Below are 53,046 nucleotides of genomic sequence, written 5' to 3'. Positions count from 1 at the left end.
GATGACCGGCCCTCCCGGATACCCCAAACCCAACAGGCGGGAGACTTTGTCGTAGGCTTCGCCGGCGGCGTCGTCAAGCGTGGTGCCCAACTCCTTCATGGGCTTGCCCACGGCCTCGACCTCGAGCAGCTGGGTGTGGCCGCCGGAGACGAGCAGCGCCACCGAGTGCGGCAGCTCCTCGCCCTCCAGGTTGGCCACCGCGACGTGCCCGCCGAGGTGGTTGACGCCGTAGAAGGGCACGCCCCACGCGGAGGCGAAGGCCTTGGCTGCCGACGCCCCGACGAGGAGCGCGCCGGCCAGTCCCGGCCCCACGGTGGCGGCCACCGCATCTGGCTTCTCGACGCCCGCTTCCTCCAGCGCTGCCTTCATCACCTGCGGCATGGCTTCGAGGTGGGCGCGGGAGGCAATCTCCGGCACCACGCCGCCGAAGCGCGCGTGCTGCTCCATGGAGGAGGCGACGACGTCGGCGCGAATCTCCATGTGGCCGTTGTCAGACAGCTCGATGATTCCCACGCCGGTTTCGTCGCAGGAGGACTCGATGCCGAGGATTAACATCTCTCACTCTTTCGTGGTCGGTACATGGTGTGGGCGTCCGCGCCGGAGGGCTGGTAGTAGTTGCGGCGCAGGCCGTTGATGACAAAATCATAAGCCTCATAGAGGCGAATGGCCGGATCGTTGCCCACGCGAACCTCAAGGAAGATGGGCGCGTCATGGGAATCTGCGAGCTCGACGATGGCGTCCATCATCAGCCGCGCGATGCCCTGCCGTTGGGCCGCAGGGTCGACGCCGATGGTGCGGATTTCGTATTCCGGCCACGCCGCGGGCCCCATCCGCCCCACGCCGGCGTAGCCGAGAGCTTCGCCGCGGTTGACGTTATGGCCCACGCGGTTGTCGTTGTGGTCATCGCGGTTGTCGTTGTGGTCATCGCGGTTGACGCTTGCGTCAACCGCCCAGTAGGTTGTGTGCCCCGCCGCGATTTCCTGCTCGAAGGCACGCGCCGGCCAGGGAGTTTCACCGGGGAAGAGTACTTTTTCTAGTTCGGCGCAGCGGGGTGCGTCCTCAAGCACGAGCGGACGCAGCCTCATGATGCCGGTGTTTCCCCGATGCCGCCGACCAAAGCGGCCGAGCGCGGCTTCGCCTTCGGCTCCACGGCATCGGGACGCCGCAGGTACAGCGGGACGAGCGGCGCGGGCTCGGCAGAAAGATCAGCGCAGGCAACCAGTCCCGCCACGCGCGGGGTAGCCCACTCGCGGGGAAGGCCGGCGATCTCTTCCGGCAAGCGTGGGGCGATGGACTCCGGGAACACTAGGCGCGTGGTCTCCGGGCTCGAGAGCCCAGCGGCGCCCAGTTCCAGAGCCTCCGGCTTCGACACGTTCGGGCCGCTGAGACGCTTGCCGTCGGCGTAGGTGGCCCAGTAGACCTCTTTGCGGCGGGCGTCGATTGCCACCAGCCACTCCCCCGTGCGCCCGTGCGCGATGGCATCCAATGTGCACACGCCATGCACCGGCAGGTGAAGAGCCACCCCCAGAGCGGAAGCGGTAGCCATGCCCACGCGCAGGCCGGTAAACGGTCCGGGCCCCGTGCCGACGACGATGGCGGAGAGGTCGGAGTAGGTCAGGGAGGCGTCGGCAAGCAGCTCCTCGATAGCGGGGATGAGCTGCTCGTTGTGAGCGCGCGTGCCGCTAATGACGCGGTCGATACTCTCCCCGGTGTCGGTATCAACGATGCCCGTCACCAGGTCCGTGGTGGCGGTATCGAGTGCAAGAACCTTCATTAGCCTGCGAGGTGCCAGTCGGTGTCGACGTAGTCGGGGTTGTTCTTACCCATCTGCTCCACGTAATCCTGGGTATCGCGAATAAACTGCAGCGGCTGGCCCTGCTGGAACGGCAGCAGCGGCGGGATGTCCTGCTTGGCTGCTTCCGGCGACTTCAGCTGCTGCAGCAGACCATCACACAGGTCCACCTGTGCGCGCGGGAGCTTCTCCGCCTTGAATTCACCGGTCTGCGAAGCCAGCAAGATGTAGTTCACGTCATCAGGCACGGCCCCGTCTGCGAAGTCAATGTTCAGGTTCTTCGTCTCCACGCCGCCCTTCTTGAGCTGATCTTCGGTGGCACCCGGGCAGACGGCGGCGACCGCACCCCACTCCTGGCCGTACACATCCTGCGGGATAAACATGGCGAAGTCCAGGTTCTTCGGGTACGCGCTCAGGGACTGGGCGACTGTCGACGGCTCCTTCGTCTCCGCCTGCGCTGGCCGGACCATCGGCAGCACGATGAGGGCGGCAAGGAATACGGCGAAGCCGCCGATAACGACAGTGGTGATGAATTGACCAAGCTTGTTCATAAAGGTGTTTTAGCTCCTCACGCGGGGTAGCGGGAATAAACAGTACGGGGATATCCTACGCGACAACCATCAAACAATAATCAAGGCCAAGACCTGGCACATGAGAATCTTTCCGATCATCGCCGTGGGGTACACGGTGGCATAGCCGCGCTCTGCCAGCTGAGTACCGGTTTGCGGGTTGAGGTAGGCCATGATCGCCGGGTTCGTGGTCATGCCGGCGGCGATGCCCATCGACTCATCAAACTTGAGGCGCAGCGCCAGCATGGACACCGCAACGATGCCGATGGCGGAAACCAGCGTCAGCATAATGCCCACGCCCATGTACTTCAGGGAGGTCGGATCCGACAAGGCATCGCGGAACTGGCCGCCTGCCGACGTACCCACGCCCGCCAAGAACAAGGTCAAGCCCAGCGTGGAAATCGTCTGCTTCGCGTGGAAGGGAAGCTGCCAGTTAATTGGGCCCGAGCGGCCCAGCGCGCCCAAGATGAGGCCGACGACGATGGGGCCGCCACCAAAGCCGAAGGACAACGTAGTGCCGCCCGGAAGCGGAATCGGAATAGCGCCGAAGAGCAGACCGATGAAGAGGCCTAGGGCAAAGGGCAACAAATCGACGTTGCCGAGCTTGGCTTCGGAGTCGCCGAGGAAACGGCGGACGTCGTCAAGCCTGCCCGGCGCGGTGATGACGCGCACACGGTCCGAGTAGTGCAGGACGGTTTCCTCGTTCGGCACGACGTCGGAGTCGCCGCGGCGCACGCGCGCGATGAGGAAGCCTTCCTTCACGGTGTCCAAGTCCTTGAGCTGATAGCCCGCAACACGTGGGCTGGACACGGTCAGGCGCCGGTAGACCAGGCCGTCCTCCTCATGAAGGTTGATGTGGATCTCCTCACCCAACTGGGAAATTGCGCTATCCAACGCGGGCGCTGTGCCGTTGAGCAGGAATTCCATGCCGGCGCGCAGCGGGAGCTCCGGGTAGGCCAGGTCGTGCTCGTGCGGGTTGTTGACATGGCGGGTGGCGATGACACGCTCACCGGTCACCTCTTGGAGGTCCCCCACCGTTGCGTCGAAGTCACGGGTCAGGCGCACTGCCCGCCACTCGAGCGGTTCTGCGATCATGCCCTCGGCGCGCGCGTCCTCAATGTGGTTCACGCGCAGTACCTTGGCGCCAATCGCGGCAACCAGAATGGTTCCGATGATGCAGCCCGGGTAGGCCAGGGAATAGCCCACCACCGGGGTGCTATCGCCGCCCAGGGCCTCGACGACCGCTGCCATACCCGGCGTCGAGCTTAGCGAGCCCGCGAGCGTGCCGACGCTGATCGCCGGGTCGAGATCAAACATGCGCATCGCCAGAGTGGTCAGCCCCGCCAACACGAAGAAGAAGACGATGACCACCATGGACATCTTCCATCCACGCCGGCGGAAATCCTGGAAGAAGCTACGGCCGAAGTTCAGGCCGATGACATACACGAAGATGGCCAAACCAAATTGATACACGAACGCCGGGACCACGATGTCCGGGTTGGCCGCGGACAAGCCTAAGGCCACGAACATCGCAGCGGCGGCGCCGAGCGAGATGCCGAAGACATTGATCTTGCCGACGGCTAATCCCACCGCCATGATGAGAAAAAGCGTGAGCAGGGGCTGTTCAGCAAGGAAAGCCAGCACGTTAATTCACCCATTTCCATGTGAATACGCGGACGTCATCGTCCGAATCCCGGTTGATTGTAACGGCGAGGTACGAGTCAGATAGCCGCTCCATGAAGCCCCCGCCCCATTCGGCGACGACGACGGCGTCCTCTATTTCGGTGTCTAAGTCTAGACTGTCCAGCTCCCCCAACGGATCCTCTGAATGATCCAAGAGGCGGTAGGCATCCACGTGCACCAACGTCGGCCCGCCCACGCGCGAGGGGTGCTCGCGCGCAATGACGAAGGTCGGCGAGGTCACCCGCCCCTTCACCTGCATTCCGCGGGCAATACCCTGCGTGAAGGTGGTTTTCCCGGCGCCCAGGGGACCATCAAGAATTACCAGGTCCCCGGCCTCTAAAGCCGCGCCCAGCTCCTCGCCGAAGGCCTGAGCATCCTCCGGAGTGGCCGCCTCGCGGTGTCCTTCGTGTGGAAAATCACTGCGCATCGCTAGCTCCTTCGCGGTATGTGCGCTGGGTGCGCCCGGTAGGGCGGCACAGTACTTCGTAGTTGATGGTCCCGGCTGCCTCGGCCAGCTCGGTAGCGCTCATGCCGCCACGGCCAAAGATAACGGCTGTCTCCCCGGCGCGCACACCGTGGGGATTGGCCCCAAGGTCGACGACAATCTGGTCCATACAGACCCTGCCTACCTGCGGGTAGAGCTCGCCGCCGATCCCTACCTGCAGCGCCCCTTGAAAGGCTCGCGGTAGGCCATCGGCATAGCCCACGCTGACGGTGGCGAGTTGACGGTCGCTATCCGCAGTCCAGGTCAGGCCGTAGCAGGTGGACTCCCCCGCCGAAATCGGCTTCACCGCGACGACGGACGCTTCCCACGTCATGGCGGGCTTCAGCCCATGGTCGCGCCCGGCCACCGGTTCGAGCCCATACAGGACCAGCCCGACGCGCACCTGCTCGAAGCGCGCCGAGGGGCGGGTCAAGGCCGCGGGCGAGTTGGCAAGATGGTTCAGCGGGCACTCAAGCCCGACCTCACGGGCAAGCGCTAGGGCCTGGCGGAACTCCGATTCTTGATGATCATTGTGCGGGTGCTCCGGCTCGTCCGCACAAGCAAAGTGGGACATGAGGCCCAGGACGGTGATGTGGGGGGCGTCGGCAAGCAGGCGGAAGGTCTCCTCCCACGCGTGCTTGTCGACGCCCGAGCGGTGCATCCCCGTCTCCACCATCACGAAGACCTCGGTGGGCGCATCAGTGGCGGCGATGAGCGCCTGCGCGTGCGCCAAAGAAGGGATGCCGATCTGGATTCCGGCGGCTAGGGCCGGGGCGAGGTCCTCCGTCGGCTCCCACAGCCAGGCAGCGATGGGGAGGGTGTCAATGACCTTCCGCAGCGCCACGGCCTCGGCCAGCGTGGCCACCCCGAAGGCGTCCGCCCCCGCCTTCGCCATGACCGGGGCGCAACGCTCGATGCCGTGGCCATAGGCATCCGCCTTGACCACGCACATGAGGCGGGCCGGGGCCACCGCCTCCTTCACGCGAGCGACATTGTGGGCAATAGCGTTGAGGTCAACGGTGGTTTTCAACATGCCCACCATTGTGCCACTTAAGGGTGCGGCGCTATTCGACGGTCACCGACTTCGCAAGGTTACGCGGCTGGTCCACGTCGTAGCCCTTGGCGGTGGCTACACCGCAGGCGAAAATCTGCAGCGGCACGGTGGCAAGCAGAGGCTGCATGAGCGTCGGCGCCTGCGGGATACGGATGATGTGGTTGGCGTAGGCCTCGACGGCTTCGTCGCCCTCTTCCGCGATGACGATGGTGATGGCACCGCGGGCACGGATCTCCTGGATATTGGAGACGACCTTGGAATGCAGGGAATCCCGGCCGCGCGGGGAAGGCACGATGACGAAGACCGGCTGGCCCTCTTCGATGAGCGCGATGGGGCCGTGCTTGAGCTCGCCGGCGGCGAAGCCCTCAGCGTGCAGGTAGGCGATCTCCTTGAGCTTGAGCGCGCCCTCCAACGCGACGGGGAAGCCGACGTGGCGGCCCAGGAAGAGCACCGACTTGGTGTTCTCCATGGCGTTGGCCAAGTCGTAGACCTGCTGCTCGTTGTCGATGATTGCCTGGACTTTATCCGGCATATCACGCAGATCCTCGAGGACGGAGTTGACCTCATCGGAGAACATGTTGCCGCGCAGGCGTGCCAGGTAAAGGCCCAGCAGGTAGGTCGCGGTGATCTGCGCCAGGAAGGCCTTGGTGGAAGCCACGGCGATCTCCGGGCCGGCGTGGGTGTACAAGGCGGCGTCGGACTCGCGCGGGATGGAGGAACCCTGGGTGTTGCAGATGGCAATCACCTTGGCGCCCTGCTGGCGGGCGTGGCGCACGGCCATGAGGGTATCCATGGTCTCGCCCGACTGGGAAAGGGCCACAACCAAGGTCTTTTCGTTGACGATCGGATCGCGGTAGCGGAACTCGTGTGCCAGCTCCACCTCGCACGGGATGCGGCACCAGTGCTCGATGGCGTAGCGCGCGACGTGTCCTGCGTAGGCGGCGGTGCCGCAGGCGATGACGATGATCTTGTCGATGGACTTGAGCACCGACTCCTCGATGCGAATCTCATCGAGGACCAGGTTGCCGGTCTCATCGAGGCGGCCCAGCAGCGTATCGCGCACGGCGGCTGGCTGGTCGTGGATTTCCTTCTCCATGAAGGAGTTGAAGCCGCCCTTTTCGGCCGCGGCGGCGTCCCACTTGATTTCGAAGGGCTTGCCCTGGGCGGGGTTGCCGTCATAGTCGGTGATCTCGACATCATCCGCGGTGATGGTGACGACCTGATCGTTGTCCATCTCCACGGCGGACTTGGTGTAGTCGATGAAGCCGGAGACGTCCGAACCCAGGAAGTTCTCCCCGTCACCCAGGCCGATAACCAGCGGCGAATCGCGGCGCGCGGCCACGATGCGGTCTGCCTGCTCGGCGTGGATAGCCAAGAGGGTAAACGCGCCTTCCAGGCGCTTGCCGGTCAGCTGCATGGCCTTGGTGAGGTCCCCGCCGGCCTCGTTGTGGAACACATCCGCCAGGAGGGTGGCGGCAACTTCGGTGTCGGTCTCGGACACAAAGTTGTGGCCCTTGGCCTCCAGCTCGGTCTTGAGCTCGGCGAAGTTCTCGATGATGCCGTTGTGAACAACGGCGAGCTTGCCGCCATCCACTACGTGCGGGTGGGCGTTCAGATCGGTCGGGCCACCGTGGGTGGCCCAGCGGGTGTGCCCGATGCCCAGGACGGAATCCTGAAGCGGACGCGCGGCGATTTCGGCTTCCAGCGCGGCGACCTTTCCGGCCTTCTTGCGCCAGCCGATCTTGCCATCGGCGTACATTGCGACGCCTGCTGAGTCATAGCCGCGATACTCCAGTCGACGCAGGCCCTCCAGCACAACGTCTAGGGCAAAGTACTCACGGCCATCGGTGTTATGGCCAATGTATCCAACGATTCCACACATAGGTCGAAATTTTACAGCATGATTTAACATGCCGAATCGCAAGGATCCTACTTAATCTCCCGCACTGTTCACCGCTTTGCTTATTCTTTCCTCTATTCTGTAAAGCGTGTCTGCGAATTTGAAGAAGCATCTCGGTACGTTGTCTAAGCGCGGCCCGCACCGCGTCCTCGTCGGAGACCTGTCTTATGCAGGGCTTGAGGGCAAGGTGTACACCCCGGTTGAGGGCAAGGGCCTGCCCGCCGTGGCGTTTGCCCACGACTGGACGAAGAGCATCAAGGACTACCACGCCACCCTGCGCCACTTGGCCAGCTGGGGCATCGTAGTGGTTGCTCCGGATACGGAGACGGGCGTCTTTGCCAAGCACCGCGACTTGGCTGCCGACCTCGAATCGGCCTTGCAAATTGCCGCCGGCGTCAGGCTGGGCGCTGGCAAGATTTCGGTCTCCGCTTCCAAGCTGGGTGTCTTTGGCCACGGCATGGGCGGCGGCGTGGCTACCCTGGCTGCCGTGGATAACCCGAAGGTCCGCGCCGTCGCGGCCCTCTACCCCGCCGATACTTCCCCGTCCGCGGTTCAGGCCGCACACACAGTGAAGGCACGCGGCCTCGTTATTGGCGCGGGCCAAGATGATATCTTCCGCGCGGGAAACCCCGCGAAGCTGGCCAACGCCTGGGGCGGTCCGGTGGCTTACCGCGAAATTGCTAAGGGCACGCAGTCCGGCTTCAGCGAGGACAAGCTCTTCAAGTTGGCGCTTGGCTCCGGCTTCTTCCAAGGTTCCGCAGTCGAAACTGCCCGCGGCCTTGTCACTGGCTTCTTCCTGTCCACCCTCGCTGGCGAATCCAAGTACGACGACTTTGCGGCTGCCGACGCCTCCGCCAAGGGCGTCGAGAGCTTCGTCGGCGAAGACCTCACCAAGCGCGCTGGTTTCTAGCACGACAGGAGTGGTTTCGACGAGCTAGCACCGCAAGGCGCACATGTGCTCCGACTAAAGCAGGACGATCGTTTATTCGTCCTGCTTTAGTCGTTTTAACCGAGGAACCTCAATGAAAAGCCAAGCGATAAGTGCAATGCCCGGCAGAAGCAACTGAGCGGCTGTCCACAGTTTTATGTGGGCCATTTCTCTGTCGTATTTAATCTCAATGCCAAGCACAACAAAAGCCACCAAGAGGTACAGCATGGGAAGAACGCCCCACAAGACGTCATAAAGCCAAGGAACTGTCATGCGGTCTTCCTCCAAACCCTGGTTGATACGTACAGCGATTACTCACGCCACGGTAGCACCTGGGGCTGCTGGCGCACAGAGGAGTTTCCCGGTTTCCGTGTCACCCGCGCCTGAGCACCGATTGCACTTGACCGCGCGGGCGGCCCCGCCCCTGCCCCTGGCTTTGGCCGTGCCCTACACCCCTGGCGGCTGGGCTTCGCCTCTGTGGGTCCGGGTGCACTTGGGTTTGGGCCGCGCGCTGCGCAGATCTTTCCAGCTCATCCTGTGCCTTAGCCATGGCTTTCTCAAATTCCAGTAGCCGTGCGGCTGTGCGCTCGCGGAATCCGCGGGCGAACTCATCAAAATCATTGTGCGGCATTACCACTGCCCTGCCTTTCGTGCGTGTACAGACGATGTCTCGGAGCTTTCTTGCGGCGCTATGTCTGGTGCGGCCTCAGTTGCGGGAGCTGGCGCTGGCTCGGATGCGGGTGCTGGCGCAGGATCCGGTGCTGGCACCGGTGCTTCCGCTGCTTGCATGTGTGCAAGCTTCTCCGGCGGTGCTTCTGGCTCCGGGACATTGTTCAGCTCCGGCGGTGGCGGCGTAACACCATTGTCAGGAGCAGGTTCCGGCGCAGGCGGCGGACAGGGCTCTGGTTCTGGCTGGGGTTCGGGCTCTGGCTCAGGCACCGGCTCCGGTACAGGTTCTGGCTCCGGCAGGTTTTCGATGAAGTCCACAGCCGCCTCGGCCAAGAGGCCCAGCCCCAGGATGGCAACCCCTACGCCGAGGATTCCCAAGCTTCCGCAGCAGGATTCTTCAGGCTTGCACTCACCCGGCTCCGCAACTGGTGGCTGCTCTGGCGCCTCACAGTCTTCACCTTCTACCGGTTCCTCAGGGCACTCCTTCTCCTCAGCCACCGGCTCCACATCCTCCGGGCAGTCAATCACCTTCTGTTGCACGGGTTCGGTGGGACTCTCCACCCCTGCATCGGCTGGCTTCGTGGTTTCTATTTCACGTTGCTGCTCACTGCAACTGCAGGACTGCGCTTCTTTCTCCGCATGGCAGCCGCACGGTGTGTGCTGCGCTTCTGGCGCAGTGGATTCCGGCTTGGGCTGCGCTACGGGTTCAGTTGGTGTGCTTGGAGGCTGGCTCGGTTTCGCCGGCTGTGGCTTCTCTTCATCCGGTGGGCACTCTTTTTCCTGCGCCGCAGCGGGACGAGTCGGCGCCGGTTCCTCCGGTGGCGCTACCGGTTTTTCAACCCCCTGCTCAACCGGTTGCTGTGGCGGGGCAGGTGTGGAAGAAGCCGGTGCGGGAGAAGGCTGCGCTGGCGCAACAGGTTCAGTGGACTGGGCTGGCTTCGTCGGCGCACAAGGCTCAGGCGCAGGTTGCGCACACTGCTTCGGTTTGTCCTCGCAGCCACATTCGGGTTCCGGCGGGGTCTCCGGAAGCTCGCGCTCACACACCTCAGAACAACGCCTCTCAAACTCGCCATAGCAATTCTCGATGGCAGTATCGCGGTCCCGGCAGGTCTGCGTAATAGTGTCATTCGTCTGATCGATCAGGCCCCCACCAATGCGCGCTATCTCAGGGACGATGACCTTTCCCAGAGGATGCCGCTGCAATAGCATCGTCAGGATGTTGAGCAGTGGAATTACCGCGGAAATGAGCTCTGCCACCGCAGAATCGGAAACATCGACCACATCCTCGATGGCCTCGGAGCACTGCTGCGCGGATTCCACCAGGTCATCGGCTTCGTCTCTCTCCTTCTCAAAGTCATCCTGCACGCCGCGCAGGTGATCCATGAGCGCTCCCCCGGCCAGCGATAGGACCGTTCCTAAAAGGAAATCTCGCAAACCATTGCCGCCACGCCGCGGGCGCCGAGCGCCCATCGCCGATGCGGTACTGCTCACCAGGTCATCCGGTTTTATCCCATCGACCGAGCCCACCATGTCTCCCAACAAACCAATAGGTGTGCTGGGTCCGGAGTAGCCGCCTAAGCTAGCGGCCTGGAACTGGGACACCGCCTGTGAATAATCACCCAAAAGTGACTTGACCATCGTGGACATCAGTTCATCCCCACTTCCTGCTCACCAAGCTGGCTAGAAAGACCACGGTCGATCTCCCCGAAGGCACGCAGCTGTGCGCGTGCAGCATCCGCTGTGGCCGATATGTTGTCCAACCGCCACGCTCCGCGCTCATGCAGCTGGCTCAGCAACGCCTGAATCTGCGCCCCATGCCCGCCGAAGTCCCTGCCCGCGGATGACGCGGGAAAGTTCGGTCTGTCCCCACGATGCGCGTCACTTTGGGCGCGGGTTTGGTCCACGACGGCGTCGAGAAGCCGCGTGGCTTCGTCCTCATCAAAAAATACGTCGGGCATGAGCGCCCTCCTTCTCGTCCACAACAAACAGTGATTCCTGCCCTTATTGGACTGAGAAACCTCCCCTCCGGTTCCCCCATCACCCACAAAACACGAAACCCCAGGCCACATGGCCCGGGGTTTAGCGTGGGTGCGTAGAACTAGACTGCAGCAACAACCGCAGCGAGCTTGCCCGCCACCTTGCGCGCCTGCTCCTCTTCAGCAGCCTCCACCATGACGCGGAAGAGCTCCTCCGTGCCGGACGGGCGCAACAGAACGCGGCCTGTGTTTCCAAGCTCCGACTCGGCGGCAGCGATAGCTTCCTTGACCTCAGGAGCCTTAAGAATGACGGCTTTATCGGACACCGGAACGTTAATGAGCACCTGCGGCAATACCGTCATCACGGAGGCCAGCTCCTTGATGGACTTCCCGGACTTCGCCATGCGCGCCATGATGGACAGGCCAGTCAGAGTGCCATCACCAGTGGTGCAGTCATCCGGCAACACCACGTGGCCGGACTGCTCGCCGCCCAGGGAGTAATCGCCACGGTTGAGCTCCTCCAGCACGTAGCGGTCACCCACGGCGGTTTCCTTGACCTCGATGCCCTGCTCCTGCATGGCCAGCTTCAGGCCCAGGTTCGACATGACGGTAGCCACCAAGGTGTTGAAGCGGAGATCGTTGTCTTCCTTCATGCCCACGGCGAGGATCGCCATGATCTGGTCGCCGTCAACAACGTTGCCCTCGGCATCCACGGCCAAGCAACGGTCAGCGTCGCCGTCGTGAGCCAAGCCCAGATCGGCGCCGTGCTCGACGACGGCCTCCTGGGTCTTCTCGATGTGCGTCGAACCGCAGTCCTCGTTGATGTTGAAAGCATTGGGCTTGTTGTGAATGGCAATGACCTCAGCACCCGCAGCCTCGTAGGCCTGCGGTGCCACCTTGGAGGCAGCACCATTAGCGGTATCGACGACAACCTTGATGCCGCTCAGATCCGTGGTGACAACCTCGGCCAAGTGCTTGAGGTAGCGCTCGCGGCCATCGGGGGCCTCCGAAATGATGCGACCAATCTTGGTCGCAGTAGGTCCGTCTTCGGTGAGGCTTCCCATGGCAGCCTGGATGCGATCCTCCACCTCATCAGGCAGCTTCTTACCGCCCGCGGAGAAGAACTTGATGCCATTGTCCGGCATCGGGTTATGGGAGGCGGAGATCATCACGCCGAGATCTGCCCCAAAGTCATCGGTGAGGAACGCGATAGCCGGGGTAGGCAGCACGCCGACGCGTACGACGTCGACGCCACGCGATGCTAAGCCCGATGCGATCGCCGCATCCAGCATCTCACCCGACACGCGCGGATCGCGCCCGATAATCGCGAGCGGTCGACGCTCATAGGACTCGCGGTCCGAGGTCAATACCTCCGCCGCCGCCTGTCCCAAGCGCAAGGCCAGGATCGGAGTGAGCTTCTTGTTCGCTAAGCCGCGAACTCCATCGGTTCCAAAAAGTCGAGTCATAGTTGTTCATTATGCCTGCTACCCCATAGCTTCCGCAGATCGGGCCACCAACGATGTCTGTCTATGACTCGCGGCTTCACGTTGTGCAGGCCCTACGCATAGCGAAAGCCGCCGCCTCCATACAAGGGAAGCAGCGGCTTTCGAAAATGCAATGCGCGAAGATTAACGCTTGGAGTACTGCGGGGCACGACGTGCCTTGTGCAGACCAGCCTTCTTGCGCTCCACGGCACGAGCGTCACGGGTGAGCAGGCCGGCCTTCTTGAGGGCCGGGCGGTCAGCCGGGTTGTAGACGTTCAGTGCGCGGGCGATAGCCAGACGCAGAGCGCCGGCCTGGCCGGTCGGGCCACCACCGTTGACGGTGACCTTAATGTCGAACTGGCCATCGCGCTCAAGGATGGTCAGCGGCTGCAGGATGTCCTGCTGGTGCAGCTTGTTCGGGAAGTACTCGTCGAAGGCACGGCCGTTGACGGAGATGTTTCCGGAACCAGCAACGAGGCGAACACGAGCGATGGCGCGCTTACGGCGGCCAACGGTCTGGATCGGGCCCTCGTGGATAGCCGGGGCAGCGGTCTCAACCTCAGCCTCGGTATCGGTTGCCAGGGAATCACCGATGGTGTTGGTGAACTCCTCGGTAGCGGCGGTTGCTGCAGCGATGTCGGCAGCGTCGGCTACATTGTTGTCGATGTTCTGCTCGGTCATTACTGTGCCACCTGCTTAAACTCAAAGGTTTCCGGCTTCTGGCCGGCGTACGGGTGCTCCTCGCCCACGAAAACGTGCAGCTTCTTGATGGAGGCGTTGGAAAGCTTGTTGTGCGGCATCATGCCCTTCACAGCTTCCTCGATAACGCGGACCGGGTTAGCGTCCAGGGACTGACCAAGGGTCATGGACTTCAGGCCGCCCGGGTAACCGGAGTGGCGGTAGCGCATCTCGCGCTCGCGCTTGTTGGAAGAAATGTGGATCTTGTCCGCATTCAGGATGATGATGTGGTCGCCGCAATCAACGTTCGGTGCGTACTGGGGCTTGTGCTTGCCGCGCAGCATGTCAGCCACGGTGGAAGCGAGCTTGCCCAGAACCACGTCGGTAGCGTCGATGACGTACCACTTGCGGGTGATGTCACCGCTCTTCGGGTGGAAAGTAGACAAAATGACTCCTTGAAAGTCTGTCTCGGAACTGCCGGCCATCGCTATGTAAGCCTTGACGCGGTACATACAGCGGCCGGTGGAGACCTGCAGCCCGCGCGCACCCACTAACGACGGGGTGCGGACACATAGGTGTTTCACTTTAGTACGCAGCAGTTTGAAAACCCAAAACGCCGATATCGCTGATCGCCACAAATCTTCGGCCGAGAACAAGGGAATGCAATAACGTCATCTTACTTAGCCATTTCATGAACGTTACCTCATCCAGGATCACAAAACTACCCCCTTTACCCAGCGGAGCAGGCATTAGCGGGAATGAACCCAACGCTTGGCGCCCCAACACCTCTGACATTTTGAAGGCACACTACGAATTATTACCAACACTAGATGACGGTCCCGAGCTTCAAAATAGTAGCGTCAGTATTTCGCCCTGCACTGTTAATGGGTCTGCTTAAAAGGCCTCTTGCGCCTTGGAATTCCCCGACATCAGCGCTCTACCAAGCACGGCAGTTCAACCAAACGGAGGCTCCACTACGCAGCTAAACATAGATTAGCTCCGAAAGCTCATCACACCACTTTATCGGGTTATTCTCGTCCGACCTATGAGCCTTCTCAAAAAGCTCGTACAGATCCGGATAGACACTCTCACTTTCCACTAAGTGCTTTACCTGTTCGATATCGATGGGAATAATCTTTAAGGGCGCATAATTACCCTCTTTGCTCCAGTAACCAGATTGCTTCCTCGACCTAAAATCATTGGCGACATTGACGTCAATCTCAGGCGCGACAAACACACAATAATCACTTTGATTTCCAGTCTCGAGAACGTGGTTCCCCAAATGACGGGACACAGGCTCCATCTCCATCCGCCGAGCATTCGTACCGTCAGCTAAGGTTGCTTCAATGAGCAAATCATGCTTGGGGTAGTTATAGGTTTTAGCAAACTCGAATATAATGTCGGCCCCACCACCTTGAGCATGGGTTCGCGGCATAAGGTCCGCTTCAAACGACAGTTTCATAAAGCGTAGAACATCTCCCTGACGGCCCGAGAACTCATACCAAATAAGTGCTAAGACATACTCAAAAATCGTGGAAGGAGTCGCATCCTCGGTTACAAGTTCCTTTATTCGTTCATCATCGCGATCAATAAAGCAGTCCAACAGTTCTATAAAGACATTTCTGGTGAATCGGTTATCAAGCAAGTCATGCAACCGGTCATAGCGTTCATCTTGGACAATCCCCTTGACCTCGTGAAGGGCTTCCAGCTTCGTTCCAAACTGAGACGATAGGGCGTCTAGCAAACTCGATTCCGAAATATCAAAAATGGACGAGATATCAGCCAGCTCTACCGCGCTAGTGAGCTTCTCGGTCGGAGTAAACATGATATCAAGGATTCTGTCGCCAACAATAGAGAAAAAGGCAGCAGGAATTGAGTCTAAGGTCACCGTCTGCTCACGAAACAAGATGGTGTCGGTGAGCTTAAAATACCGGCGATTCAGGTCAAAATAGTCCGACAATGTCGCATGAGCTTTATGCAGATGGAGATATTTAAAAAACAATTTCTTTAACTGCACCTCATCCGCGATTGCAGTGAATGGGTTCGTGGATTCAAAAGCCGCAGCGCCGACCTTGCGGATTTTTAAGGGATGACAATTTCCAAATATAAGCTGCTTCCAGTACTTGGCGGTTTTAAGTTTCTTCATCCGCTCATACAGCTCTAAAACACTGCTAAGAGACTGGACCCGGTCGACAAAGACTTTCTTCAACGACTTATAAAAGGGGTAATAGGAAGAGTCATACCGTCGGCTTTTACGGTTCATCCCGATTGCTATGATCAATTCCTCATCAACTTCGCGGCCCATCCACAATGTGAAAGCGTCCTGGTAGTTCGTCTTAGCCATCAAAGTCGAGACAATGATGTCATCAAAGGTCGTCTCCCCTTTTCGCAGATCATTGAGATTGGATTTCACGATGCGCAAAGATTCTTCATCAACGACCAGTGGCAACAAGTACGTGAACTCGTCGAAAGATAGATACCCAAATTCAACCAAGAAATGAGCAAGAACGAGATAGGGCTTGACATGCACACCGTCCCGGATACAAAGGGACGTTTTCAGAAGTTGTTTGAGATAGATAAAACTATCGGATGGAATCATGAAATAATTGTCAACACCGAAAGAACCTTCTTCGACACAGCTGAGGAGCTCCTGACCAGCTGGCGTGAGTACGCGATTGTCGTCGGTGAATCCTAGTGTAGGTAACCCAGATGTCTTCTGACGAGCATCTTTATCAGGCCTAGGCGCTTCCCCTACAAGTGCATCATGTTCCTGCAGGTAGTAATAAAAGCGCCTTTGCAAGTCGCTGTTGCCCACCCACTTCCAGCCCTCGCCGTTGTCAGCGAGCATCCGCGAAAAATTGCGAAGATGCATTAACTGCTCTTCGATGCGTAAGTTCATTTGAGCAACTCGAAAACTTGTAGTGCCCAACACCCAGCAATAGCTCTGGAAGCTTACATTATCGTTGTTCAAAGCGCCCCTTGTCAGTAGTTCGTTATCAGAACTTCAAGTGTAGACGATGAACGGTTAGCCCTTTGGTAATTCGAATTTTTATAGCTCATCGAAAGGTTATGTACATTGAAAGCTAGCTTACCCACCCACTCACTGAGTATTCGATTTACGGCACCTTTGGCTTCAATAACGTTGGAGAGTGCAAATCTACGGCCCGAATCATGCACCTTTTCCAGAAAGGAAAGCAAATCGTACTCGTGAGATTCAGACCAACCGCCGTTTTCGTTGTACGTGGCCTGAGTAATTAAGTATGGAGGGTCGCAATAAAACACCGTGTCTAATGGGGTTTGTGCGATGTCAAAGTCTCTAAAGTCACCGATTTGGAAACAGGCGTCCATTGTCGCTATGCGCTTATGAAAGTTTAATAGTTTCGTACGCATCCTCGAATTAAAGTCACGCTTACCAACCGGAAGATTGAATTCTCCTTTTTTATTGAACCTCAATTGGTTATTAAACCCGTATAGCACCAAGACATACAGAAGCAGGGGATCACGGTCGACAATATTCCTCTTATTATAGGATTCCCGAAGCCGCAAAAATGGCACACGATTTACCCCAGCTAAACCCAACGAACTATCAACGCCGTAATAGTTGTAGGAGTTCCGAAAAGTATCACTGAACCCGTATTTTCGTCTAATCTCATCGACCGCAGAAATAGTCTCAACGGGGTCATTATCAGCCAGAAATTGGATCAGTTCAACTAACGGCCGGTTTATATCGTTAAAAATTACCCTGTCAGCATTTACATTTGCACCGACAGTACACCCTCCAGCAAAAAGATCAACAAAAAGACTAGTTGTGGGTAATAACGGTCGTAACTGTGGTACAAGCTTCCCCTTCCCGCCTATATAATTTATAGGGCTAAGGACCACACCACCAGCAGGTTTCGAGGAAGGCTTCACGGTACACACAAAGAGTCTCTCGGCATTTCCCGAGATTTCAGACTTGCCCGCACTAAATGCTTTATAAGGCTGCTCAAAGATTTGGACATCACCTTTCTCGGAAAGAATTTCGATGATGTCCTCGTCGGTAATCTTTGCGTTAGATCGACCGTTTCCTTTCGCCGCCATATTATTGTATGAAAGCACAATATATTTCACATCGGCTTTAGCGACCAGATCCCTAAATGCCTCAGCTGCACGAACGGTGTTGTAAGCACTTTTTAGCGCTGTTCGGTCCATCTTACGGGCAACGCCGTGCACTTCTGGTTTTTCCCAACGCGCGATATTCTCCAGCAAGTGGTAGGCATCAGAGTACTGACGTGAGTTATATGGCGGGTCACAATACAACAGATCCGCGGAAACCTTCTCAATTAGCTCATTAGCGTCGGAGTTGTAACCCATATTTTTTGTCGAGAGACCTACAGAAGGCAAAAGAACTGGGAACACGAGGGGTTTATCAAAGGTAGCCCCCTTACGGTAAGCGTCATAATGCCCAACCGTGTTGGCGATACGATCCATCCCGTACAGAATCGAAGTAAGTAAGATCGCGAACTCGCGTTTATTAATGAGCTGTTGCAATCGGGCCTGCTCTATCAGCTCTCGCGCTACCCCAATCTTTGAGCAGTCATCAGCACTGAAGTAGGTATCAGCAAAACACCGCCGCACATAATTATCCTCATTGGTTTCAATCGCATTGAGATGTTCGATAGCCTCAACAATTACGTTTGGACGATACGAATCAGGCGAAAACCAGCAACAATTTGTGACATAGTTCGAATAAAGAATATCATTCGTAATGAGGTTCTTGTCCTTGAACGCGTCGGCTACAGCTCCCGTACCGGAAAAAATATCTATCATCGACATGACCCCCGGACAATGCACGTCGACAGTCTCCCGAATGTAGCTAGATAGCCCATGCTTATTACCCAAATAACGGCGATTATTTATTCGAGAGACTCGAACGCCTTTATCGACAAGCTTTTGTTCCATTTCTCTCAATGCGCGTTCGCCAAGCTCATCAGCGTTCGAAAACTCGCCGTGCTTCAGAGTTTCAAAGAACTTCATTTCGGCAGAATGCTTGAGTGCCGTCGAGGTGGTCGTCATAGTTAGTACTGCTCCATATCGCGTGACATATAGCATCATAGATGCCAAGCATCACGATAATCAACACGCGTTCTGTTTGCGCTAAGAGCGTCCGTTGCCCGTACTCCACGTGGTCATCGGCCCGCTGCAAAAAGACTTACTACATGTTGAAGTACTATTTAGGTCTTCGCACGGCACTCCAACTCTCGGCTAAAGAGCCTAACTAGTACTCCTTGCTGACACCAAAGAGCCTGGTTGGTTGGGATACGAGTCAGCCAAGCCCGCGCGGCTCAAAGCAGAGCCTTCCGGCAGCAGCCGCAGGATCTCCCACGGCACCCGCTCCGGTTCCCCCACACCCAGTGCTTTAAGCTCTGCCGCGCTAGCCAGCTCGTGGCGCCTGCCGGTGGCGGAAACCACGTGGTAGCCGTGCCCGCTGTCCACGCCCACGCCGGCCTGGAGGCCGGCGAAACGCTGCGCGGCCGAGTCCCCCGGCAAGTCCACCGTGGCCGCCACCGGCCGCATAGTTCCGGCACCTTGCTTGTGAGTTGCGCACAACCAGCCTTGCTCAGGGGACAGGAAGTCCACACGGGTGGTGGGGAGGTTGAAGGACGGTGGGACGTCGCCCAGCGCGGCCACCTCCTGCGCCTGCGCAGGCAAACGCTGTGCGCCCAGGCCGACCAGCATCTCCGCCTGTGTGGGGGTGATGGAGAAAACACCCTGCTCCGTGCGCGCCCAGAGCTGCTCACCAGTATCCAGAATCTCCGGCGGGGCGGCCGGGAAGCTCAGCGGTTCCAGTTCGGCAAAGGCGTTGAGTAGCTCCGCGGGCATGGTCCACACGGCGGTCTCCGCGGTCATCCCCAACGCGCGCCGCAGAACCCGGCCTTGTGTACTCGTAGCCTCGGGCAGCACGACGCGCCCCTGGCCGGTGAGCAGCCACTGCGTGCCATCGGATTCCACTACGGCGGCGTGCTCTTCATCGAATCCGGCAACAGCGCGGTGCGCCACCACGGTCACGGTGCCAACGCGGCTGCTGGATTGCCAGTTCGCGCCCTGTGTTGATTCTTCCAAGCAGGCCGACCAACCAGGTTCCTGCCCAGTTACGTCTGCAAGAAGGTTGGGGGCGTCTGCAATCCCCAGCGGGGTGCCCAGGCTCATCTGTTCCAAAAAGCTGTCCCCTGCCACATGCGGTTCGACCGGCTCGTTGGCGATGAGTCTGGCCGAAGCCAAGTTAGCCACGGGATGATACGTGCCGTTGACCAGCGCTAAGAGCTGCCCTTCGGAGGAACGCACGACGGGCGCATCGCCGGGTTGCGGGTCCGGCTGCATCCAGGCGATGAGCCCCGAGCCAAGACTCAAGAAGACCACCGCGGCTACCCCGCCCAGCAGGGCGCGCTGGCGCCTTTTCAATGGATCATGAATCATGCGGATATCCCCGAACACGAGTCCGTGCTCGAGGCGGCGCAGTAGAAACTTGTGGCCCGACACCTGGGCCTTGGTAGTTGGCAACGCGCGTGCCATGAGAATCCTCCCCCCGAATCGCAGCGCCACCCTCCCACGGCGCAGTGGGTTCTAGATTAACCCAACTCGGTGTCCTCCGCAGCGCGACGACCACGGGTCATCTCCGCCCGCGCGGCTAACTGGTCCGCATCGGGGTAGTCGACGCCCACAAGGCTCAAACCTTGGGCGTCGGCAAGCGGAATCTCGGAGGACCGCCTTTCTTCCCGCAGCATCCGGGCGGCGAAGTCAACTCCGCGCGAGCCCTCCCCCACCCGCAAGCAGCAGCCCACCAACGAGCGCACCATGGACCAGCAAAAGGCGTCAGCGGTCACGTGTGCCTCGTAGAGCTGCGGCTCCGCGGGCGTCGACACGTCCTTCCACTCAAAGGCAAGGAGCTCGCGAATGGTCGTGGCGTGCGGCTTCGCCTTGCAAAAAGCCACGAAGTCATTAAGCCCCACCAGCTGATCGGCCGCGGCCTGCATCAACTCCAGGTCCACCGGCTTGAACCACGTCGCGGTATCGCGCGCGCGAGTCGGAAGAGCACCGCGCGGATGCGTGGTGATGCGGTAAACGTAGCGGCGGCGTAAGGCGGAAAAGCGCGCGTCGAAATCTGCGGGGACTTCGGTGCAGGCGTGGACGCGGACGTCGGCAGGCAGCAACTTGGCCAAGCGCTTCACCAGCTTGGTGGGATCGCCGTCAATGCTGCGCTGTCCCAGCGCCGCCCGTGTGGTATCTAAGTGCGCCACCTGACCGCTGGCATGCACTCCGGCATCGGTGCGCCCAGCCACGGTGAGCTCTACCGGGTGGCGCAACACCATACTCAGCTTCTCCTCCACGGTCTGCTGAACAGTGCGCAGGCCGCCCTTTTGCTTGGCCCACCCGTGGAAGTCGGTACCGTCATAGGCCAAGTCCAGTCGCAGGCGAACGCTTTCCCTCATGGGGGTTGATGATACCGTGCGCTAGAAGTGCCGCGCAGACTGCGTCCGTGGTCGGTTTTAACAAATAAGGGTCCAAAAACTGCAGTTTTCAAGCCACTATTTGTTCAAACGGTACTTCATCGAGTGCGGCTCCCCTCCCTGTGCGTCGCGGACACGCAGAAAACGACAAGGGCCCGCGCCCCACCATCGTGGTGAGCGCGGGCCCTTCGAAGACCTAAAGAAGAATTACTTCTCCTCGGTGGTCTCCTCGACCTCTGCCTCGGTAGCCTCAGCCTCTTCGGCCTTAGCTTCCTCGGCCTGCTTGGAAGCAGCAGCGCGGGTAGCGCGGTTAGCCTCGGAGGTCACGGTCTCCTCGAGAACGAGGGAGATCTGGGACATCGGGGCGTTGTCGCCGGAGCGGTTGTCCAGCTTGATGATGCGGGTGTAGCCACCCTCACGGTTCTCGAACTTCGGTGCCAGCTCGTCGAAGAGGTAGGCAACGACATCCTTCTGCGGGATGAGCTTGAGAACTGCGCGACGGTCAGCAACGGTGCCGGCCTTCGCCTTGGTGATGATCTTCTCGGCGTAAGGACGAAGCAGCTTCGCCTTAGCGTCGGTGGTCTTGATTGCGCCGTGCTCGAACAGGCTCGCTGCCAGGTTGCTCAGCAGGTGCTTCTGCTGGCTGGCGGAGCCGCCGAGACGCGGACCCTTCTTGGGGGTAGGCATTGTGTACTCCTCGTGTGCGGATTAAGTGAGCGCGCGACGGGGCGCACAAGTCGCGCCGTCACGATTCAGTGGAATTCTTTACTCGGAATCGTCGGAAGCCGGGTCTTTGAAGTCGCCGGTTTCTGCGTCGTAGCCTTCGAGCTGGGTCGGGTCGAAGTCCTCAGGGGTGTCCTTGAGAGCCAGGCCCAGGTTAGCCAGCTTGATCTTTACCTCATTGATCGACTTCTGACCGAAGTTACGGATATCCAGCAGGTCCGATTCGGTGCACTCTGCGAGCTCACCAACGGTGTGGATTTCCTGGCGCTTCAGGCAGTTGTAGGAGCGGACGGAGAAATTCAGATCCTCGATCGGCATGCTGTAGGCGGCGATGTACTCCGTCTCCTGCGGGGACGGGCCAATCTCAATGCCCTCTGCAGCGGTGTTCAGCTCGCGGGCCAGGCCGAAGAGCTCGACCAGGGTGCCACCGGCGGAAGCCAGGGCGTCGCGTGCGGAAATCGAGTTCTTGGTCTCGACGTCAATGATCAGCTTGTCAAAGTCGGTGCGCTGCTCAACACGAGTAGCTTCGACCTTGTAGGAGACCTTCAGCACCGGGGAGTAGATCTGGTCGACCGGAATGCGGCCGATTTCCCCGGAGGTGGAGGCAGCCGGGACGTAGCCACGGCCGCGCTCGACGACGAGTTCCATCTCCAGCTTGGCGGAATCATTCAGCGATGCGATGTGCAGATCCGAGTTGTGGATCTCCACGCCAGCCGGCGGCTGGATATCGCCTGCAGTTACCTCACCCGGGCCTTCCTTGCTCAGGTACATAACCACCGGCTCGTCAGAGTCGGAGGACAGAACCAGACCCTTGATGTTCAGGATGATTTCGGAAACGTCTTCCTTCACGCCGTTGATGGTGGTGAACTCGTGGAGCACACCATCAATCTTGATGGAGGTTACTGCCGCGCCCGGGATGGACGAGAGCAGCGTGCGACGAAGCGAGTTACCGAGGGTGTAACCAAAACCCGGCTCGAGCGGTTCGATGACGAACTTGGAGCGAGACGAGTCAATGAATTCCTCGGTGAGCTGAGGACGCTGGGAAATAAGCATGGAGTTTCTCCTTGTCGGCGCCCGCTATATGACGCCGGTAGAAGGGGTAAAGATGAAAATGTCGAAGGATTACTTCGAGTAAAGCTCGACGATGAGCTGCTCCTGCAGCGGAACGTCGATCTGAGCGCGCTCGGGCAGCTGGTGCACGAGGATGCGCAGGGTGTCCGGAACGACCTGCAGCCACGCCGGAACGTTGGCGTCTACCAGGCGGTCCTGAGCCTCTTCGAACCATTCCATCTTCTGGGAACGCTCACGAACATCGATGATGTCGTACTGCGTAACGCGGAAGGACGGAACGTTGATCTTCTTGCCGTTCACGGTGAAGTGACCGTGGGAGACAAGCTGGCGAGCCTGGCGGCGGGTGTTGGCCAGACCAGCGCGGTAGATCACGTTGTCGAGACGGGACTCGAGCAGAACGACGAGGTTGTCACCGGTCTTGCCCGGGAGACGGTTAGCCTCGGCGTAGTAGCGGCGGAACTGACGCTCCAGCACACCGTAGGTGTACTTTGCCTTCTGCTTCTCCTGGAGCTGCAGCAGGTACTCAGATTCCTTGATGCGGTTGCGGCCAGCCTGTCCCGGTGGGTACGGGCGGCGCTCAAATGCCATGTCGCCGCCGACCAGGTCGACGCGCAGACGGCGGGATACGCGGGTAGCGGGGCCAGTATAACGAGCCATTTTCTTACCTCTTCCTTTCCCTTAAACCTTGCGGCGCTTGGTCGGACGGCAGCCGTTGTGCGGCTGTGGGGTGGCATCCGTGATCGAGGAAACCTCGAGGCCTGCAGCCTGCAGGGAACGGATGGCGGTCTCGCGGCCGGAGCCCGGACCCTTGACGAAAACGTCAACCTTCTTCATACCGTGGTCCATGGCCTTGCGGGCCGCGTTCTCAGCAGCCATCTGCGCTGCGAACGGGGTGGACTTACGGGAACCCTTGAAGCCAACGTGGCCGGAGGATGCCCAGGAGATGACAGCACCGTGCGGGTCCGTGATGGACACGATGGTGTTGTTGAAGGTGGACTTGATGTATGCGTGGCCAGCGGCCACGTTCTTCTTTACGACGCGACGACCACCACGGCGCGCGCCGGAACGAGTCTTAGGTGGCATGTGTTACTTCTTCTTTCCTGCGATCGTCTTCTTAGGACCCTTGCGCGTACGAGCGTTGGTCTTGGTGCGCTGACCACGAACGGGCAGGCCACGGCGGTGGCGGATGCCCTGGTAGCAACCGATTTCAATCTTGCGACGGATGTCAGCCTGAACCTGGCGGCGGAGGTCACCCTCGACCTTCCAGGTAGCTTCGATGACGTCACGCAGCGCCGACAGCTGATCGTCGTCGAGGTTGTCGGTGCGCAGGTCAGGAGAAATGCCGGTCTTTTCCAGCAGCTCCTTGGCACGGGCAGGCCCGATGCCGTAGATGTAGGTGAGAGCAACCTCCATGCGCTTGTTGCGCGGGAGGTCAACACCAGCTAGACGTGCCATATGGCTAGTCCTTTCGGGTTGTTACGATGGTTTTCTCCTCATCCGTCCCCCGCCACGCATACGCTTCGCCCCGGGCCGTGCCGGGGAACTGTGGGCATGCTTAGCAGCGTGGGCTCAGGCCATCGCAGCCTGAGGTAGAAAGGAACGCATCAAGTGCGTCCCGTGGGTGAGGAGGCTTACTGTCTTTACTTGTAGCGGTAGACGATGCGTCCGCGGGTTAGGTCATAAGGAGACAGCTCCACGACAACGCGATCCTCCGGGAGGATGCGGATGTAGTGCTGACGCATCTTGCCCGAAATGTGGGCAAGTACCTTATGCCCGTTGTCGAGCTCGACGCGGAACATTGCGTTGGGCAGGGGTTCGACGATGCGACCCTCAACCTCGATTGCGCCTTCCTTAGCCATAACCTCTACTTTTCTGGTGGGGTTCTTCGCGCCGCGCTTGACGACGCCCCCACCTGCATGTTTGGTGTCTACTGCCTGGTGTCCTCCACAACCACTTTGGCTGCGTACAGACACCAGCTCTAAAGCATACGCTGCGGATACGCGTTTTCCAAATATAAAACCTCCCATCGCCCAAAGGCGCGGGAGGTATGCGAGAGAGTCGGCTACTAGCCGCTGCGGTTCTAGTAGATGAAGACCTTGGAACCCATCGGCACATCATTCCAGTAGCGCACAGCATCCTGGTGGGTCAGGCGTACGCAGCCATTGGACTGGTATGCCGGGGAGCCCTCATGGAAAGCATGGCCGTTATTGGTGAAGTACATGGCGTAGGGCATCGGAGCGTTGCCAAACTCCCAAGAAATCTCGTCTTTGATCTTGCGGTTGATGTAGAACGTACCGGCCGGGGTCTCCTGGCCCGGCATACCGGTGGACATGCCCTGAGCAACGTAGGTCACGTTGCCGTTGCCATCCTGCAGCCACGAGCGGCGGCCATCACGATCCACGCAGATACGGGCATCCGCGGGGCACGGGCCAACATCGAAGCGCTGAGCCTGGCGCTCAGCCTCGGCCTTGCGGGCAGCCTCCTCAGCGGCAGCCTTCTCGCGTGCAACCTGCTCAGCGTGAGCGCGCTCTGCAGCTTCGCGAGCCGCACGAATCTCGGCGTTCTTCTGCTCAATGAGGCCCGGGAAGACCAGTTCAATGGCACCGTCGATGACGGGACGCAGGGCATCAGCGGCCTGCGGGTTAACGTTCTGCAGCGTCTCCAGCATCTGGTTGCGGCTGTTCCACGCGTTCTCACGGGTCTGGCCGGCGAACTCATCAATCTGGGATTGGACGTCGGAGGACAGGGAATCAATCGAAGGGACCGTCTGCGCGTTTGCGGCGGGGGCAACCGAGAGAGTGGCGGCTACCAGGCCGATTGCGGTGGCACGGCGTAGGGAACGAGCGCTAACAAAGGAGCGAATCTTAGACATGTGGAGAAGTATAAACCTTCCTCCACGGTTTTCCTACCTGAATGTTGCGTTTTAGTAACGCTGCGTCAGAATTCGAGGACCATTCTCCGTTGCCGCCACGGTGTGCTCCCAGTGGGCAGCCAGCGATCCGTCGAGGGTGACAACGGTCCAGTCGTCGTCAAGCACGGCGTTGTCCTCAGTGCCCAGCGCCAGCATAGGTTCAATGGCCAGGACGGAGCCCTCCTGGATGATAGGGCCGCGCCCTGCCTTGCCTTCATTGGCCAGGTAGGGGTCTTCGTGCATTTCGTGGCCGATACCGTGGCCGCCGTAGCCGTCAACAATAAACAGGTCAACGCCAAACTTATCCTCGGCGCGGTAGGTGGCCTGCTCGAGGGCGGCGGAGACGTCGGTAAGCCGGTTGCCGGGGACCATGGCCTTAAGCCCTTCGTGGAGGACCCATTCGGTGGCGTTGCTCAGCGCCTGCGCCTCAGAGCTGAGCTTGCCGACGCCAAACGTCCACGCGCTATCCCCCACCCAGCCGTCGAGCGTGGCGCCACAGTCGATGGAGACAAGGTCCCCTTCAGCGAGGACAATCTCCTTGCTGGGTATGCCATGGACAATGACGTCGTTGACTGACGCACAGATGGACCCCGGAAAACCGCCGTAGCCCTTGAAGGTGGGCACGGCACCGGCATCCCGAATGGTCTGCTCGGCTACGTGGTCGAGCTCGAGCGTGCTCACGCCAACTGCAGAGGCGGCACGCACCGCCTGCAGGGCGCGGCCGACGATTTCGCCAGCCGCCTGCATGGCATCAAGCTCGCCCGGAGTGCGGGCCGGGATGGTTTTAGTGCGTCGGCGAAAAGCCATGACAAAAAGACGGGCTACTTGCCCATCGCCTTCAGAGTGCGCTCGTTGATCTCCTCAACGGAGCCCTCGGCCTTGATGGAGATGATGGCATCGCCATAGTGCTCGATGAGCGGGAAGGTCTCTTCGCGGTAGACGCCCAGGCGGGTGCGGATGGTCTCCTCGGTGTCGTCCGCGCGGCCGCGGGCGAGCATGCGCTCGACCACGACGTCCTCGGATACCTCAAAGTTCAGCACGCCGTCGAGCTTCAGGCCCTTGTCGGAGAGGAGCTTCTCAAGAATATCAGCCTGCTCCACGGTGCGGGGGAAGCCGTCGAGAAGGAAGCCGTCCTTGGCGTCATCCTGGTTGAGGCGGTCCTCCACCATGCGGGCGGTGACATCAGTCGGCACCAGCTTGCCGGCGTCGATGTAGGACTTAGCCTCGACGCCGAGCGGGGTGCCCTCACCAATGTTGGCGCGGAAGAGGTCACCGGTGGAGATGTGCGGAACGCCGAGCTTTTCGCTGAGGAGGGCGGCTTGGGTGCCCTTGCCGGCACCGGGAGGGCCAAGGAGTACGTAACGCATTACTTAAGCAGTCCTTCGTAGTTGGATTGTAGGAGCTGGGACTCGATTTGCTTGACCGTGGTCAGGGCCACCGAGACCATAATGAGGATGGCGGTACCGCCGAAGGCGGAAGTGCCGCTGGCACCTGCGCGGCCCACGCCGAGGTCCAGAAGGATATTCGGCAGAACAGCGATGAGCGCCAGGTAGATCGAACCGACGAACAGAAGGCGGTTCATGACGAATCCCAGGTATTCGGCGGTCGGCCGACCCGGGCGGATACCCGGGATAAATCCACCATACTTCTTCATGTTCTCCGCCTGTTCAGCAGGGTCATACTGAACCGAGACATAGAAGTAGGAGAAGAAGATGGTGAGGACGAAGTAAAGGACGATGTACTGCCAGGAGCTCGGTGCCTGCAGGTGCGCAATCACGTTGCGCTGCCACCAGTTATCGGACACGCCCGGGGAGCCGGAGTTGACGATCTGGGTGATAAGCACCGGCATGTAGATCAGCGAGGAAGCGAAGATAACCGGGATAACGCCGGCCTGGTTAACCTTGAGCGGCAGGTAGGTCGACGAACCACCGTACTGGCGACGGCCAACCATACGCTTTGCGTACTGCACCGGAATGCGGCGCTGCCCCTGCTCGATGAAGGTGATGCCCACGACGAGGACGATGAGGCCGGCGACCACCATGGCGAAGACGAGGCCACCGTTGTTCTGCATGATGCTGACGCCATCGGTGGGAAGGCGGGTAGCAATACCGGCGAAAATCATCAGCGACATACCGTTACCAATGCCCTTCTCCGTAATCAGCTCACCCATCCACATCACGAGGATGGCGCCGGAGGTCATGGTGATAACGAGCACGACGAGGGTGAAGAAGTTACGGTCCTCCGCCAGGACGCGTACGCCTTGCCCCAAGAGTTGCTCGCGGTCCGCCAGGGCCACAATGCCCGAAGACTGCAGAAGCGCCAGCGCCAGGGTGAGGTAGCGCGTGTACTGCGTCATCTTGGCCTGACCGGACTGCCCCTCCTTCTTCAACTGCTCGAAGTGAGGAATCACCACGGTGAGCAGCTGCACGATAATCGACGCCGTAATGTACGGCATGATGCCGATGGCGAAGATCGACAGCTGCAGCAGCGCGCCACCGGAGAACAGGTTGATCACCGAGTAGAGGTTGCCGGATTCCTCCGTGAGGTCACGAAGGCGGCCGGCGATGGTGGCGTAATCAACGCCCGGCGACGGGATCTGCGCGCCAACGCGGTAGAGGATAATCAACACGAGCGTGAAGATGATCTTCTTACGCAGGTCGGCATCTTTAAAAGCCTGCAAAATGGCGGACACTACTTAATCCTCCTGGCCTACCGCGCTTGTTGTGCGGTTCGAATTCGCCGCGCACGGGGGTGGATCTCATCTGTTCCCAAAAGCTAAGAGCCCTCTTAAGGCATCTCATAGGAACGGTTGAACACTTTTGACCCCATTACCCTACCAGCCTTGGCCACTTTCGCCACATTAGCCCCGCACATGGCCGCCCGGAGGTCCCCTTTTTGGTTTCTCCCTTAGCGCTATCCCCGGATTGGGCCTACCATTGCCTGTGTTGTCTGAAGGCAATGTCCTTACAAGATTTCTACGTCTTTTCGACCTCCCCCGCGACGCCCGGGGCGTCTCGGAGTATAGCCGTTCTTTTTCTGCCAGCCAATGAACCGAAAGAAGTATGTAGTTTTATGAGTAAGCGATTCTCTCCAATGACCGTGGCCGAGATTATCGATGCATTCGTCCCCAGCCCCAACCCCTTCCGCTGGGAGGCTTTCGATGGTTCCGCCACCGGCCCAGCCGATGCGCAGTTTACCGTCAAGATCAACAACCTCCAGGGCTTGGCCTATATCGCTACTCACCCAGGGGATGTAGGGTTTGCCCGCGCTTATGTCACCGACGGCATCACTGTCGAGGGCGAGCACCCGGCGCACCCCTACGGCATCTTCGATGCGCTGCACGCCATGTATGACAAGTTCACCCGCCCGGACGCGAAGACCTTGGCCAGGGTGGCACGCTCCCTGGCTTCGATGGGAGCTTTCCAGATCCAGCCGGTCCCGGAAGTAGAACGCGCCTCGTGGCTGCGCCGCAAGCTGCACGAGGGATTGTCCAAGCACTCCAAGGAGCGCGACGCGGACGTCATCTCCGATCACTACGACGTGGGCAATGACTTCTACGAGCTTTTTCTCGGTGACTCGATGACGTATACCTGCGCCTACTACCCCTCCCCCGACGTCACGCTGGATGAGGCCCAGGAAAACAAGTATCGCCTCATCTTCGACAAGTTGCGGCTCAAGGAGGGTGACCGCCACCTGGACGTCGGCTGCGGCTGGGGCGGCATGGTGCGCTACGCCGCCAAGCGCGGTGTGAAGTCCCTCGGCGTAACCCTCTCCAAGGAGCAGGCTGAGTGGGGCCAGGCCAAGATCAAGGAGGAGGGTCTCGAGGACCTCGCGGAAATCCGCTTCATGGACTATCGCGATGTCACCGAGGAAGGCTTCGACGCTATCTCCGCCATCGGGCTACTCGAGCACATTGGCGTCAAGAACTACCCGGACTTCTTTAGCTTCCTCAACGGCAAGCTCAAGCCGGGTGGATTGATGCTCAACCACTGCATCACCTACCCGGATAATCACAAGACTCCGAAGGGCGGCTTCATTGACCGCTATATCTTCCCCGACGGTGAGCTCTCCGGCTCCGGCACCATCACGAAGTGCATGCAGGATGCCGGCTTCGAAGTTGTCCACACGGAATCCCTGCGCTTCGACTACATGCGCACTCTGCACGATTGGTGCGAGAACCTCAAGGAGACGTGGGAGGAGGCCTGCTCTCTGGTGGGCCTGCCCACCGCGCGCCTGTGGGCCATCTATATGGCCGGCTCCGAGTGGGGCTTCGAGCACAACATCATCAACCTGTACCACTTCTTGGGAGTCAAGCTGGGTGAGGCCGGTTCTCGTTCCGGCGTGCCCGAGCGCCGCTGGTGGGAAGATTCGCGCTTCTAAAGAATTAAAGGAATTCTATGTTGACTGATCTCATTCGCAATCACCGCAGCGTCGATGCCGTGGAGATCCCGCTGGTGGGCTGGAAGGCGCACAGGCAAGGCGTCGATAAGCTCCTGCGTAGCTTCCGCGCGGTGCCGAAGGATAAGCGCGTACGTCTGGCGAAGAAAACCTCGAATCTTTTCCGCGGGCGCAGCGGCGAGCAGGTGGGGCTCGACGTGTCCGGTCTGAGTGGGGTCATTGAGGTCGATCCGATTGCGCAGACCGCCGAGGTCCAGGGCATGTGTACCTACGAGGACCTTGTCGACGCCACCTTGCCGCACGGCCTGATGCCCTTCGTGGTGCCGCAGCTCAAGACCATTACGCTCGGTGGTGCGGTAACGGGCATGGGCGTGGAGTCCACGAGCTTCCGCGATGGATTGCCGCACGAATCCGTGCTGGAGATGGACATCCTCACCGGTACTGGCGAGATTCTCACGTGCTCACGTGAGGAGAACGTCGATCTCTTCCGCCTCTTCCCCAACTCCTACGGTTCCTTGGGCTATGCGGTGCGCCTCAAGATTGAGCTGCGCGCGGTGAAGCCTTACGTGGAGCTGAGGGAGGTGCGCTTCCACGACTTTGAGTCCTTGGCACGCACGCTTGACGACGTCTCCCGCACCCACTCCTATGACGGCCTCGATGTCCACGGCCTAGATGGCGTGGTCTTCTCTCCGGAGGAATCCTACCTGGTCATGGCCCGTTTCACGGAGGAGGAGGGCCCAACCTCCGACTACACGAGGGAGGAGATTTTCTACCGCAGCCTCCAGCACGCCCGCGGTATCCGCCGCGACCGCCTCACGGTGCGCGATTACATCTGGCGCTGGGATACTGACTGGTTCTGGTGCTCGCGAGCCTTCGGCGCGCAGAATCCGCGGGTGCGCAAGGTGTGGCCGCGGCAGCTGCGGCGCAGCTCTTTCTACTGGAAGCTCGTGCGCCTGGACCGGAAATACGAGCTGGAGTACAACTTCATCAAGAAGCCAAAGGGCCTGCCGCGGGGTGAGCGCGTGGTGCAGGACATCGAGGTCACCCCGGAGAACCTGCCGGAATTCCTGCGCTGGTTCTTTACCGCCTCAGATATACAACCGGTGTGGCTGTGCCCGATTCGACTGCGCGAGGGCGTCGAAGACCTCGTCGGCACCGGCTCTCTCGCGGCTGACTCCCCCGCCCCGTGGCCGCTGTATCCGCTGCGCCCAGACCAAACCTGGGTAAACGTGGGCTTCTGGTCGGGCGTGGAGGGCAATCACGTCGACCCCTCCGCCCCGGGAAACGGCGCCTTCAACCGCGTCATCGAAGCTAAAGTCAGTGAGCTTGGCGGGCATAAGTCACTGTATTCAGAGGCCTTCTACTCCCCCGAAGAATTTGCCGAGCTCTACGGCGGTGACCTGCCGGAGCGCATTAAAGCGCTCACTGACCCAGACAGCCGCTTCCCCGGCCTCTATGAAAAGACGGTCAACGACGCCTAACGCGCTGCCTTCCTAGGCAACTGCATCGACGCGATCATAGCCGTTGGTGGCCAAGGCGTTCATCACGCGGTCCACGGCGGCCTGGTCGGTATCCGGGTTGTAGGTTTCCAGGAAGACGATGTGAGCGGTGTCGTTGCCTTCAAAGCGAATGGTCATGAACTCGTGCCCGAGCTCCTGGGTGGCAAGGGCCAGCTCGCGCTGCACCGCCAGCTCGCCGCTGGGCAGGTTCTCCGTGCTGGTGGCGGACTCTGGCTGGGAGAGCATCTCCTGTGCATCGACGGGACCAGTAACGCCAGCCAGGGGCAGAAGTGCGGCGATGGCGGTTGCCACGATGGAAGATACGGACGACATAACAATCTCCTTAACGCTTACTAAGCTTTAACCAAGGGTCATACTACTCTTCTTAGCTGCGCGCGCACAATAGGCATGAAAAATCCCCCTGCCCCGCACGAATGCGGTGGACAGGGGGAAGAAATCTGCTGAGTAGAGATTCACTTGGTGGTGGCGGTGCCGCCAGCAGCCTCGATCTTCTCAACAGCAGACTTGGAGAACTTGTCAGCGGTGACGTTCAGCTTAACGTTGATGTCGCCGTTGCCCAGAACCTTGACCGGCTGGTTCTTGCGAACCAGGCCAGCAGCGACGATGTCCGCTACGGTGACGTCGCCACCCTGAGCGAAAGCCTCTGCGAGGTCAGCAACGTTGACTACCTGGTACTCAACGTGGTTCGGGTTCTTGAAGCCCTTGAGCTTCGGCAGACGCATGTGGATCGGCATCTGGCCACCCTCGAAAGCAGCGGAAACCTGCTTGCGAGCACCGGTGCCCTTGGTACCGCGACCAGCGGTCTTACCCTTGGATGCCTCACCGCGGCCGACGCGGGTTTTGGGCTTATTGGAGCCTGCGGACGGGCGCAGGTCGTGGAGCTTGATGATATCAGCCATGGTTTACTCCCCTGCCACTTCTTCGACGGTGACCAGGTGACGCACCTTGTGAACCATGCCGCGAATAATCGGGGTGTCCTGCTTTACAACAGAGTGTCCGATGCGCTTGAGACCAAGAGCCTCAATGTTGGCGCGGTGGTTCGGCTTGGTGCCCACAAGGCCCTTTACCTGAGTAATCTTCAGAGCCATTGCTTATGCCTCCTGACCTGCGCGCTTGCGCAGCATCTGGGCCGGTGCGACCTCCTCGAGGGACTTGCCGCGGCGTGCAGCAACTTCCTCCGGGCGAACCAGCTGCTTGAGGCCGTCCACGGTAGCGCGGACGACGTTGAGAGCGTTGTCGGAGCCCAGGGACTTCGACAAGATGTCCTGCACACCGGCGCACTCAAGCACCGGACGAGCAGCACCGCCGGCGATGACACCGGTACCCGGAGCGGCCGGCTTCATCATGACGATGCCAGCTGCGTCGCGACCCTCAACCGGGTGGGTAATGGTGCCGGCAATCATCGGGACGCGGAAGAAGTTCTTGCGAGCCTCTTCTGCACCCTTCTGGATTGCGGCCGGGACTTCCTTGGCCTTGCCGTAGCCGACGCCAACCATGCCCTGGCCGTCGCCAACGACGACGAGAGCGGTGAAGGACATGTTGCGGCCACCCTTAACGGTCTTGGAGACGCGATTGATGGTCACAACGCGCTCGATGTACTTATCGCGCTCGTTGTCCTGGTGGTTGCGGCGGTCGTTACGACGGCCGTTGTTGCGACCCTTGCGGTCGTTGTTGTTCTCGGCGGAGCGTCCGCCGTCACGCTGTTCACGGTCCGACATTAGGCGTTCCTTCCGTTGATGTTTCCGTATGCCTTAATCATTAGAACTGCAGACCACCTTCACGAGCAGCTTCGGCCAGCGCAGCAACGCGGCCGTGGTACTTGTAGCCTGCACGGTCGAAGACGACCTTCTCGATGCCAGCGGCCTTGGCGCGCTCAGCGATGAGCTGGCCTACCTTGGCAGCCTTGGCCTTCTTATCGCCCTCGAGTGCACGCACGTCGGCTTCCATGGAGGAAGCAGCGGCCAGGGTGTGGCCGGCCAGGTCGTCGATGACCTGAACGTGCATGTGGCGGGAGGAGCGGTGAACGACCAGGCGCGGTGCCTCAGGGGTGCCGCGGAGGGTCTTACGGATGCGGAAGTGGCGGCGCGCGCGTGCTTCACGACGACGCGAGGAAATGTCCTTGCCAACCGGGGTGCGCTTTGCGTTTTCAGTGTTAGCCATTGCTTACTTACCCGTCTTTCCGACCTTGCGGCGGATCTGCTCGCCGTCGTAGCGAATACCCTTGCCCTTGTAAGGATCGTCCTTACGCAGGCGGCGGATGTACGCGGCGACCTGTCCAACCAGTTGCTTGTCAATACCAGATACGGAGAGCTTGGTTGCGCCATCCACAGCGAAGGTGATGCCCTCCGGAGCCTTGATGAGGATCGGGTGGGAGTAGCCCAGAGAGAACTCCAGGTCCTTACCCTTCTGCTGGACGCGGTAACCAACACCGAAGATTTCCATCTTCTTGGTGTAGCCCTCGGTCACGCCAACGACGGCATTGTTGACCAGGGAGCGGGCCAGACCGTGCAGTGCGCGGTTCTTGCGGTCGTCGTCCGGACGGGAGACCTTGATCTCATCGTCCTCGACGGCTGCGGTGATCGGCTCCGGCAGCTCAACCTCGAGGGAGCCCTTGGACCCCTTCACGTTGACAACCTGGCCATTGATGGTGATGTCGACGCCCTTCGGGACGGCGATAGGTGCTAGACCGATACGAGACATGTGTCAATCCTCCCTTACCAGACGTAGGCGAGAACTTCTCCGCCTACACCCTTCTCCTGAGCCTGACGGTCGGTAAGCAGACCCTGAGACGTGGAAATGATGGCCACGCCCAGGCCGCCCAGAACCTGCGGCAGTTCGGTGGACTTTGCGTACACACGCAGACCCGGCTTAGACACGCGACGCAGACCCGAGAGGGAACGCTCACGATTGTTGTACTTAAGCTCGAGGGACAGCTCGCGGCCCTCGACGGAGTAGTCAGCGATGTAGCCTTCCTGCTTCAAGATCTCGGCGATGTTCGCCTTGAGCTTGGAGGTCGGCATCGACACGGAATCGTGGTGCGCATTGGATGCATTGCGCACGCGCGACAACATGTCGGCAATAGGATCAGTCATAGTCATATGAGTGACCTGTAACCTTTCTCGTTGCGGTTCCCTTAAAGCTCACCAAAGCGTTTTCCGTGTGATTTCGGGCTACTCACGCTCCCCGCGGTCAATACCGCGAGGCGCTCGCCACCCTTTGATACAGACAACGGTCCGCTGTCTACGGCGAGGGGCCTACAACAAAGTAGATGTGTTCAATTCTTCCGGCTTGGCACATTTGCGCACCTCCAGCGCCATTTTTGCGGCGCGGAGGAGGAAAAATGCAAGTCCGTCGGCTTACTTTACCCGCTGACATGCTGTTTTCCAAAACGCGTTAGCATGGGAAGTCATGAGTGAAGAACAAGACCCCATCCGCACGGCACACCAGTGGCTTGAGGAGGCTGCCGAGCTTGTCGGCGTCTCCCCGGCCGACGCCACCGCCTTGGTTAGAGAACTCCTCGATCTGACCAAGGACGTCGCGCATACCCAATCGCGCCCCGCTGCCCCGCTGACGGCGTACCTGGTCGGTTTGGCCTCGAAGGACGTCGACGAGGCCCGCACCCACATCGCCACGCTCAAGGAGGCCCTCAACCGATGAGCGGGCGCGTCAACGCCACCTTCGCCGTGACCAAGGTGCGCCTCGATGAGCACGGAGAGGTCATCCAGGTCGATACCCGCGGCGATACCGTCGCCGGCGAAGAGCCTTTGGAGATCCGCGTGGGCGGACAAACGCTGACCACGACGATGCGCACGCCCGGCCACGATGTCGAGCTGGCCCATGGTTTTCTTCATTCCGAGGGCCACATCGAGAAGGCCAGCGATGTCACCGAGGCGCGCTACTGCGCCGGTGCCTCAGTGGACGGGCGCAACCCCTATAACCTGCTCGACGTTGAGCTAGCCAACCCCCACGCGATCAGCCTCGCCGATCTCCGCCTGACGACAACCACGTCTGCGTGCGGAGTGTGCGGCACCTCCTCTATCGAGGCGCTGATGATGCAGTCGCGATACTCAATCCCACAGGTGCCGGTGGATCCGGGGATCGTCGCCAAGCTGCCCGGCGCCTTGAAAGCGGAACAGAAGCAGTTCCGCAAAACCGGCGGCATCCACGCCGCGGGCGCCTTCACGCTCGAGGGAGAACCCGTCGTTGTACGCGAGGACGTCGGCAGGCACAACGCCGCCGACAAGGTCATCGGCCACCTACTGATGGAAGGAATGCTGCCCGCCAGCGACCTCATCCTGGTGATGAGCTCGCGCGCCAGCTTCGAGCTGGTCAACAAGGCTGCTATAGCCGGCTTCGGCATGCTCGTTGCGGTCTCCGCGGCCTCCTCGCTGGCGGTGGAAACCGCCCGGGAAACCGGCATGGCGCTCGTGGGCTTTGCCCGCGGCGACCGCTTCAACCTCTACTCGGGCGAACTTAGTCGCGGTACGCCTCCGGGCCAGAGTTAAGCCAGGCGTACACGCCGCCAATAAGGAAGCCGCCGCCGATGAGGTTTCCCACCCACACGATGGACCAGTTGGCCAACACCGCGCCGAGGGTAAAGCCTTCCGGCAGCGGGCTGGCGCAGAAGAAGGTCAGGGTCATCAGGCAGAAGTTGGCAATAACGTGCTCCAGGCCTAGGCCCACGAAGCAGGCGATGATCGGCACGATGACGAAGAACTTGGACACCACATCCTTGGCAAAGACCGCGCCGACGATAGCCATGTTGACCACGAAGTTGGCCAGCATGGCCTCCACCAGCAGCCCGCCTGGGCCCTTGGTCAGCTTGCCCATCGAGAGGTTAGCAATGAGATGGTTGGGGTCGATTCCGCCCAGCTTGGCCGACATTCCCATGGCTGCGGCAAAGAGGGCAGCACCAACCAGGTTAAACAGCGTCGTGACCACCAGCAGCCACAGGCCCTTGCCCCAGCCCACCTGTTTAGTTACGGCGCCATAGACCATGTACATCATGTTGCCGGTGGCCAGCTCCGCGCCGAGAAGGACGATGGCAAACAGGCCCAAGCCGAACAGACAGGCAAAGACCAGCGAGCCCATGCCTTCCACATGCTTCTCGACGCCCATCCCCATCACCGCAGCAAACGCCGTACCGATGGCGAGGTACACACCCGCCAGGGTGGAGCGCACGGCGAACCGGCCAAAGGACTCATCGAGCAACGCAACCTTTTTCTTTACCGCGGCTGCCGAAGCATCATTCAGGGACATTTCTTACCTCACTGGGGGACGCAGACTTCTCAGACGCTCGTAGTTTACTCACAACCTCAGACATCATCTTTACTCAGGGGAAACAAGACCCCAAAAAGGGCGCAGACACAAAAATTCCCCCGGAGCTCCTTCACGGAGTGCCGGGGGAATGATTCAAGCGCTACTTTACTTGAACGGGAAGCCGAGCTCGCGCAGGAGCTTGCGGCCCTCCTCGTCGTTGGTAGCGGTGGTCACGACGGTGATGTCCATACCGCGCGGGCGGTCCACCTTGTCGATGTCGATCTCGTAGAACATGGTCTGCTCGGTGAGACCGAAGGTGTAGTTGCCGTGGCCGTCGAACTGCTGATCGGAGAGACCGCGGAAGTCGCGAATACGCGGCAGCGCGATGGTCAGCAGGCGGTCCAGGAACTCCCACATGCGGTCGCCGCGCAGGGTAACGCGTGCGCCGATGGGCATGCCCTCACGGAGCTTGAAGTTTGCGATGGACTTCTTAGCGCGACGCACCTGCGGCTTCTGGCCGGTGATAGCGGTAAGGTCCTCGAGAGCGCCGTTGATCATCTTGGAGTCGCGGGCAGCGTCGCCCACACCCATGTTGACAACGACCTTGGTGACGCCCGGAATCTGCATCACGTTGTCGTACTTGAACTCGTCGTTCAGAGTCTTCTTGATTTCCTCGCGGTAGCGGGTCTTCAGACGCGGAGTGTAGTTCTCGCTCATGTTAGATGTCCTTCCCGTTGCTACGTGCGATGCGGACCTTCTTGCCGTTTTCGTCGAAACGGTAGCCCACGCGGGTCGGGTTGCCCTCGGAGTCAACGATCGCAACGTTGGACACGTGGATCGGAGCTTCCTGGGTAACGATTCCGCCGGACTCGGCGCCACGCTCGGTAGCGGAGTTAGCAACGTGCTTCTTGACGCGGTTGACGCCCTCAACGAGGACCTTGTCGCGCTTCGGGTATGCCTCGATGACCTTGCCCTTCGCGCCCTTGTCCGGGCCCGAAATGACGATCACCATATCGCCCTTATGAATCTTCATAAGATTAGATCACCTCCGGTGCGAGAGAAACGATCTTCATGAAGCGCTTATCACGAAGTTCGCGAGCAACCGGGCCGAAGATGCGGGTACCGCGCGGCTCATTGTCGCCCTTGAGAATAACTGCGGCGTTTTCATCGAATGCGATGTAGGAGCCGTCCGGGCGACGGGTCTCCTTCTTGGCACGGACGATGACGGCCTTGACGACATCGCCTTCCTTCACGTTGCCACCCGGGGTGGCTTCCTTGACAGTGGCAACGACAACGTCACCAATGCCAGCGAAACGTCGAACGGAGCCGCCGAGAACGCGGATGACGAGGAGCTCTCGTGCACCGGAGTTGTCGGCGACGCGCAGACGCGATTCTTGCTGAATCACTATGGGTCTCCTGACCTGGATTAACGTGCGTCAAGATTTCCGTCCTTGACACACCTGGTCTACTTGCTTGCGTGGCATAGGCTGTGCGACGAACTCGCTGTTCACAGCGGTCGAAGGGTCTCGGTGTGGCGATTCGGAAACGCATCGCGCTGCACCGACCGACCATATGCAACCCATACATTCAAGCATGTCCCCCACTGTTTCCCCAAATCGCGCACCCCACTGTTTCCCCGCCCCCACAGAACTTCCCATCCTCCCAAACCCAAATGTGCAGACCCGGAAGTGCAGAGGCGCTGGTGGACGTCGTCAAGCGCACGCGCAGTGCTTGGCGACGACCGTGCTGTACTTCCAGGTCTGCACTTATGGAATCGGCGGACGGAGGCTCTAGGCCTTCTCCGCTGAAGCGGCGGTGGTTGTAGCCGCAGGTTTCGGCTTCGGGTCCACGGTGAGTAATGCATCCCCGAAGGTGATTTCCGCACCGGTGGTATAGGCCGGGAGGACCGGGCCCGTCTTCTTCGAGTTGGATACCACCACAGGTGTTGTCACCGGGTAATCCGCCGCCTTGATGGCGGCGATATCGAACTCGCAGAGGAGGTCGCCGGCCTTGACCTCGTCGCCCTTGGAGACGTGCGAGGTAAAGTGCTCGCCCTTCAGGTTCACGGTGTCAAAGCCGACATGCATGAGGATGTCCACGTTGTTGCCGTCGGCACCTTTTCCGCGCACGGCATAGGCGTGCTTGGAGGGGAAGGTGACGGTGACCTTGCCATCAATCGGGGAGACGAGGCGCCCCTCGCTCGGCTCGATGGCCGCGCCCGCGCCCAGCTTGCCGGCGGCAAACATCGGATCCGAAACCGATTCCAACGCGATGGCCTTTCCGGCCAGCGGGGAGGCCACGCGGTAGGCATTCGGATCAGCGGTGGCGGCAGGAACCGCCCCGCCCACGTCGGCGCTGGCGGTACCGACCTCATCGGGATCGATGGAGCCGTTCTTGGAGATGAGGTAGCGGCCATATACAAAGGCCACGCCGAAGGAGAGGATGAGGGAGACGAAGGCGCAGATGAAGAACTGCGTGTAATCCTCCGGGCGCATTGAGACGAATCCGATGAAGCCGGCGGCGCCGAGGGCGGTAGCTTTGACGTCGAGAAGCGCGATGAGCGTCGAGGCCACTGCGGACGCGCCCATGCCGATGTAGAACGGCCAGCGCAGGCGGAGGTTCACACCGAAGATAGCGGGCTCGGTAATGCCGAAGAGCGCGGAAACACCCGAGGCGCCCGACAGGCCCTTGAGCTTCTCCGACTTGGTCAGGAAGTAGACCGCCAAGGCCACGCCACCCTGGGCAATGTTGGCCATGGAGGCCACCGCGAAGATGAAGGAACCGCCCTCGTTCCACAGCATCGTCTCAATCGGCGGGAAGGACTGGTGCAGGCCGGTAATGACGATCGGTGAGTAGAACAAACCGAAGATGAAGCCGCCCACTGGGCCGGCGAAGGTGTAAAGGTCGTTGAGCCCAGCGCCGAGCATGTCGCCCGCCGTGCGCAGAATAGGACCAACCGCGATGAAGGTGATAAAGCCCGTCACCAGCAACGTGAGCAACGGGGTGAGCATGAAGTCCACGGTGCCCTTGAGGTGCTTGTGCAGGAATTTCTCAATCGTGGCCAGAATCCACGCGATGACCAGGATCGGCAGGATGGAACCCTGGTAACCCGCCTGGGCAACATCGAGGCCGAAGATGTTCCAGTAGGACATCTCCCCCGCCTCGATGGTCGCGGCCACCTGATAGCCGTTCACCAGGTCCGGCATCACCATGGCCATGGCCATGCCCGCGCCGAGGAACTCGTTGCCGCCGAAGCGCTTGGTGGCGGTGAAGCCCACCAGGATGGGCAGGAAGGCGAACGGCGCGGAAGCCAGGAGGTTGATGAGCCCGGCGACATCCGCCATGGCCGGGAACATCTCGATGACGGATTGCTCGCCGAACAGCCCGTTGGCGGTCAGCACATTGTTGAGCGCCATGAGCAGACCGCCGCCGACCAGAATCGGGATGAGCGGCACGAAGATATCGGCGAGGACCTTCACTGCCCGGGAGAACCAATTGCCGGAGTCGGCGGCGATGTCCTTGAGCTTGTCAGTAGAAACTGCGATATCCTTCGAGGTCATCGCGTTGATCTGGTCGAATACGATGTTGACATCGCCCGGGCCGACGATGACCTGGAACATGCCCCCGGCCTCAAAGATGCCCTTGAGGTCCGGATCGTTTTCCAGTGCGGCCGTATCGACTTTTTTGCTGTCTTTCAGCACCATGCGCAGGCGGGTGGCGCAGTGCGCGAGCGCCACAATGTTGTCTTCGCCGCCGATTGCTTTGAGTGTTCGCGCCGCGACCTGTTTGTGATCCATACCGGCGTGCCTCCTCGGAAAGTGAGATGAATTAAGTAGCTTCACCTCCTATTAGACACGTTACCCAACATAAAGCCAACAATTCGGGCACAAATATAGGAAAATTCACACCCTACCGGGCTTCCCAGCCGCGCCAGCGAGCGTCGCCGGCACCAAAAACTGCCGACGCCCCCGCAATCCGCCCATCACCTGCAAAGACCTCCACCGCGCAGCCATCAGCGACAAGCTCCAGTGTTCCTGCTGGACACGGCACGACGCGTTCATCTTCGCCAGACGTGAGCCGCAGCTCTCCCCCGCCGTAAGCTACGAGGAAGGCGGTGGCATCGGAGGCGTCGACAAGCGCATAAGTGCCCTCCCCAGCCTGCAGCGTGGCCACCGAACCGAACCCCTCTCGCGCCGGCCCCGTCGGCGCAGACCCTAGCGACCACAGCGGTGCCTGGCGCAACCAGCCATCCTCCAGCCAGACGCGCCGCGGAAGCGTCAGCGTATGCACCCAGCCCTGGGCGACAGTCGGGGTGTCATCCTGCGCGGGCAGCCCCATCCACCCCAGCATGATGGCCTCGCCATCCTTCTCCACCAGCTGCGGCGCATAGAACTGGTGGCCATAGTCCACCTCGCTGAAACCGCGCTCCACGTGGAAAACCGTGCTCTCAAGCCGGCCCACGAGGTAGCCGCACTGGTCGGAGGAGGCGTAGTGCGTGGCGTTACCGCGCACGGGATCTAAACCTTGTGGGCAGATGACCAGGACGTCCTTGTCCTCCCCCGTGGCGCGGTCCCGCAGCGTGAGCAAATTCGGGCATTCCCACATGTAGCCGCCCGGCACCAGGTCGGGGCTCAGGCCCGGCTCAGCGCCTGAGGTGTCAAAGGTGAGCGCACCCTTAAAAGACCACTGCGCCAAGTCCGTGGAGCGATAGAGCACCACGTGCCCGGTTTCATCCTCCGCCTGGGCGCCGAGCACCATGCGCCAGCCGTCCTTGTCGCGGGTGATCTGGGGATCGCGGTAATGCCCGGTGAAACCTGCGGCGGGCCCGTCGATGAGCGGGTTCGCGGCGTCGTGCTCATAGAAGCCGCCTTCTGGACCGCCGGCATCAACCGCGCGGACACGGTTCTGCGAGGGAATCCGCACGCCATCGCGCTTGAGGTTGCCGGTATAAAACAGCCAGACATCCTCGCCGTCGACCACCGCGCCACCGGAATAGCAACCGTGGGCGTCGTGCTCACGGATGGGATAGAGCGCGTCCGGGAAGTGCCGCCAGGGCTGTGGTTCGCTTAAGCAAGTCACGGCGTGCCCCCAGCCCGTCTGCTTCGGCGCGTGTGGGAAGCAGGGGTCGTGCTGATAGTAAACGTGCAGGTTATCGCCATCAAGGAAGACCCCGTTTGGATCGTTAAGGCGACCAGACGGCGGGGAGAGATGGAAGTGCGGACGGTAGTTCATGCTCCCGATAGTATGGGCTCTATGGACATTATGGTGTGTGGCGAAGGCCTCGTTGACCTCGTTCCGCGCGGACGCGGGGGGCTGGCAGATCTCACCCCGGCGTTGGGCGGCGGCCCCTTCAATGTGTCGGTCGCGGCGGGGCGTTTGGGCGCAAGCGTGGGTTTTCAATCGCGGCTTTCGCGGGATGCATTCGGGCAGGCGCTCGTGGAGCGCCTACATAAAGAAGGAGTGGATACCTCGCTCGTGCAGCGCGGTGACGAGCCCACCACGCTGGCAGTCTGCAACATCGGGGAGGACGGCTCGGCCACCTACTCCTTCTATACGGAGGGCACGGCGGACCGGCTGGTGGGGCCTGTGCTTGCTGACGTCCCCTGGGCCTGCTTCGGCACCGTCTCCCTCGCCCTGGAGCCGGGCGCATCCCGCTATGCCGAGCTGCTCCAGGAGCTTGCGGCGCAGGGCACGAAGGTGGCGCTGGATCCGAACATCCGCCCCTTCTTTGCCACCCCGGCGCACCGCGAGTTTTTGTTGTCCTTGCTGCCGCACGTCACGCTGTTGAAGCTGAGCGAGGAGGAAGTTGAATTCCTCGGTGAGGACGCGCTTTCGCAGGTGCCCGTGGTCGTGACCACGCGTGGCGCCGAAGGTCTGAGCGTGCGCACGGACTCGGTGTCGCTGCAGGTCCCGCCGGTTACGGTGGAGGTGGCGGACACCATCGGCGCGGGCGACACGGTGATGGCCGCGCTCTTAAGACAGTTGGTGGAGCGGGACATTAGCGCTTTGAGCGTCGAGGAGTGGCAGGAGATCCTGCACTTTGCGGCGACGGCCGCAGCCATTACTGTTTCCCGCACGGGCGCGCAGCCGCCCACGCTTTCTGAGGTGGAGGAACTACTATGAGCTATCCCCTGCGCACGACCGGGCTCCACGGCCTGCTCTTCCTCGTGGTGACGGTGTCCTTCATTTTGCCCGTCGTCTTCGGCACGGGCGCGCTTCTGCCGGTGCCAGCTGCGGTGGTGCTGTCGGTGCTGTTGGGAGGCGCCGCGCTTGTCGACGCCTCCTACCACGCCTTCTCCCCCGCCCAGCGCCCCACCCGGGGGCTGCGGGCTATCTCCGCACTGGGTTCGATTGCGCTCATCGCGGGCTGGCTGGTTTGGCTCAAGGTCTTTCACACCGTCGACCTGGCCAGCGCCGCGCCCTACCGCATCGGCACGTTTCTTCTCGCGGTGGGCGCGGTGCTCAGCGTCTTTAGCATCGCTATCGCGCTCACGCACCGGCGGGTGCGCTAAAGAATATCTGCCGGTATGTAGGGCATGCGCAGCGTGCCCATCGGGACACTCACATCGCTTTGCCAGAATCCGCTCGTGGCATCGATCGGCAAGGTGGCCTTCATTCCTTCGTAGCCGTCCCACAAATCCCCATTGCCGACTATTCCGATGCATTCCTGGTTTGCACGAACCTCCACCTCACCCGGCCTGCCGCTCTTGGTACCGCTCAACGTGGTGGGCGCGTCCAAGGCCAGGACCCACACCTCTTCCGAGGCATATTCGGGCAAGACGATGCCGGGCTCTCCACCGTCGAGGTCGCCTGCTTTTGCCTTGTGTACGGTACCCGACACAGTGGAGGGAACATCGGCAGGATTGCCCTCGCCGCGTACGCGATCCTTCCGATACACGCACTTTTCAATGCCACTGGTGTCGGAGGTGCCCGCGCCGCCTTTATCTACGTCCTGTGCGTTGGACGTCTTCGCGCCTTCAGCCGCGCCAGAATCAGCGGCGCCAGGTGTATAGCCGGCTGGCAGCGTCGGGTTCGGGCCGGCCGCTTCGATGCTCGGTTGTGGCTGCCCGTCCGAATCCGGCTCGGCCTGCGTCGTTGAAACGTCGCCAGTGGATTCCACCGCCGGAGCATCGGCAGCAACAGGAGCAGGCTCCTCCGCGGTGCAACCGACGAGGGCTGCCACAGAGGAAGCGCAGACAAGGGTATGCAGAGAGCGAGAGAACGCGGACATAGAGAGTTTGGCCTTTCAGGAGATGAACGGCCTTACCCTAACACGTTCCCGCAGCTTAAACCGTAGAACTGTAGACCGCTCCCCTGACAGGCTGTTGTCTGTGGCGTGCCGGATGCGGAAGTGAAAAGCGCATAAAAATGGCCCCCACGTAAACCGTGGGGGCCATTGATATCGAGGAGGGCTAGATTTTACTTAGCCTTCTCCACGATCTCGACGAGACGGAAGTGCTTGTCCTTGGACAGCGGGCGAGTCTCGGCGATGAGAACGCGATCGCCGATGCCGGCGGTCTCGTTCTCGTCGTGCGCCTTAACCTTCTTGTTAGTGCGCATAATCTTGCCGTAGAGGGCGTGCTGCTTGCGGTCCTCGAGCTCGACAACGATGGTCTTGTCCATCTTGTCGGAGACAACGATGCCGGTGCGGGTCTTGCGAGCGCCCTTTTCCTTCTTATTGTTCACGTTTGCCTCACTCATGATTAAGCCTCAGCTCCCGGAGCAACGGACAGGCCCAGCTCGCGCTCGCGCAGAACGGTGTAGATGCGGGCGATGTCGCGCTTAACCGTGCCGATGCGGCGGTTGTTGGTCAGCTGGCCAGTGGCCTTCTGGAAACGAAGGTTGAAGAGCTCTTCCTTCGCATCCTTCAGGCGGGTCTCCAGCTCAGCGTTGTCGAGCTCACGGAACTCGTGGGCGGGGGTACCGGTAGCCATTAGAACTGGTCCTCCTTCTTGATGATGCGGACCTTGCACGGAAGCTTCTGGCCAGCGCGGCGCAGAGCCTCGATGGCAACTTCGTCGTTCGGGTAGGTCATCTCGAAGAGGATGCGGCCCGGCTTAACGTTGGCAACCCACTTCTCGACGGGACCCTTACCGGAACCCATACGCACGCCGAGCGGCTTCTGGGTCAGGGGGCGGTCCGGGAAGATGTTGATCCACACCTTGCCACCGCGCTTGACGTGGCGGTTGATGGCAATACGTGCGGCCTCAATCTGGCGGTTGGTGATGTACGCCGGCTCGAGAGCCTGGATGGCGTAGTCACCGAAGTTGATGCGGTTACCGCCCTTGGACACACCCGAGCGGGTCGGGCGGTGCTGGCGACGGTACTTGACGCGCTTAGGAATCAGCATGGATTAGCCCTCCTGCTTCTGCTGTGCGCGCTGACGACGCTGGCCACCACGGCGCGAGCGACCGTTACGGTCACCGCGGCCACGGCCCTGCGCCGGAGCGTTCAGTTCGGACTCGCGCACGCCACCGACAACGTCACCCTTGTAGATCCACACCTTGATGCCGATGCGGCCGAAGGTGGTGTGGGCCTCTGCGGTGCCGTAGTCGATTTCGGCGCGAAGAGTGTGCAGCGGAACGCGACCCTCGTGGTAGCGCTCAACGCGAGACATTTCTGCACCGCCCAGGCGGCCGGACAGCAGAATCTTGATGCCCTTGACCTGCGGCTGGCGCATAGCGGACTGGATGGCCTTGCGCATTGCACGACGGAATGCGACACGGTTAACCAGCTGCTCCGCGATGGACTGCGCAACCAGGGTTGCGTTGGCGTCGACCTGCTTGACCTCGAGAATGTTGAGGGCAACCATCTTGCCGGTGAGCTTCTCCAGCTCGCGGCGGATGCGGTCAGCCTCAGCGCCGCGGCGGCCAATCACGATGCCCGGGCGGGCGGTGTGAATGTCCACGCGGACGCGGTCGCGGGTGCGCTCGATGACGACGTCGGCAATGCCGGCGCGGTCGAGGCCCTTCTCCAAGTACTCGCGGATCTTGATGTCTTCGGCTACGTAGTTTGCGTAGTCCTTATCGGCGTACCAGTGGGTCTTCCAGTCGGAAGTGATGCCCAAACGTAGGCCGTGAGGATGGATCTTCTGGCCCATTACTTGGCCCCTTCCTTCTGGCTCTCGACAACCACGGTGATGTGGCTGGTGCGCTTACGAATCATGAATGCGCGGCCCTGTGCGCGCGGCTGGAAACGACGCATGGTCGGACCCTCGTTGGCGTATGCCTCGGAGATGACCAGGGTGCGCGGATCCAGGCCGAAGTTATTCTCAGCGTTGGCAGCTGCGGATGCAACGACCTTGGCAACCGGCTCAGCGGCGCCCTGCGGAGCGTACTTCAGGATTGCAAGTGCCTCGGCTACGGATTTACCGCGGACCAAGTCGATGACGCGGCGTGCCTTCATCGGGGTAACGCGGACGTAGCGAGCCGTTGCGGATGCGGAGGTGATGGTGTCACTCATCGCTTATCGACGTCCCTTCTTGTCGTCCTTGACGTGACCCTTAAAGGTCTTGGTGGGTGCGAACTCACCGAGCTTGTGACCAACCATGGAGTCCTCGACGAACACCGGCACATGCTTGCGGCCGTCGTGGACGGCGAAGGTGTGACCGATGAAATCGGGCAGGATGGTGGAGCGGCGAGACCAGGTCTTGATGACCTGCTTGGTGCCGGCCTCGTTCTGAGCATCAACCTTGTTGAGGAGGTGCTCATCGACGAACGGGCCCTTCTTAAGGCTGCGTGGCATTGTTTACCTCCTCTTAGCGCTTCTTGTTCGGGCGACGACGGCGCACGATCATGTTGTTCGAGTAACGGTTCGGGTTGCGGGTGCGGCCTTCCTTGTGGCCCCACGGCGACACCGGGTGGCGACCACCCGAGGTCTTACCCTCACCACCACCGTGCGGGTGGTCGACCGGGTTCATAACGACACCGCGGACGGTCGGGCGGACGCCCTTCCAGCGCATACGGCCGGCCTTGCCCCAGCGGATGTTCATCTGGTCAGCGTTGCCAACCTCACCGACGGTGGCGCGGCAACGGATGTCGACGCGACGGATCTCGGAGGACGGCATACGCAGGATGGCGTACTTGCCTTCCTTACCCAGCAGCTGGATGGAAGCACCAGCGGAGCGAGCCAGCTTAGCGCCAGCGCCCGGCTTGAGCTCCACAGCGTGGATGGTGGTACCGGTCGGGATGTTGCGCAGCGGCAAGTTGTTGCCAACCTTGATATCTGCGTTCGCACCAGCCTCAACGATGGCACCCTGCTTCAGGCCCTTCGGGGCGATGATGTAGCGCTTCTCGCCATCTGCGTAGTGCAGGAGGGCGATGTTGGCGGTACGGTTCGGGTCGTACTCGATGTGAGCGACCTTTGCAGGGATGCCGTCCTTGTCGGTACGACGGAAGTCGATGAGACGGTAACGGCGCTTGTGGCCACCGCCGATGTGGCGGGTGGGGATGCGGCCGTAGTTGTTACGACCACCAGTCTTGCTCAGCGGGCGCAGCAGGGACTTCTCCGGGGTCGAGCGAGTGATTTCCTCGAACTCGGACACGGAGGATGCGCGGCGACCCGGAGTTGTCGGCTTGTACTTACGAATAGCCATAATTCTTCCTTTTCCTTTCGGCTCTTCGGTGGGGCTTAAGCGCCTGCGCCGAAGACGTCGATGGAGTCGCTGCCTTCACGGAGCGTCACGTAGGCGCGCTTGGTGGACTTACGCTGACCGAAACCGGTGCGGGTGCGCTTGCGCTTGCCTGCACGGTTCACGGTGTTCACGGAAGCAACCTGCACGCCGAAGATCTGCTCGACGGCATCTTTAATCTGGGTCTTGTTGGAGTCCGTGGAGACGTAGAACGTGTACACGTTCTGCTCCATGAGGCCGTAGGACTTCTCGGACACAACCGGTGCGATGATGACGTCGCGCGGGTTAGCGAGCTTAGCCATTACTTCTCCTCCTTAGCTTCCTCGGCAGCGCCGGTAGCGCGCTCGACGAAGGTGTGCAGAGCCTCAACGGAGAACACAACGTCGTCCGAGTAGAGGACGTCGTAGGTGTTCAGCTGGCCGGCGTCCAGGATCTGGACGTTCGGCAGGTTGTTGGCGCTGCGGCGAGCATTGATGTCCTCGCGGCCGATGACCAGAAGAACGTTCTTGCGGTCGGTGAGGCGCTCGATGAAGGCCTTGGCCTGCTTGGTGGACGGGGTCTGGCCCGGGACGAGCTCCTCGATGACGTGGATGCGCTCGTTACGTGCACGGTCAGACAGTGCGCCGTAGAGAGCAGCCTTGATCATGCGCTTCGGGGTGCGCTGGGAGTAGTCACGCGGGACCGGGCCATGCACGGTGCCGCCGCCGGTGTAGTGCGGAGCACGGATGGAACCCTGGCGGGCGCGGCCGGTGCCCTTCTGGCGGAACGGCTTGCGACCACCACCGCGGACCTCGCCGCGGGTCTTGGTCTTGTGGGTACCCTGACGAGCGGCAGCGAGCTGTGCGTTGACAACCTGGTGCATCAGAGCAATGGATGCCTCGGTGTCAAAGAGCTCGGCCGGCAACTCAACGGTGCCGTTGGTCTTACCGTCAGCGGTCTGGACGTCTAGCTTGAGGTTGCTCATGCGTGTGCACCGCCCTTCACTGCGGTCTTAACGGTGACGAGGCCACCGCGCGCACCCGGGATAGCACCCTTGATGAGCAGCAGGTTGGACTCGGCATCAATCTTCTGAATCTTCAGGTTCTGGGTGGTCACGCGGTCCTGGCCCATGCGGCCAGCCATGCGCTTACCCTTGAAGACGCGGCCCGGGAACGAAGCGCCACCGATGCCACCAACGCGGCGGTGAGCAGCCTGGTTACCGTGGGCAGCGCCCTGGCCTGCGAAGCCGTGGCGCTTCATGGCGCCAGCGTAGCCGTGACCCTTGGTGGTGCCGGTGACGTCAACGAAGGTCACGCCCTCGAAGATGTCCACCTTGACCTCCTGGCCGACCTCGTATGCGGAGGTATCGTCCATGCGGATCTCAGCGACGTAGCGGTGCGGGGTCACGCCAGCCTTCTTGAAGTGACCAGCGGCCGGCTTGTTGGCCTTGCGCGGGTCCTTCTCGCCGAAGGCAATCTGGATGGCGTTGTAGCCATCGGTTTCCTTGGTACGGATCTGGGTAACCACGCACGGGCCAGCCTCGACGACGGTCACCGGCACAACGCGGTTCTCCTCGTCGAAGACCTGGGTCATGCCGAGCTTGGTGCCCAGAATTCCCTTGATCTCGTTTTCACTCATTGTTTGTTCTCCACCAAATACGTTGTGTCGATCGCTTACTGAATATTCACGTCGACGCTTGCCGGAAGGTCGATGCGCATCAGGGCGTCAACGGTCTTCGGGGTCGGGTCGAGAATGTCGATGAGGCGCTTGTGAGTGCGCATCTCGAAGTGCTCGCGAGAGTCCTTGTACTTGTGCGGAGAACGAATAACGGCGTATACGTTCTTCTCGGTTGGGAGCGGCACCGGGCCGACAACACGAGCACCCGTACGGGTAACGGTCTCGACGATCTTCTTAGCAGAAGCGTCGATGGCCTCGTGGTCGTAGGCCTTCAGCCGAATGCGGATTTTTTGTCCCGCCACGCTTATCCTCTTCCTCGCTTCCCCACTTTCACATACCCGGCCTATCCGGGGCGTGAAGCGGTGGGAAATTGCTTCTCGATTTCTCTATAACGTTGTCCGGGCTGGAAGCCATGGCTCAACGCCAGTTGTCTGACTGTCATGACGACCACGAGAGTGACTTAAGGCAAAGCCCAGAGTGCAGTGCTCGTGACGGGGTACAAGACCCGTAGTCAAAGTAAATAGGAAGAAGACTGGGGCGTTAGATCTCAACGATCCGCAACCAAAGTCTTATTCATATCCTGCCGCTGTTTATTTGCCATGCCCCTTCTCCGGTCCATCTTCTCGGGGTGTCTCTGCTCAAGCGCGGACCTAGCCCGATCGGATGACCTTCGCGTGCGGCCCAAAAAGAACCTCACAACAAAGGCGTCATGTTCGCCTTACCAGCAACAACGCCCTACAAGCTTGCGCCTGCGGCTACGTTGCTGTGTTAAAGCAACCCCTGTATTTAAGCACGTAACCTCGCGTTTTCCAAACTCCTGCCGAAACAGTGGGTAACATCACGTTTTGGGCAAGGATTGCCTCCCCGCCGCCCCGCGTTCTGCATTCGGCGATAAGCTCGTGACGTAGGTACCAACTACACAACGAAAAGGATTGAGCATGACTGAGAACACCACCCCCAAGGACGTTGCCGAGCAGAACACTCAGGCTGGCGACGCCACCCCGGCACCCGCACCGGAGCGCAACAAGAACCTGGAGACCGACTTCGGCACCACCCGCATCGATGACGTCGTCGTGTCCAAGATCGCCGGAATCGCCGCCCGCGAGGTCTCCGGTGTCGCTGCCCTCGGTGGCGGCGGCGCCCGCATGATGGGTTCCATCCGCGAATCCTTCGGTGCTTCCGAGGACGTGCGCCAGGGCGTCACCGTCGAGGTGAACAACGGCACCGCTTCCATTGATATCGCCATCATCGCCGAGTACGGCGTGGCCATCCACGAGCTCGCCGAGGCCATCCGCCGCAACATCATGAATGCGGTCGAGCGCATGACCGGCCTGAGCGTGGACCGCGTTGACGTCGTCGTCCACGACGTCAAGCTGCCGAAGGAAGAGCAGGATTCCACCGAGTCAGCCCCGGCGGTTACCCAGGGCCAGGCATAACGTGGCCCCTGCCGAGCTGACCCCCTCCATCGCGCAGTCCATAGTGGCGGCGGTGACGGATCTGAGGGGCGTCGCCAAGCTCTCGCCCGGCCGGTTCGGGGAGGTCGCGCTCCTGTTTCCCGGTGAGCGCATACACGGCATCCGCCGCCCCACCCCGCAGGATGACACGCACCTGGAGCTGCACGTCGTCGTTGATGTCAGCGCCGGCGTTCCGCTCGCCGAGCTTGGTGCCGCCACCCGCACCACCGTCCGCAACACCTGGCCCGCGGCGCGCCGCGTGGACGTTGTCTTCGACGACGCGGTGTAGAGGAACCGACACACAGAACTAAAGGAAAACCATGAAGAACTACACCTCCCTCGGCGTGATTGCCGGCTTGGTTCTGGCCTTTTTCATCTACCTCGGCGTGTGGTACGTCGCGCTGGCGGTGCTGCTCGCCGCGGTCGGCGGCGTCATCGGCGCGCATTTCGACGGCCGCATTGACCTCACCGCGGTGTGGAAGGGCGTGGTCGGCCAGGATAGAGGCCGAGGCTAGTGAGCACCGATTCCACCGGGGTCGCCCTCGCCGGGCGGACCCGCTTTTCCCTGCGTGCGATGGAAAAGGTCATTAGCTCCGCCATTGCGAGCGTGCCGGGAACCGCGGCTGTCGACGCTAAGTTAGCCGGCCTCGCCGGCCGCGCTTTTCCGCGGGTGATGGCGCAGATGGACCCGGATACGCAGATGGTGGCGGTCGACGTCGACATTGCTGTGTACTGGCCCTCCCCCGTCACCGCAGTGGCGAAGGCCGTCCGCACGGCGATTCGGGAAGCCGTCCGCGATTTCACGGGCTTTCGTACCACCCGCGTCAACGTGACGGTCGCCGGCGCGGTCGCGGGCGAGCGCACGACCGCACTGGCGGTCGACACCCGCGCGCCGCTAACCCCGCAGATTCCAGCGATTGTTCCGGAACGTGCCCTGAAGCCGGTAGAGGTCTCACCGCACGCAAAGGTTCACCAGGTTGCGGTCCCCTCACCGGTGACGGTACGCGCGGTGGCGGTGCCGGAGGCGGTGAAGGTGAGGGGCGTCGGCAAGCAAGCGGACGTTGAGGTGCGCACGGAAGGTTTCGGCCCTGGCGAGCACCGCTACGACGAGCTGCGCCCTGTTCGCACAGCCCCGCCGCAGCCGCTGCGCGCTGTCGCCACCCCCGCGCCCGTGGCCGTCCGTTCCGTACCGGCTCCGCGGGAATTCGCGCTGCGCCGCGTTGAGGCTCCCCGCCCCGTCCAGCCGCAGCGGGTTCAGGTCCCGCAGGCTGCTCCCCTACGCACCCCGCACGCCGAGCCGCTCCAGCTACGCCCCATTGAGATTCGGCCTTCCGCCGAGTTCACACGCCGGGTCGACATTCCACGGCCGACGCCGCTGCGTGCCATCACTATCCGCGAAGGAGTCCATCATGAGTGAGAGCTCCCTTCCCGTTGGCTTTGGCCAGCGCCCGAAGGCATCCCCGCCGGCGCGCGGATGGACCATCATCATTGGCATCCTGCTGCTCGCCGCGGCCGTCGTTGCAGGGCGCGAAGCCTGGGTCGTGGGTGCCAAGGAGGGCGGTGTCTCGTGGCTACAGCCATTCATCGACGTGATGTCCACGCCGACTGTCGCCACCTGGATGCTGGTCGCCGGGGGCGTCGCCATCGTCGTCGGGTTAATTTTGCTGTGGGCGGCGTGCGCGCCGCGGAAGGCAATGCACGTGCAGATTGGGTCTGAAGAGGCGTCGATGTGGCTGCGCGCAGTGGACATTGCCCGCGTGGCGTCGGCGACGGCGCGGCGGGTGCCGGGAACTGTGGCGGCGCGGAGTCGGGCGAAGATTTCACAAGGCCGCTCTCAGATCACGGTGACCGCGACCGGCGATACTGACGACGCCCAGCTCAAGGCCCGCGTCACTGAAGCCGTAACGGCGGCGCTTGCGGCGATCACCCCGCCCCCGGAGATCACCGTGGTGATTGAGAATGACGAGGAGGAGGTTGCCAATGTCTAAGACGCTCGCGGGTATAGACCGCACGATTCTCGCTGTCTTGGGACTCCTGCTCATTGCGTTGGGCGCGTGGCCGATTCTTATACACTTCGAGGTCCCCTTCGCCACATATTTGGCGTCCTGGGTGGACCACGATACGTGGGCTGGTTTGCCGGAACAGTCATGGTGGCCGTATGCGCTGTGCTTGGCGACGATCATCTGCAGCCTCGCCGGCCTGTGGCTCGTCATTAGCAACCTGCGGCACCATCGGTTTAACGCGGTGCCCTCGGATGCCTCCGATGAGGAAGGCGCGATTAAAACGGAGATGTCTGCGATTGCGGGTGCGGTGGCGGATACCCTCGCGGCGGTAGAAGGCGTTGAGAAGGTTTCGCGGCTCGTGGCCTATGACCGCTCGCGGCCGACGCTGCAGTATGAAGTGTTGGCGGATCCTGATACGCCCTTGCTGCGTATCAAGGACGCCATTGAGGTTAATGACAGTGACTTCCGCGCGGCGTTCCCTGGGATGGATGTGGATACGCGGTACAAGGTCCACTTCACGAAGGTCCAGTCCGCCTAAGCGCAGCGCGCGTTGAGCCTTTAAGCCCCTCACCTGAGGGGCTTTTCTCGTTTCGTCCCTCCCCACAGCTGCCGTTCCCCCAACCAATCCCTTTCCCTGCCCTTAGTCGGCGTTAACCCCGCCTCTGAGCAGGAATTTTGCCCGTTCCGGTTGCGGGGCCCACGGTGCTGTTTTAGTCT

General features: G+C 60.9%; 66 protein-coding genes (1 of these 66 running past the window's edge). 13 read left to right on the top strand and 53 right to left on the bottom strand.

The annotated features are described in order from the left end of the window. The 8 genes from tsaD to glmS form a co-directional block, all read right to left on the bottom strand. Window positions 1-555, bottom strand: partial view of a tRNA (adenosine(37)-N6)-threonylcarbamoyltransferase complex transferase subunit TsaD gene (gene tsaD / locus HMPREF2912_RS09685; RefSeq protein ID WP_070563766.1) — the 5' portion only. The gene continues 498 nt to the left of window position 1, outside the view; only the first 555 of its 1,053 coding nucleotides appear in the window; its start codon is at window positions 553-555; its stop codon lies off the left edge, out of view. After that, window positions 549-1,085, bottom strand: a complete 537-nt coding sequence (locus HMPREF2912_RS09680; RefSeq protein WP_070521559.1) for a GNAT family N-acetyltransferase — start codon at window positions 1,083-1,085, stop codon at window positions 549-551. Before HMPREF2912_RS09680 ends, tsaD begins: the two co-directional genes overlap by 7 nt. Beyond that, entirely contained in the window at window positions 1,082-1,774 is a 693-nt protein-coding gene (tsaB, locus tag HMPREF2912_RS09675; protein WP_070521562.1) for a tRNA (adenosine(37)-N6)-threonylcarbamoyltransferase complex dimerization subunit type 1 TsaB, read from the bottom strand. Before tsaB ends, HMPREF2912_RS09680 begins: the two co-directional genes overlap by 4 nt. Further along, entirely contained in the window at window positions 1,774-2,343 is a 570-nt protein-coding gene (locus HMPREF2912_RS09670; protein ID WP_070521567.1) for a hypothetical protein, read from the bottom strand. Before HMPREF2912_RS09670 ends, tsaB begins: the two co-directional genes overlap by 1 nt. A gap of 69 nt (window positions 2,344-2,412) precedes the next feature. Then, entirely contained in the window at window positions 2,413-4,005 is a 1,593-nt protein-coding gene (locus HMPREF2912_RS09665) for an aspartate:alanine exchanger family transporter (RefSeq protein ID WP_070597133.1), read from the bottom strand. A 1-nt stretch (window position 4,006) separates the two neighbouring features. Then, window positions 4,007-4,471: a tRNA (adenosine(37)-N6)-threonylcarbamoyltransferase complex ATPase subunit type 1 TsaE gene (tsaE, locus tag HMPREF2912_RS09660; RefSeq protein ID WP_070530761.1), complete on the bottom strand. Its 465-nt coding sequence runs from the start codon at window positions 4,469-4,471 to the stop codon at window positions 4,007-4,009. Next, window positions 4,461-5,567 (bottom strand): alanine racemase, encoded by a 1,107-nt coding sequence (gene alr, locus HMPREF2912_RS09655; protein WP_070597338.1) that lies wholly within the window; start codon window positions 5,565-5,567, stop codon window positions 4,461-4,463. The genes tsaE and alr overlap by 11 nt, the downstream gene beginning before the upstream one ends. 25 nt (window positions 5,568-5,592) lie before the next feature. Continuing rightward, window positions 5,593-7,464 carry a glutamine--fructose-6-phosphate transaminase (isomerizing) gene (glmS, locus tag HMPREF2912_RS09650; protein ID WP_070597132.1) on the bottom strand — a complete coding sequence of 624 codons (1,872 nt, stop codon included), beginning with the start codon at window positions 7,462-7,464 and terminating at the stop codon, window positions 5,593-5,595. Between the two features lie 106 nt (window positions 7,465-7,570). On the opposite strand from glmS, the gene HMPREF2912_RS09645 reads away from it, so the two are divergent. Beyond that, window positions 7,571-8,392: a dienelactone hydrolase family protein gene (locus HMPREF2912_RS09645; protein ID WP_070597131.1), complete on the top strand. Its 822-nt coding sequence runs from the start codon at window positions 7,571-7,573 to the stop codon at window positions 8,390-8,392. 72 nt (window positions 8,393-8,464) lie between these two features. Here the strand turns inward: HMPREF2912_RS09645 and HMPREF2912_RS09640 are convergent, their stop codons facing one another. The 20 genes from HMPREF2912_RS09640 to secY form a co-directional block, all read right to left on the bottom strand. After that, entirely contained in the window at window positions 8,465-8,683 is a 219-nt protein-coding gene (locus HMPREF2912_RS09640; RefSeq protein ID WP_070521584.1) for a hypothetical protein, read from the bottom strand. A gap of 357 nt (window positions 8,684-9,040) precedes the next feature. Beyond that, complete coding sequence (locus HMPREF2912_RS09630; protein ID WP_070565021.1) at window positions 9,041-10,726, bottom strand: zinc metalloprotease; 1,686 nt, start codon at window positions 10,724-10,726, stop codon at window positions 9,041-9,043. Continuing rightward, the gene (locus HMPREF2912_RS09625; RefSeq protein WP_070521594.1) at window positions 10,726-11,037 is read right to left on the bottom strand and encodes a hypothetical protein; all 312 of its coding nucleotides are present in this window, start codon (window positions 11,035-11,037) and stop codon (window positions 10,726-10,728) included. The genes HMPREF2912_RS09630 and HMPREF2912_RS09625 overlap by 1 nt, the downstream gene beginning before the upstream one ends. Before the next feature lie 140 nt (window positions 11,038-11,177). Next, window positions 11,178-12,521 carry a phosphoglucosamine mutase gene (glmM, locus tag HMPREF2912_RS09620; protein WP_070530775.1) on the bottom strand — a complete coding sequence of 448 codons (1,344 nt, stop codon included), beginning with the start codon at window positions 12,519-12,521 and terminating at the stop codon, window positions 11,178-11,180. Between the two features lie 162 nt (window positions 12,522-12,683). Continuing rightward, entirely contained in the window at window positions 12,684-13,220 is a 537-nt protein-coding gene (gene rpsI, locus HMPREF2912_RS09615; protein ID WP_070521636.1) for a 30S ribosomal protein S9, read from the bottom strand. Next, complete coding sequence (gene rplM, locus HMPREF2912_RS09610; protein WP_010189505.1) at window positions 13,220-13,663, bottom strand: 50S ribosomal protein L13; 444 nt, start codon at window positions 13,661-13,663, stop codon at window positions 13,220-13,222. Before rplM ends, rpsI begins: the two co-directional genes overlap by 1 nt. 536 nt (window positions 13,664-14,199) lie before the next feature. Further along, window positions 14,200-16,188: an AlwI family type II restriction endonuclease gene (locus HMPREF2912_RS09605; protein WP_168166651.1), complete on the bottom strand. Its 1,989-nt coding sequence runs from the start codon at window positions 16,186-16,188 to the stop codon at window positions 14,200-14,202. Window positions 16,189-16,199: 11 nt separating this feature from the next. Beyond that, the gene (locus HMPREF2912_RS09600; RefSeq protein ID WP_210396390.1) at window positions 16,200-18,272 is read right to left on the bottom strand and encodes a Dam family site-specific DNA-(adenine-N6)-methyltransferase; all 2,073 of its coding nucleotides are present in this window, start codon (window positions 18,270-18,272) and stop codon (window positions 16,200-16,202) included. Window positions 18,273-18,470: 198 nt separating this feature from the next. After that, complete coding sequence (gene eccB, locus HMPREF2912_RS09595; RefSeq protein ID WP_070683950.1) at window positions 18,471-19,769, bottom strand: type VII secretion protein EccB; 1,299 nt, start codon at window positions 19,767-19,769, stop codon at window positions 18,471-18,473. Between the two features lie 56 nt (window positions 19,770-19,825). Then, entirely contained in the window at window positions 19,826-20,686 is an 861-nt protein-coding gene (gene truA, locus HMPREF2912_RS09590; protein WP_070683948.1) for a tRNA pseudouridine(38-40) synthase TruA, read from the bottom strand. Between the two features lie 225 nt (window positions 20,687-20,911). After that, window positions 20,912-21,391 (bottom strand): 50S ribosomal protein L17, encoded by a 480-nt coding sequence (gene rplQ, locus HMPREF2912_RS09585; protein WP_070683946.1) that lies wholly within the window; start codon window positions 21,389-21,391, stop codon window positions 20,912-20,914. Window positions 21,392-21,469: 78 nt separating this feature from the next. Next, a complete protein-coding gene (locus HMPREF2912_RS09580) occupies window positions 21,470-22,480 on the bottom strand; it encodes a DNA-directed RNA polymerase subunit alpha (protein WP_070521667.1) in 1,011 nt (336 codons plus the stop codon). 69 nt (window positions 22,481-22,549) lie between these two features. Next, window positions 22,550-23,155: a 30S ribosomal protein S4 gene (rpsD, locus tag HMPREF2912_RS09575; RefSeq protein WP_010189536.1), complete on the bottom strand. Its 606-nt coding sequence runs from the start codon at window positions 23,153-23,155 to the stop codon at window positions 22,550-22,552. Window positions 23,156-23,176: 21 nt separating this feature from the next. Next, window positions 23,177-23,581, bottom strand: a complete 405-nt coding sequence (rpsK, locus tag HMPREF2912_RS09570) for a 30S ribosomal protein S11 (protein ID WP_010189540.1) — start codon at window positions 23,579-23,581, stop codon at window positions 23,177-23,179. A gap of 3 nt (window positions 23,582-23,584) precedes the next feature. Continuing rightward, window positions 23,585-23,953 (bottom strand): 30S ribosomal protein S13, encoded by a 369-nt coding sequence (gene rpsM / locus HMPREF2912_RS09565; protein ID WP_010189542.1) that lies wholly within the window; start codon window positions 23,951-23,953, stop codon window positions 23,585-23,587. Between the two features lie 185 nt (window positions 23,954-24,138). Beyond that, window positions 24,139-24,357 (bottom strand): translation initiation factor IF-1, encoded by a 219-nt coding sequence (gene infA, locus HMPREF2912_RS09560; RefSeq protein ID WP_003854422.1) that lies wholly within the window; start codon window positions 24,355-24,357, stop codon window positions 24,139-24,141. Between the two features lie 221 nt (window positions 24,358-24,578). Beyond that, window positions 24,579-25,370 (bottom strand): L,D-transpeptidase, encoded by a 792-nt coding sequence (locus HMPREF2912_RS09555; RefSeq protein ID WP_070683944.1) that lies wholly within the window; start codon window positions 25,368-25,370, stop codon window positions 24,579-24,581. Window positions 25,371-25,421: 51 nt separating this feature from the next. Further along, window positions 25,422-26,216, bottom strand: coding sequence for a type I methionyl aminopeptidase (map, locus tag HMPREF2912_RS09550; protein WP_070521673.1), 795 nt, complete (start codon window positions 26,214-26,216; stop codon window positions 25,422-25,424). A gap of 14 nt (window positions 26,217-26,230) precedes the next feature. Further along, a complete protein-coding gene (locus HMPREF2912_RS09545; RefSeq protein WP_070521676.1) occupies window positions 26,231-26,776 on the bottom strand; it encodes an adenylate kinase in 546 nt (181 codons plus the stop codon). Beyond that, complete coding sequence (gene secY, locus HMPREF2912_RS09540; RefSeq protein WP_070521679.1) at window positions 26,776-28,101, bottom strand: preprotein translocase subunit SecY; 1,326 nt, start codon at window positions 28,099-28,101, stop codon at window positions 26,776-26,778. The genes HMPREF2912_RS09545 and secY overlap by 1 nt, the downstream gene beginning before the upstream one ends. A gap of 380 nt (window positions 28,102-28,481) precedes the next feature. Between secY and HMPREF2912_RS09535 the strand changes: the two genes are divergently transcribed. After that, window positions 28,482-29,789: a class I SAM-dependent methyltransferase gene (locus HMPREF2912_RS09535; protein WP_070683941.1), complete on the top strand. Its 1,308-nt coding sequence runs from the start codon at window positions 28,482-28,484 to the stop codon at window positions 29,787-29,789. A gap of 20 nt (window positions 29,790-29,809) precedes the next feature. Further along, window positions 29,810-31,288: an FAD-binding oxidoreductase gene (locus HMPREF2912_RS09530; RefSeq protein ID WP_246816520.1), complete on the top strand. Its 1,479-nt coding sequence runs from the start codon at window positions 29,810-29,812 to the stop codon at window positions 31,286-31,288. A 12-nt stretch (window positions 31,289-31,300) separates the two neighbouring features. Here the strand turns inward: HMPREF2912_RS09530 and HMPREF2912_RS09525 are convergent, their stop codons facing one another. The 7 genes from HMPREF2912_RS09525 to rpsH all read right to left on the bottom strand — a co-directional run bounded on the left by HMPREF2912_RS09525 (window position 31,301) and on the right by rpsH (window position 34,425). After that, window positions 31,301-31,639 carry a hypothetical protein gene (locus HMPREF2912_RS09525; RefSeq protein ID WP_070683938.1) on the bottom strand — a complete coding sequence of 113 codons (339 nt, stop codon included), beginning with the start codon at window positions 31,637-31,639 and terminating at the stop codon, window positions 31,301-31,303. Window positions 31,640-31,779: 140 nt separating this feature from the next. Further along, window positions 31,780-32,226: a 50S ribosomal protein L15 gene (rplO, locus tag HMPREF2912_RS09520; RefSeq protein ID WP_070521691.1), complete on the bottom strand. Its 447-nt coding sequence runs from the start codon at window positions 32,224-32,226 to the stop codon at window positions 31,780-31,782. A gap of 3 nt (window positions 32,227-32,229) precedes the next feature. After that, entirely contained in the window at window positions 32,230-32,415 is a 186-nt protein-coding gene (gene rpmD / locus HMPREF2912_RS09515; protein ID WP_039673747.1) for a 50S ribosomal protein L30, read from the bottom strand. Window positions 32,416-32,418: 3 nt separating this feature from the next. Further along, complete coding sequence (gene rpsE, locus HMPREF2912_RS09510) at window positions 32,419-33,045, bottom strand: 30S ribosomal protein S5 (protein WP_070521694.1); 627 nt, start codon at window positions 33,043-33,045, stop codon at window positions 32,419-32,421. Window positions 33,046-33,085: 40 nt separating this feature from the next. After that, on the bottom strand, window positions 33,086-33,487 hold the full coding sequence (gene rplR, locus HMPREF2912_RS09505) for a 50S ribosomal protein L18 (protein ID WP_070521697.1): 402 nt from the start codon (window positions 33,485-33,487) through the stop codon (window positions 33,086-33,088). A gap of 3 nt (window positions 33,488-33,490) precedes the next feature. Then, a complete protein-coding gene (gene rplF, locus HMPREF2912_RS09500; protein ID WP_070521700.1) occupies window positions 33,491-34,027 on the bottom strand; it encodes a 50S ribosomal protein L6 in 537 nt (178 codons plus the stop codon). 14 nt (window positions 34,028-34,041) lie between these two features. Beyond that, window positions 34,042-34,425: a 30S ribosomal protein S8 gene (gene rpsH / locus HMPREF2912_RS09495; protein WP_070521703.1), complete on the bottom strand. Its 384-nt coding sequence runs from the start codon at window positions 34,423-34,425 to the stop codon at window positions 34,042-34,044. Window positions 34,426-34,735: 310 nt separating this feature from the next. Here rpsH and HMPREF2912_RS09490 point away from each other — a divergent pair, with 310 nt between their 5' ends. Together HMPREF2912_RS09490 and fdhD are read left to right on the top strand one after the other, a co-directional pair. After that, window positions 34,736-34,984 (top strand): DUF6457 domain-containing protein, encoded by a 249-nt coding sequence (locus tag HMPREF2912_RS09490; RefSeq protein ID WP_070563549.1) that lies wholly within the window; start codon window positions 34,736-34,738, stop codon window positions 34,982-34,984. After that, entirely contained in the window at window positions 34,981-35,832 is an 852-nt protein-coding gene (fdhD, locus tag HMPREF2912_RS09485; RefSeq protein WP_070683936.1) for a formate dehydrogenase accessory sulfurtransferase FdhD, read from the top strand. The genes HMPREF2912_RS09490 and fdhD overlap by 4 nt, the downstream gene beginning before the upstream one ends. Here fdhD and HMPREF2912_RS09480 read toward each other — a convergent pair. The 6 genes from HMPREF2912_RS09480 to HMPREF2912_RS09455 form a co-directional block, all read right to left on the bottom strand. Next, a complete protein-coding gene (locus tag HMPREF2912_RS09480) occupies window positions 35,801-36,586 on the bottom strand; it encodes a formate/nitrite transporter family protein (RefSeq protein WP_070530801.1) in 786 nt (261 codons plus the stop codon). The two genes, fdhD and HMPREF2912_RS09480, sit on opposite strands and share 32 nt — an antisense overlap. A 165-nt stretch (window positions 36,587-36,751) precedes the next feature. After that, the gene (gene rplE / locus HMPREF2912_RS09475; protein WP_070521728.1) at window positions 36,752-37,303 is read right to left on the bottom strand and encodes a 50S ribosomal protein L5; all 552 of its coding nucleotides are present in this window, start codon (window positions 37,301-37,303) and stop codon (window positions 36,752-36,754) included. 1 nt (window position 37,304) lies between these two features. Further along, on the bottom strand, window positions 37,305-37,619 hold the full coding sequence (gene rplX / locus HMPREF2912_RS09470; protein ID WP_005527724.1) for a 50S ribosomal protein L24: 315 nt from the start codon (window positions 37,617-37,619) through the stop codon (window positions 37,305-37,307). A gap of 4 nt (window positions 37,620-37,623) precedes the next feature. Next, the gene (gene rplN, locus HMPREF2912_RS09465; protein WP_070521731.1) at window positions 37,624-37,992 is read right to left on the bottom strand and encodes a 50S ribosomal protein L14; all 369 of its coding nucleotides are present in this window, start codon (window positions 37,990-37,992) and stop codon (window positions 37,624-37,626) included. Between the two features lie 384 nt (window positions 37,993-38,376). After that, entirely contained in the window at window positions 38,377-40,383 is a 2,007-nt protein-coding gene (locus tag HMPREF2912_RS09460; protein ID WP_070683934.1) for a sucrose-specific PTS transporter subunit IIBC, read from the bottom strand. 112 nt (window positions 40,384-40,495) lie between these two features. After that, a complete protein-coding gene (locus HMPREF2912_RS09455) occupies window positions 40,496-41,818 on the bottom strand; it encodes a glycoside hydrolase family 32 protein (RefSeq protein ID WP_070597122.1) in 1,323 nt (440 codons plus the stop codon). A 21-nt stretch (window positions 41,819-41,839) separates the two neighbouring features. On the opposite strand from HMPREF2912_RS09455, the gene HMPREF2912_RS09450 reads away from it, so the two are divergent. Beyond that, window positions 41,840-42,709: a carbohydrate kinase family protein gene (locus HMPREF2912_RS09450; RefSeq protein ID WP_070683933.1), complete on the top strand. Its 870-nt coding sequence runs from the start codon at window positions 41,840-41,842 to the stop codon at window positions 42,707-42,709. Beyond that, a complete protein-coding gene (locus tag HMPREF2912_RS09445; protein WP_070683931.1) occupies window positions 42,706-43,098 on the top strand; it encodes a hypothetical protein in 393 nt (130 codons plus the stop codon). Before HMPREF2912_RS09450 ends, HMPREF2912_RS09445 begins: the two co-directional genes overlap by 4 nt. Here HMPREF2912_RS09445 and HMPREF2912_RS09440 read toward each other — a convergent pair. The 12 genes from HMPREF2912_RS09440 to rpsJ form a co-directional block, all read right to left on the bottom strand. Continuing rightward, window positions 43,095-43,817, bottom strand: a complete 723-nt coding sequence (locus HMPREF2912_RS09440) for a hypothetical protein (protein ID WP_070683929.1) — start codon at window positions 43,815-43,817, stop codon at window positions 43,095-43,097. The two genes, HMPREF2912_RS09445 and HMPREF2912_RS09440, sit on opposite strands and share 4 nt — an antisense overlap. Before the next feature lie 188 nt (window positions 43,818-44,005). Then, window positions 44,006-44,287: a 30S ribosomal protein S17 gene (gene rpsQ, locus HMPREF2912_RS09435; protein ID WP_070683927.1), complete on the bottom strand. Its 282-nt coding sequence runs from the start codon at window positions 44,285-44,287 to the stop codon at window positions 44,006-44,008. Between the two features lie 2 nt (window positions 44,288-44,289). Continuing rightward, entirely contained in the window at window positions 44,290-44,520 is a 231-nt protein-coding gene (gene rpmC / locus HMPREF2912_RS09430; RefSeq protein WP_005276944.1) for a 50S ribosomal protein L29, read from the bottom strand. Further along, on the bottom strand, window positions 44,520-44,936 hold the full coding sequence (gene rplP, locus HMPREF2912_RS09425; RefSeq protein ID WP_070521748.1) for a 50S ribosomal protein L16: 417 nt from the start codon (window positions 44,934-44,936) through the stop codon (window positions 44,520-44,522). The genes rpmC and rplP overlap by 1 nt, the downstream gene beginning before the upstream one ends. A 3-nt stretch (window positions 44,937-44,939) precedes the next feature. Next, window positions 44,940-45,686 carry a 30S ribosomal protein S3 gene (gene rpsC, locus HMPREF2912_RS09420; RefSeq protein ID WP_070446580.1) on the bottom strand — a complete coding sequence of 249 codons (747 nt, stop codon included), beginning with the start codon at window positions 45,684-45,686 and terminating at the stop codon, window positions 44,940-44,942. Further along, the gene (rplV, locus tag HMPREF2912_RS09415; RefSeq protein ID WP_010189645.1) at window positions 45,686-46,048 is read right to left on the bottom strand and encodes a 50S ribosomal protein L22; all 363 of its coding nucleotides are present in this window, start codon (window positions 46,046-46,048) and stop codon (window positions 45,686-45,688) included. The genes rpsC and rplV overlap by 1 nt, the downstream gene beginning before the upstream one ends. Window positions 46,049-46,051: 3 nt before the next feature. Then, entirely contained in the window at window positions 46,052-46,330 is a 279-nt protein-coding gene (rpsS, locus tag HMPREF2912_RS09410; protein ID WP_010189646.1) for a 30S ribosomal protein S19, read from the bottom strand. 13 nt (window positions 46,331-46,343) lie between these two features. Continuing rightward, window positions 46,344-47,180: a 50S ribosomal protein L2 gene (gene rplB / locus HMPREF2912_RS09405; RefSeq protein ID WP_070683925.1), complete on the bottom strand. Its 837-nt coding sequence runs from the start codon at window positions 47,178-47,180 to the stop codon at window positions 46,344-46,346. Between the two features lie 35 nt (window positions 47,181-47,215). After that, window positions 47,216-47,518: a 50S ribosomal protein L23 gene (rplW, locus tag HMPREF2912_RS09400; protein ID WP_070521753.1), complete on the bottom strand. Its 303-nt coding sequence runs from the start codon at window positions 47,516-47,518 to the stop codon at window positions 47,216-47,218. Then, window positions 47,518-48,180: a 50S ribosomal protein L4 gene (gene rplD / locus HMPREF2912_RS09395; protein WP_010189650.1), complete on the bottom strand. Its 663-nt coding sequence runs from the start codon at window positions 48,178-48,180 to the stop codon at window positions 47,518-47,520. The genes rplW and rplD overlap by 1 nt, the downstream gene beginning before the upstream one ends. Further along, the gene (gene rplC / locus HMPREF2912_RS09390) at window positions 48,177-48,833 is read right to left on the bottom strand and encodes a 50S ribosomal protein L3 (protein ID WP_070683923.1); all 657 of its coding nucleotides are present in this window, start codon (window positions 48,831-48,833) and stop codon (window positions 48,177-48,179) included. The genes rplD and rplC overlap by 4 nt, the downstream gene beginning before the upstream one ends. A 35-nt stretch (window positions 48,834-48,868) precedes the next feature. Next, window positions 48,869-49,174, bottom strand: a complete 306-nt coding sequence (rpsJ, locus tag HMPREF2912_RS09385; RefSeq protein ID WP_003848085.1) for a 30S ribosomal protein S10 — start codon at window positions 49,172-49,174, stop codon at window positions 48,869-48,871. 636 nt (window positions 49,175-49,810) lie between these two features. On the opposite strand from rpsJ, the gene HMPREF2912_RS09380 reads away from it, so the two are divergent. From HMPREF2912_RS09380 to HMPREF2912_RS09355, 6 genes are read left to right on the top strand one after another with little or no spacing between them, the layout of a single operon-like run. Further along, window positions 49,811-50,308: an Asp23/Gls24 family envelope stress response protein gene (locus HMPREF2912_RS09380; RefSeq protein WP_070683921.1), complete on the top strand. Its 498-nt coding sequence runs from the start codon at window positions 49,811-49,813 to the stop codon at window positions 50,306-50,308. A 52-nt stretch (window positions 50,309-50,360) separates the two neighbouring features. Continuing rightward, complete coding sequence (locus tag HMPREF2912_RS09375; RefSeq protein WP_246816518.1) at window positions 50,361-50,615, top strand: hypothetical protein; 255 nt, start codon at window positions 50,361-50,363, stop codon at window positions 50,613-50,615. Between the two features lie 31 nt (window positions 50,616-50,646). Continuing rightward, entirely contained in the window at window positions 50,647-50,841 is a 195-nt protein-coding gene (locus HMPREF2912_RS09370; RefSeq protein ID WP_010189668.1) for a hypothetical protein, read from the top strand. Beyond that, complete coding sequence (locus HMPREF2912_RS09365; RefSeq protein ID WP_070683919.1) at window positions 50,841-51,743, top strand: Asp23/Gls24 family envelope stress response protein; 903 nt, start codon at window positions 50,841-50,843, stop codon at window positions 51,741-51,743. Before HMPREF2912_RS09370 ends, HMPREF2912_RS09365 begins: the two co-directional genes overlap by 1 nt. Further along, on the top strand, window positions 51,736-52,314 hold the full coding sequence (locus HMPREF2912_RS09360) for a DUF6286 domain-containing protein (protein WP_070683917.1): 579 nt from the start codon (window positions 51,736-51,738) through the stop codon (window positions 52,312-52,314). Before HMPREF2912_RS09365 ends, HMPREF2912_RS09360 begins: the two co-directional genes overlap by 8 nt. Next, entirely contained in the window at window positions 52,307-52,867 is a 561-nt protein-coding gene (locus HMPREF2912_RS09355) for a hypothetical protein (protein WP_070521772.1), read from the top strand. The genes HMPREF2912_RS09360 and HMPREF2912_RS09355 overlap by 8 nt, the downstream gene beginning before the upstream one ends. The last annotated feature ends 179 nt before the right edge of the window (window positions 52,868-53,046 follow it).

The organism is Corynebacterium sp. HMSC056E09, from assembly GCF_001813425.1.
In the GTDB taxonomy this organism is placed as follows: Bacteria; Actinomycetota; Actinomycetes; order Mycobacteriales; family Mycobacteriaceae; genus Corynebacterium; species Corynebacterium hesseae.
This window is presented reverse-complemented; position numbering and strand designations above follow the sequence as displayed.

Excerpts from the sequence above, each read along its gene's own strand:
- HMPREF2912_RS09680 (WP_070521559.1), bottom strand. The coding sequence starts at position 1,085 with ATGAGGCTGCGTCCGCTCGTGCTTGAGGACGCACCCCGCTGCGCCGAA.
- tsaB (WP_070521562.1), bottom strand. The coding sequence starts at position 1,774 with ATGAAGGTTCTTGCACTCGATACCGCCACCACGGACCTGGTGACGGGC.
- HMPREF2912_RS09670 (WP_070521567.1), bottom strand. The coding sequence starts at position 2,343 with ATGAACAAGCTTGGTCAATTCATCACCACTGTCGTTATCGGCGGCTTC.
- tsaE (WP_070530761.1), bottom strand. The coding sequence starts at position 4,471 with ATGCGCAGTGATTTTCCACACGAAGGACACCGCGAGGCGGCCACTCCG.
- glmS (WP_070597132.1), bottom strand. The coding sequence starts at position 7,464 with ATGTGTGGAATCGTTGGATACATTGGCCATAACACCGATGGCCGTGAG.
- HMPREF2912_RS09640 (WP_070521584.1), bottom strand. The coding sequence starts at position 8,683 with ATGACAGTTCCTTGGCTTTATGACGTCTTGTGGGGCGTTCTTCCCATG.
- HMPREF2912_RS09630 (WP_070565021.1), bottom strand. The coding sequence starts at position 10,726 with ATGTCCACGATGGTCAAGTCACTTTTGGGTGATTATTCACAGGCGGTG.
- HMPREF2912_RS09625 (WP_070521594.1), bottom strand. The coding sequence starts at position 11,037 with ATGCCCGACGTATTTTTTGATGAGGACGAAGCCACGCGGCTTCTCGAC.
- glmM (WP_070530775.1), bottom strand. The coding sequence starts at position 12,521 with ATGACTCGACTTTTTGGAACCGATGGAGTTCGCGGCTTAGCGAACAAG.
- rpsI (WP_070521636.1), bottom strand. The coding sequence starts at position 13,220 with ATGACCGAGCAGAACATCGACAACAATGTAGCCGACGCTGCCGACATC.
- HMPREF2912_RS09600 (WP_210396390.1), bottom strand. The coding sequence starts at position 18,272 with ATGACGACCACCTCGACGGCACTCAAGCATTCTGCCGAAATGAAGTTC.
- eccB (WP_070683950.1), bottom strand. The coding sequence starts at position 19,769 with ATGGCACGCGCGTTGCCAACTACCAAGGCCCAGGTGTCGGGCCACAAG.
- truA (WP_070683948.1), bottom strand. The coding sequence starts at position 20,686 with ATGAGGGAAAGCGTTCGCCTGCGACTGGACTTGGCCTATGACGGTACC.
- rplQ (WP_070683946.1), bottom strand. The coding sequence starts at position 21,391 with ATGCCTACCCCCAAGAAGGGTCCGCGTCTCGGCGGCTCCGCCAGCCAG.
- HMPREF2912_RS09580 (WP_070521667.1), bottom strand. The coding sequence starts at position 22,480 with ATGCTTATTTCCCAGCGTCCTCAGCTCACCGAGGAATTCATTGACTCG.
- rpsD (WP_010189536.1), bottom strand. The coding sequence starts at position 23,155 with ATGGCTCGTTATACTGGCCCCGCTACCCGCGTATCCCGCCGTCTGCGC.
- rpsK (WP_010189540.1), bottom strand. The coding sequence starts at position 23,581 with ATGCCACCTAAGACTCGTTCCGGCGCGCGCCGTGGTGGTCGTCGCGTC.
- rpsM (WP_010189542.1), bottom strand. The coding sequence starts at position 23,953 with ATGGCACGTCTAGCTGGTGTTGACCTCCCGCGCAACAAGCGCATGGAG.
- infA (WP_003854422.1), bottom strand. The coding sequence starts at position 24,357 with ATGGCTAAGGAAGGCGCAATCGAGGTTGAGGGTCGCATCGTCGAACCC.
- HMPREF2912_RS09555 (WP_070683944.1), bottom strand. The coding sequence starts at position 25,370 with ATGTCTAAGATTCGCTCCTTTGTTAGCGCTCGTTCCCTACGCCGTGCC.
- map (WP_070521673.1), bottom strand. The coding sequence starts at position 26,216 with ATGGCTTTTCGCCGACGCACTAAAACCATCCCGGCCCGCACTCCGGGC.
- HMPREF2912_RS09545 (WP_070521676.1), bottom strand. The coding sequence starts at position 26,776 with ATGCGTTACGTACTCCTTGGCCCTCCCGGTGCCGGCAAGGGCACCCAA.
- HMPREF2912_RS09535 (WP_070683941.1), top strand. The coding sequence starts at position 28,482 with ATGAGTAAGCGATTCTCTCCAATGACCGTGGCCGAGATTATCGATGCA.
- HMPREF2912_RS09525 (WP_070683938.1), bottom strand. The coding sequence starts at position 31,639 with ATGTCGTCCGTATCTTCCATCGTGGCAACCGCCATCGCCGCACTTCTG.
- rplO (WP_070521691.1), bottom strand. The coding sequence starts at position 32,226 with ATGGCTGATATCATCAAGCTCCACGACCTGCGCCCGTCCGCAGGCTCC.
- rpmD (WP_039673747.1), bottom strand. The coding sequence starts at position 32,415 with ATGGCTCTGAAGATTACTCAGGTAAAGGGCCTTGTGGGCACCAAGCCG.
- rpsE (WP_070521694.1), bottom strand. The coding sequence starts at position 33,045 with ATGTCGGACCGTGAACAGCGTGACGGCGGACGCTCCGCCGAGAACAAC.
- rplR (WP_070521697.1), bottom strand. The coding sequence starts at position 33,487 with ATGGCTAACACTGAAAACGCAAAGCGCACCCCGGTTGGCAAGGACATT.
- rplF (WP_070521700.1), bottom strand. The coding sequence starts at position 34,027 with ATGTCTCGTATCGGTCTAGCACCTATCGCCGTCCCGAAGGGCGTCGAC.
- rpsH (WP_070521703.1), bottom strand. The coding sequence starts at position 34,425 with ATGACTATGACTGATCCTATTGCCGACATGTTGTCGCGCGTGCGCAAT.
- HMPREF2912_RS09490 (WP_070563549.1), top strand. The coding sequence starts at position 34,736 with ATGAGTGAAGAACAAGACCCCATCCGCACGGCACACCAGTGGCTTGAG.
- fdhD (WP_070683936.1), top strand. The coding sequence starts at position 34,981 with ATGAGCGGGCGCGTCAACGCCACCTTCGCCGTGACCAAGGTGCGCCTC.
- HMPREF2912_RS09480 (WP_070530801.1), bottom strand. The coding sequence starts at position 36,586 with ATGTCCCTGAATGATGCTTCGGCAGCCGCGGTAAAGAAAAAGGTTGCG.
- rplE (WP_070521728.1), bottom strand. The coding sequence starts at position 37,303 with ATGAGCGAGAACTACACTCCGCGTCTGAAGACCCGCTACCGCGAGGAA.
- rplX (WP_005527724.1), bottom strand. The coding sequence starts at position 37,619 with ATGAAGATTCATAAGGGCGATATGGTGATCGTCATTTCGGGCCCGGAC.
- HMPREF2912_RS09460 (WP_070683934.1), bottom strand. The coding sequence starts at position 40,383 with ATGGATCACAAACAGGTCGCGGCGCGAACACTCAAAGCAATCGGCGGC.
- HMPREF2912_RS09455 (WP_070597122.1), bottom strand. The coding sequence starts at position 41,818 with ATGAACTACCGTCCGCACTTCCATCTCTCCCCGCCGTCTGGTCGCCTT.
- HMPREF2912_RS09450 (WP_070683933.1), top strand. The coding sequence starts at position 41,840 with ATGGACATTATGGTGTGTGGCGAAGGCCTCGTTGACCTCGTTCCGCGC.
- HMPREF2912_RS09445 (WP_070683931.1), top strand. The coding sequence starts at position 42,706 with ATGAGCTATCCCCTGCGCACGACCGGGCTCCACGGCCTGCTCTTCCTC.
- HMPREF2912_RS09440 (WP_070683929.1), bottom strand. The coding sequence starts at position 43,817 with ATGTCCGCGTTCTCTCGCTCTCTGCATACCCTTGTCTGCGCTTCCTCT.
- rpsQ (WP_070683927.1), bottom strand. The coding sequence starts at position 44,287 with ATGAGTGAGGCAAACGTGAACAATAAGAAGGAAAAGGGCGCTCGCAAG.
- rpmC (WP_005276944.1), bottom strand. The coding sequence starts at position 44,520 with ATGGCTACCGGTACCCCCGCCCACGAGTTCCGTGAGCTCGACAACGCT.
- rplP (WP_070521748.1), bottom strand. The coding sequence starts at position 44,936 with ATGCTGATTCCTAAGCGCGTCAAGTACCGTCGCCAGCACCGCCCGACC.
- rpsC (WP_070446580.1), bottom strand. The coding sequence starts at position 45,686 with ATGGGCCAGAAGATCCATCCTCACGGCCTACGTTTGGGCATCACTTCC.
- rplV (WP_010189645.1), bottom strand. The coding sequence starts at position 46,048 with ATGAGTGACACCATCACCTCCGCATCCGCAACGGCTCGCTACGTCCGC.
- rpsS (WP_010189646.1), bottom strand. The coding sequence starts at position 46,330 with ATGCCACGCAGCCTTAAGAAGGGCCCGTTCGTCGATGAGCACCTCCTC.
- rplB (WP_070683925.1), bottom strand. The coding sequence starts at position 47,180 with ATGGCTATTCGTAAGTACAAGCCGACAACTCCGGGTCGCCGCGCATCC.
- rplW (WP_070521753.1), bottom strand. The coding sequence starts at position 47,518 with ATGGCTAAGCTCGCTAACCCGCGCGACGTCATCATCGCACCGGTTGTG.
- rplD (WP_010189650.1), bottom strand. The coding sequence starts at position 48,180 with ATGAGCAACCTCAAGCTAGACGTCCAGACCGCTGACGGTAAGACCAAC.
- rplC (WP_070683923.1), bottom strand. The coding sequence starts at position 48,833 with ATGAGTGAAAACGAGATCAAGGGAATTCTGGGCACCAAGCTCGGCATG.
- HMPREF2912_RS09380 (WP_070683921.1), top strand. The coding sequence starts at position 49,811 with ATGACTGAGAACACCACCCCCAAGGACGTTGCCGAGCAGAACACTCAG.
- HMPREF2912_RS09370 (WP_010189668.1), top strand. The coding sequence starts at position 50,647 with ATGAAGAACTACACCTCCCTCGGCGTGATTGCCGGCTTGGTTCTGGCC.
- HMPREF2912_RS09360 (WP_070683917.1), top strand. The coding sequence starts at position 51,736 with ATGAGTGAGAGCTCCCTTCCCGTTGGCTTTGGCCAGCGCCCGAAGGCA.
- HMPREF2912_RS09355 (WP_070521772.1), top strand. The coding sequence starts at position 52,307 with ATGTCTAAGACGCTCGCGGGTATAGACCGCACGATTCTCGCTGTCTTG.